Here is a 57,671-nt window from a genome sequence, read left to right as displayed (position 1 = left end):
ACAGCCGGGTTCTTCGTGGAAGCTGTTTGTCTATCTTGCTGCTTTGGAAGCGGGATACACGCCCGAAGACCGCGTGGTTGATACGCCTGTCACAATCGATGGATGGAGCCCGCGCAACGCCAATGGCCGCAATGTCGGTGAAACCAGTTTGCGGACGTCATTCGCCTATTCGATCAACACAGTTGCAGCGCAATTGGGCAATGAAGTCGGTTTTGGCACGGTCGCGTCTATGGCGCGGCGTTTTGGTGTCAGCTCGCCTATCTCGACATACCCTTCGATGGTGCTTGGGTCTTCCGAAGTGCGATTGATCGAAATGACCCGCGCGTTTGCTGCGATTTCGGCCCGTGGCAATTCGGTAGAGCCATACGGTATCACCAAAGTAACCACTGCGGGCGGTGACCTTTTGTATGAGCGCAAGAAGCCGCGCGATGTCGCTTTGGTGCCCGACTATGTTGTCGCCGGCATGACTGATCTGTTGCAGACGGCTGTGCAAACGGGAACCGGTCGGTCAGCGCAAATCGGGAGACCAGTGGCGGGCAAAACCGGCACAACCAGTTCCAACAAAGATGGTTGGTTCGTGGGCTTCTCCTCCGGCATTACGACCGGTGTATGGATGGGCCGAGATGATGCAAAAGCAGTCCCCGGATTACAAGGTGGCCGCGCCCCGGCTCAAGCCTTCGCCGCCTATATGCGCTATGCCGTGAAGGACCGTGCCGTTGAGGAATTCGATACCGAACTCGATCTGCCCGAATGGCGTCTTGAGCCAGATGATGAATACCTTTTCGGAGACCCGGATGATTATTACTTCATCGATGAACAAGGTAATCTGGTCGAGCCGGGCCGGCGGGATCCGTCAGACACTCCGTTTGACGTAGAAGGCGAAGGAACACCTCAGAACAGAGATTCTCGTCTGCCATCTGTTGAGCCTCCGCCTGCCGTGAGCGAAGATTTTCTCGAGAGGGCAACGGGCGGGGCCTTGCCGCCCGACCCCAACAGCGGTGCAGCGCCCGGGATCCTTCAGCCCAGCCAGCAACGCCAGCCAAGCACTGGACGACCGCCGGGAGGCTCCACCGCCCCCGGACTGTAAATGCAAAAAGGGCGCTGCCGGTCAAACCGCAGCGCCCTTTTTTGTTTCGGCGTCTCGCGTCAGACGCGCTTCGTTGTATTAGCGCAGACGGATCGGCAGGAAACGCGGCGGCTGACCGCGGCGTTGGATACGCAGCAGCACCGCTTCACGGTTTTCCGCTTCGGCGGATGCAATTGCAGCTCGAAGATCTTCGATCGTGCTGACAGCTTTATATTGGGCGGAAAGGATAATGTCGCCGCGCCGGAGCCCTTTGCGACCCGCATCCGAATTCTGATCGACCTGATCAATCACCAGGCCCACTGTGTCTTCATCCACGCGAAGCGCACGAGCGATATCCGGAGTCATCTCAAGCACAGACAGGCCGAGCTTTTCAGCAATGGTCGTATCGGTTTCGTCCGGGTTCATCGGTTCTTCTGAATCCGGATCAAAAGTTTGCTGTTGCTGGATCAGCTGATCTTCGCTGGGACGTTTGCCTAGGACAGCCGTGACCGCCATGGATTTCCCGTCACGCAGTAGCTCAATTGGAACCTGCGCGCCCGGTGCCAGATTGGCAACGAGGTAAGATACCGTCTGCTCGCTGGTCACATCCTGCCCGTTGATCTTGGTCACGATGTCGCCTGCACGCAGACCCGCTTTGTCCGCGGCGCTATCGTCCTGGACGTTTTGAATGATCTCGCCGCGATTGCGCGGCAGGCCAAGCGAGTCGGCGAAATCATCGGTAATCGGATTAAGGCCCACACCCAGGAAGCCGCGCTCGATTTCTTGGCCGGCCTTCAGCTGATCGATAATCGGCGCAGCGATCTCCGAAGGGATGGCAAAGCCGATGCCGACACTGCCGCCCGAAGGCGAGAAGATCGCATTGTTGATGCCGATCACGTTGCCTTGCATGTCGAAAAGAGGACCACCAGAATTGCCGCGATTGATGCTGGCATCGGTTTGGATGTACCGGTCATAGGCGCCGCCTTGACCGGTGTTGCGATAGACAGCCGAAACGATACCGCTCGTCACGGTTCCGCCAAGCCCAAATGGATTGCCGATTGCGACAACCCATTCGCCAACGCGGGTGGCGGCAGAATTGCCGAACTTTACGAACGGGAATGTCTTGTTCGCTTTGATCTTCAGCACGGCGAGGTCGGACTGCGCATCGGCGCCGATCAGTTCGGCTTCATATTCGGTCCCGTCAGGCATGGTGACGGTGATCTCTTCCAGCGTCGCCCGGTTGTTTGGTGTGACAACGTGATTGTTGGTCACGACATAACCGTCTGCCGAAATGATGAAACCACTGCCAAGCGACTGCGCCTCGCGCGTTTGCGGCTCTTGCGGTTGTTGCTGTCCGCGGCGGCGATTGAACAGGTCTGCGAACGGTGTGCCCTGAAACGGGTTGCGGCTTTGCACTTCGACACGTTGACGTGTGGCAATGTTCACCACTGCAGGCTGAAGCTGCTCTGTCAGATCTGCGAAGCTCGACGGGGCACCGGCGCGCGGAACCACATTGCTCATCACGCTTGTATCGTTCTGTGCCACCTGAGCGCCCGCAGGGTGCCCGGTGACCAGTGAAACGGCCGCGCCTCCGACCAGGAGAGCGCTCGTCAGTCCATATACATACCGCACGTTCTTCACGTCCTCTTATTCCTTTTTCAGTGCATGAAACGGCCAAGTATCCTGACCGGTTCCAAGCTCGGGCTTATTCCTAACTACGCGTTCCAATTGAGCCCAACGGCACTTAACCGCGATTGAACACATTTGTAGTCGGTAGCATCAGATAAGCCGTTCGTCGGCAAAGCCGTCTAACGTTGCCCGCGGAACTGCCGCAGATATTCGTTCTGAGGCGATAGAATGATCGAGCTTGCTCCGCGACCTTCGCCTTTGGCAAAGCTTTGTTCGTAGCTCTGCATGGCGCGGTAAAAGTCGTAGAAATTGGCATCTTTGCCAAACGCCAGAGCAAAGATACGCGCAGCTTCCGCATCGGCTTCAGCGCGAATGATCCGCGCATCGCGGGTGCCCTGTGCACGAATCGTCCGGGCTTCACGTTCGCGATCCGATTCCATTCGTTGGAAAGCGGATTCCAGCGGACGACCTTCGGGAAGGTCGGTGCGTTTGATCTGCACGTCGATAACCTCGGCACCATACTGGCGCGCTTCACGGTCGATATTGGCGCGCACATTGGCAAGAGCATTGCCGCGTTCGGCGGTCAGCATTGCTGCAAAAGTCCGGCGGCCCAGTTCCTGACGCACGGCCGAATTCAAGATCGGCTCAAGCGCAACGCGAACGCCATCGGTCGTGCCCGCACGTTCAACCATGCGGATCGGATCGACAATGCGGAAGCGCGCATAGGCGTTGACCAGCAAACGCTGCTGATCGTTTGACAGCACTTCTTCATCTGTCATTTCCAGATCGAGCACGCGCTTTTCTACGACGCGCAATGTGTCGATAAACGGAATGCGCAGATACGGTCCTGCGCCCCAGTCGCTGCCGGGGCGATTTGCAACATAGACCGGCTCACCCGTTCGGATGACCACGACCTGTTCTTCTTCATTGACAACATAGACGCTCATCAATGTGCCCACGATGACAAGGGCAATGGCGATGATTATCCAGCGATAACTATTCCAGAGAGCTTCCATGATTATTGCCCCTGCTCGGTTGGTTGTGCCTGCGCGGTGATGGGTGCGGGCGGTGTGGCCCGGCGGCGCAATTCAGGCAGCGGCAGGTACGGTGTGACCCCTTCTGCCTCGACAATAGTCTTGTCTGTCTGCGCTAGCACACGCTCCATTGTCTCGTAATAAAGACGTTGGCGCGTGACCCCCGGCGCAAGCCGATATTGTTCGTAGACTTTTTCAAACGCTTCGGCCTCACCTTCCGCGCCTGCAATGGTCTGCTGCGCGTAACCACGCGCCAGGTTGCGGGCGGCGTCGGCGTTTTGTTCTGCAACCGAAACGTCCCGGAACGCGTCAACGACTTCGCTTGGCGGGTCGGCCTTGGCGATTTCGACACCTACCACCTGGATCCCCGCGCGATATGCGTCGAGAGTTTCCTGCATCCGTTCGCGCACGGCCAGCTGGATTTCAGCGCGGCCTGCGCCGGTAAAGGTGGCGTCCAGCGTTTTTTCCGCAACCGACGCGCGCATGGCGGCTTCGGCGACTTCGTTAACTGTTTCGATCGGCTCAGCCAGCTGGAATTTGAAATCCGCCAGATTGTTGATGCGCCAGCGGACGATGTAACTGAGATCGACGAGGTTCTGATCGCCGGTCAGGATCAGTTTCGCGCTTTCGCCTGACGACGGGATATTCACCGCACGAACGCCTTCGACGTCCTCGATATCAACCGTTTCGATTGGGTAAGGGAACGTGAAGTGAAGGCCTGAATCAAGCGTGCGGCTGTAACTGCCGAGAGTTTTGACAATCGCTTTTTCTTTTGGCTCGACCAGATGCAAACTCGTCAACGCGAGGCCAATCAGAACGACGCCGCCGATAATGACCGGCAGCCAGCTGCCTCCACCTGGGCGCTCTGGCATACGAAAGTTTGGACCGCCGCCGCTGCCACCGCGGTTTGGACCTTCCGGCCCGCGATTCTTGAAGATATCCTCGATGCTGGCGGAACGGCGTTTGCCGTCGCCCGAGCCTCCTCCCGGAAGCCAAGGGTTGCGGGGGCCATCCTGACCGCTCCCGCCCGGCTTGTCTCCAGAAGACGATTCGCCATCGCCATTCTTGCCCGGACCGCCCCAGGGATTCTTTCCAGCCATGGCAAGTCCTTGTGCGGACGATCCAAAGCGCTCTTTCAACCGATTAAAAATCTGCATAACTCCCTTATAGGAACGCATTCTGGCGAAAAACAGGGGTTAGGCAGTGATTTTGATGTTAAAGGCCTTTTGCAATGACAAAAGCTGAAACTCCAGAAGCGATTGACGCGCGGTTGCGCGCCGCAATGCCTGATAACATCGAACGACGTGTGCAGTCTGCACGGCTCGCCAATGGGCGTGCGATTATCGTCGCGGATGCCGGGGATATGCGGCCTGAAGAACGCGAAGTGCTCGAGGTGGCCTATCGCAACGCTCTGAAAAATATCGACGGCATCGAAGAGGTGCGTGTCGCGTTGGTCGCTGATCGCAAGCGGACGCGCATTATTGCAATCGGTTCGGGCAAAGGCGGTGTCGGCAAATCCACTCTGACCACCAATCTCGCTGTGGCGCTGGCCCGCCTTGGGCACAAGGTCGGCGTGATTGACGGCGATATCTACGGTCCGTCTCAGCCCAAATTGCTCGCAACCGAAGGCCAGAAACCCGAAGCCCGCGGCGATAAACTTGTCGCGCTGCAAAGTCCCCACGGGGTTAAAGTTCTGTCGATGGGGCATATAGTTGCGCCGGGCAAAGCGCTCGCTTGGCGCGGGCCAATGGCCGGCAAAGCTCTCGGGCAATTGGTAGACGCGGATTGGGGCGATACCGATCTGCTGCTTATCGATCTGCCTCCGGGCACGGGCGATGTGCAGCTTTCGATGATGGCCGATAGCAAGCCCGATGGAGCGGTGCTGGTGTCTACCCCGCAAGACCTCGCTCTTATTGATGCAGCGCGCGCAGGACAATTGTTTGAACAGGGCGAGGTTCCGATTATCGGGCTGGTCGAGAACATGGCCGGATATGAATGCCCGCATTGCGGAGAGATGAGCGATCCGTTCGGCCAGGGCGGCGTCGAAAAATTCGCGACTGCGCTTGAGATCCCGTTCCTTGGGCGGGTGCCTTTAAGACTGGAAACGCGCATCAGCGGCGACTCAGGCAAACCGCCGGCGGCCTCTGATGGCGAAGGCGCAGTGCCTTTTAATGCCATCGCTCAGCGCATTGCCGCATGGGTGAACGGCGAGGAATACTGAGCCCATGCAGATCACGCGGCGGGGATTGATAACAGGGGCTGCCGCTGGCGGCGGCTTGTTGGTAGCATGGTATCTGATGCCGCGCTCCTATCCCAGTCCGCTTACCCCGGCGCGCGGCGAACATGTCTTTGATGCGTGGCTGAAAATCGCAGAGGACGGGGTGATAACAGTCGCCGTTCCGCAATTGGAAATGGGGCAAGGCATCACAACGTTGCTGCCGCAAATCATCGCTCAGGAACTGGGTGCGGACTGGCGCCAGATCGCGATCGAGCCTGCGCCGATTTCAGGTGCCTATCCCAACATCCCCCTCGCACGAAAGTGGATGGCGCTGTGGGATCCGTTTGCAGCGGGTTTGAGCGATATGACAGACACGATGCAAACTGAACGTTTTGCGCGTTCTGCCCGTTTTTCTGCGACCGCTGAAGGCACCGCGATTGCGGCCTATGAAGAGCCATGCAGGCAAGCTGCCGCGGCTGCGCGGGCTGTTCTTGCGCAGGAGGCGGCCTCGCGGTGGGATGCATCATGGGAAGAATGTGTAGTCGCAAACGGTATTGTCTCACTTGGTGAAAAGAGCGCCACTTTCGGAGAACTCGCTGCCGGTGCGGCGACGCGCGACCCGCCCGATCCGCCGCCCTTGCGCCCGGAAACGCCGGCACTGCGGCCCGCTCCTACGTCCGCTTACGCTGATACCCTGCCTGACTACCCCCGGATTGATTTGCCATCAAAAGTCGATGGATCATACCAGTTTGCAGGAGACATCCGATTGCCAGGCATGGTTTTCGCTGCAATCCGGCATGGCCCGAATGATGGTGCTGAACTGACAGGTTTCGATGCAACAGGTGCCGATGGAATCGCCGGAATTGTAGGCGCGGTAAAATCAAAGAAATGGCTGGCTGTCGCGGCTACCACTTGGTGGAGCGCCGAAAAGGCAATCGACGCGATGAAGCCGCAATTCAAGGCGGCGTTTCCCGTTTCAAGTGACGAAATTGCCGAGCGTTTGAATGCCGCAGTAGACAGCGGCGGTTCGTTTCGTATCGCAGAAACCGGTTTTGGCGAGGGCGCGATGACGCGGGTTGATCTGGCGCGGCGCTATGAGATCGAACCTGCGCCCGCGGCCCCGTTGGAAACTGCAACTGCCGCCGCACGCTATCAGGATGGCCAATTGGAATTGTGGATTGCCAGTCAAGCTCCGGAACAGGCCCGCATGGCAGCGGCAGCTGCGATTGGCATCGCGCCGGAGAATGTGGCGCTCTATCCGATCCCGGCCGGGGGCAGCTTTGATGCACGGCTTGAACATGATCACGCAGTTGAAATTGCGGTAATTGCCAAAGAATTGGGCCGACCAGTGCAACTGACCTGGTCGCGCAGGGACGAAATGGTCATGGCGCGGCCCCGCAGCCCTGCCTATGTTCTGATGGGTGCGCAATTGTCCGATGCCGGCGGGGGCAATGTTGATGCGATGCGGGTTCGCATTGCCTGCCCGCCTGTGATGCATGAATTTGGGGAGCGTTTTTTCGGCAATCTTACGCCTTCAGCCGCCATTCGCGAAAGCACTGGAAAAAAGGACGCGCTCGCCTGCGAGGGTGCTGTTCCGGCCTACCGTTTACCAAGCATGGTGGTGGATCATATCCCGACCGAAATCGGCCTGCCTGTCGGCCGGGTCCGGGGAAACGCGAACACCTACACAGCCTTCGCAATCGAAAGTTTTGTCGATGAGATTGCGCGGGAGTCCGACCGTGAACCCCTGTCTTACAGAATGTCGATGTTGGGGGATGACATCCGTTTGGCGGCGTGTCTTCAGCTCGCGGCGAAAATGGCGGATTGGGGCGGAGGTATCGATCAAAGCGGCCAAGGTCTTGCCTGTTACCGAATTGGCGATCCTGCCACAGGTGGGCGCATCGCATGTGTCGCCACGGCGCGTCAGGGCGAAGGCGGCGTGCGGGTAGAGCGGTTGTCTGTCGCGGTGGATATTGGCCGGGTCATCAATCCGGATATTGCACGGCAGCAGATCGAAGGGGGCTTGATCTTCGGGATCGGTACTGCGCTGGGCAATGCGATCCCATTTCGGGCTGGTCTGCCCGAAAGTTTCGATTACGCTGATCTGGGCTTGCCGATGCTGGCCGATTGCCCCGAAATCGACGTTCAATTCATCGCCAGCGCGGCGGCACCTGCCGATCCTGGGGAATTGGGTGCGGTTATCGCGCCCCCTGCCATTGCCAATGCATTGTTTTCGGCCACAGGCTTGCGATTGCGGCGACTGCCCCTACTTTCAGGCGGGATCTAAACTTTGCTGTTCTCGTTCGCGAGACAACGAAATAAAATGCGAAGGATATAGAACGCCTCTGAGGCGTTATCCCCCTTATGACCTGGCAACCCCAACGCCTCCCTAATGACCACCCGCCCGTAAAAAGCGGGACAATCGGCGTTTTGCTGGTCAATCTTGGCACGCCTGATGGCCCCGATCCCAAATCGGTGAAGAAATACCTCAAACAGTTTCTTTCCGATCCACGCGTGATCGAAATTCCGAAAATCGCTTGGCAACCGATCTTGCGCGGGATCATTTTGAACACGCGCCCTAAGAAAAGCAGCGAAGCCTATACCAAAATCTGGACTGACCGTGGATCGCCGCTGGCGGATATCACGGCGAGCCAGGCAGAGGCGATTGCCGGTGATCTGGGTGAAAATGTCATTGTCGATTATGCGATGCGCTATGGCTCGCCCTCGATAGAGCAACGCCTTGGCGAGCTGACGGCGAAAGGCTGTGACCGCATTTTGATCGCGCCAATGTATCCACAATATTGCGCCGCGACGACAGCAACGGTTTTTGACGAAGTGGCGCGTGTTTTGGGTGAAATGCGCTGGCAACCCGCGCTTCGTTTCGTACCGCCATATCATGATGATGAGGCCTACATTACCGCGCTTGCCGATGATTTGTCGCGCCAGATTGCGATGCTTTCCTTCAAACCCGAGGTGATGCTGTTGAGTTTTCACGGCATGCCCGAGCGGACGCTGGAAAAAGGCGATCCGTATCACTGTCATTGTCATAAAACTGCGCGTCTTGTGCGAGAACAGCTTGAAGTAAGGCCCGAGTTTTCAGGCGTACGTTTTGAAACGACGTTCCAATCCCGTTTTGGACCTGCACAATGGCTTGAACCGGCGACCGATGACACATTGATTGCCGAGGGCGAAAAGGGCACGAAACGATTGGTCGTTGCAGCGCCGGGCTTTGCCGCTGACTGCGTAGAGACATTGGAAGAGCTTGCTTTGGAAGGGCGCGATGAATTCGTTGAGGCAGGCGGCGAGGATTATGCCGTGCTGGATTGCCTGAATGTTTCGCAAAGCGGCATTCAGATGCTCGATACGATGATACGGCGAGAGCTATCCGGCTGGATTTGATTTGCGTAGTTACTGACGTCAAGGTAAGTAGCAAATCAGTACCTATTTCGAGCACCAAAAGGGAATCCGTAACCGATGGCAACTTTGGCAGAAACACCCGATCAAGCGTTTGCTGAACGAAAATCGCCAACCCATTGGTCTGAAGGTCGTCTGACTGAAGCTGATTTGGCGCATATCCCAGGCGAAGCCGGTTGGCCAATGGTTGGCAACACGTTTCGCATGCTCGCCGATCCGCATGGTTTTGCCCGGCGAATGCTCGACACCTATGGCAAGGTTTATAAAAATCGCGCCTTTGGTGGCTGGCAAGTCGCGCTGATCGGGGCTGAAGCCAATGAGCTTTTGCTGTTTAACAAAGACAAGATTTTTTCCAGTGAGCAGGGTTGGGGACCGATCCTTGATCAATTATTTCCGCGCGGATTGATGTTGATGGATTTCGACCATCACCGGATTGACCGGCGAGCGCTTTCTATTGCGTTCAAACCGGAACCCATGCGTCATTACTCAGGTGCGCTGAACAGCGGAATAGCGCGGGAAGTCGCCAGCTGGGAAGGCCCGATGCAATTCTATCCTGCGATCAAAAAGCTCACGCTCGATCTCGCGGCAGACAGCTTCATCGGCATTCCATGGGGGCCAGAAGCCGACAAAATAAATGTCGCCTTTGTCGATATGGTGCAGGCCTCCGTCGCGCCGGTTCGCAGCCCGCTGCCTTTTACCAAGATGAAAAAAGGCGTCGATGGCCGGGCATATTTGATCGAATACTTCACCAAAGAAACCCATCGCCGCCGCGCCGAAGGCGGGGGGCAGGATATGTTCAGCCAGTTTGCCACCGCGACTCGTGATGATGGATCACTGTTGCCGGTTGACGAAGTGGTCGACCATATGAATTTCTTGATGATGGCGGCACACGACACGATCACGTCGAGCGCAACCTCGCTTATCTATCATCTCGCGACCAATCCTGTGTGGCAGGAGAAACTGCGCGAGGAAATCTTTGCAGTGACCGGTGGTCCTGACGGTTCAGGCACACCGAGGGCGCTTGATTATGCCGATCTGGGCAAGCTTGAGCTGACGGAAATGGCGTTCAAGGAATCGCTTCGGATGGTGCCGCCGGTGCCTTCGATGCCTCGCCGTGCGCTTAAGCAATTCGAATTCGATGGCTACACCATTCCGCAGGGCACCATGGTGGGCATAAATGTATATTGGACGCACCATTCAGAGGAATATTGGGACAATCCATTCACCTTTGACCCGATGCGTTTCACGCCAGAGAATGTGAAAGCGCGGCATAAATACGCATGGGTACCATTCGGCGGCGGCGCACATATGTGCCTCGGGCTGCATTTTGCCTATATGCAAGTGAAAGTTCTGCTGGCGCAAATACTGCAGCGTTACCGCATCGAAGCAGCGCCAGGTTACGCGCCCGATTGGCAGGAATGGCCAATTCCTCAGCCCAAAGACGGGTTGAAAATCGAATTCAAAAGAATCTGAAAATCCCTACCACTATAAATCCCAAGGCTTAGAAAACTAAGCCTCTAGAAATCCCAAGCGATTCCTTCGCGTTCCCAGTCGCCATAGCGTGTGGGCGACAGTTCGCGCGGTTCATCCTTTAGCGGGTCTACCGCCTTGGGCTGCGGCGGTGGATCATTTGTCCAATGCGCAGGTTTCTTGAAATTCTTCGCGGCGTGTGATTTTTGTTTGGTCATGTCGGATCATCAACGCGCGGGCTGGCGCTTGGTTTCAATATCTCTATGAGCATCGCACATGCCCACTGCACCAGGATTCCCCGCGCGCCGCGCTGCGCTTAAATCGCTCGACGCTGTCATGCGCCGCGGCGAAACACTCGAACAGGCCGAGGCCGCTGCGCTTAAGGGCGTTGATGGTCCAGCTGACCGCGCTTTGGCGCGCGCCATTATCGGCGAAAGTTTGCGCTGGCTGACCGATCTTGATCTGTTGATCGACAGCGCGACCAAAAAACGCCTGCCCGATGATGCAAAGCCGCGCAGTGTGCTGCGGTTGATGCTGGCGCAGGCATTGCGCCTCGGTACGCCGCCCCATGCTGTCATCGCGACATGCCTGCCGCTGCTCACCGGTGGTCCGCGCAGGCTGGCACACGGGGTTTTCTCGACCCTTATGAAGCGCGAAGTCACGCTGCCCGATGTTCCGACATTAAGCGATGCTGTGCTTACCCGCTGGGGCAACCGGGCTGAAACGATTGCGCCGGGTCTGATCGATCCGCCCGAAGTTGATCTGGCGCTGAAAAACGCTGAAGAGACCGAAGCGCGCGCGCTCGAAATGGGCGGGATTAGCCTGGCTGACGGTCACATCCGCCTGCCGCGCGGAACGCCGATTGAGAAGATGCCGGGCTTTGCCGAAGGCGCATGGTGGGTGCAAGATCTTGCTGCGCAGCTTCCCCCTCGCTTGCTTGGCAATGGCGAAGGAAAACGCGCGCTTGATCTTTGCGCTGCGCCGGGCGGAAAAACGCTGTCGCTGGCCGCGCGGGGCTGGAACGTGACCGCGCTGGACATTAGCGGCAAACGGTTGGAGATGCTGCGCGAAAATCTGAAACGCACGCATATCGAAGCCGAAGTGGTGAAGGCCGATGCGCTCACCTATCACCCTGCCAAACAGTTCGATGCCATCCTTCTGGATGCACCGTGTACCGCGACCGGCACGTGCCGCCGTCACCCTGATGTGCTGCACCGGATCGGGCCGCGTGCTATTGGCGAGATGACGGAAATCCAGCAATCGCTGATCCACCAAGCGGTCAGCTGGCTCCCCAGCGGCGCAACCTTTGTTTACGCGGTCTGCTCGCTCGAATTCGAAGAGGGCGAAGATCAGGCGCGCTGGATCGACGAAACATTTGATCTCGAACCGGTGCCGATCACCGCCGAGGAACTGCCCGCAGGATTACAGCCCACAAAAGAGGGCTGGCTCCGCACTCATCCCGGTATGCTTGCCGAAGCGGGCGGTCTGGACGGGTTCTTTATCGGGCGTTGGCGTAAATTGTGAGGTATCGAGGCTGCGGACAGCGTTAAGATCGCATTGATTTTTTGCGATTAAACCGAATTTGATGGACGTACGCTTTCAATCTACATCCGCATCTGATCCGATCGATTGGGCAGAGAAATTTGCCAGTCTCGGGACATTCGATCTGGTGTTGCTGGCTTGCTTGCTTGCCGCGGCGATCTATTTTGCCTTTGAAGGCTTTTTTAGCGATTTCACATCGAGCGAAATGACGTATTCGTCAGGTCGTGTAGTCTCGGAAGACAGCGGTTTCGGCGAGGATTTTAAGCGTTATACAGTCGAGTTCACCACGGTAAGTGGAGAATTGCAGCTGATCAAAAAGGTCAGCCACCCTCTTCGCAGTCTGAGTGTCGGTGAGCCGGTTTCAGTGCGATACCCTGTCGCAGCACCCGAGAAAGGCGAGGTGCGCTTCTCCATGGCTTCCTCTGGCCTAATGAAGATTACTCAGGTCGGGGGAATGTTGTTCCTTGCCTACATCATCCTTAAAAACGCCTGAGCAATCAGGTCTTTACATATTTCTGAAAGCTCTTGCGCAGCTTCATGATCTTTGGCGGGATCACGGCGAGACAATAGGGATTGCGTTGGCCTTCGCCTTCCCAATATTCCTGATGGTAATCTTCTGCCGGATACCATTCCTTGCCTTGTGCGCCGCCATCTAATCCTTCGATTGTGGTCACGGCCATTTTGCCGTTTTCTGCATTCCAGCGACCAATCGCGGCTTCGGCTTCCTCACCTTGTTCGGCGGAAAGCGGGAATATCGCGGAGCGGTATTGGGTGCCGACATCGCCGCCCTGACGGTTCAGCTGGGTTGGATCATGTGTCCCGAGAAATACGTCATAAATTTCTGGCAAAGTGATCTGCTCGGGGTCGAAGGTTACGCGGATGCCCTCGGCATGGCCGGTCGTTCCGGTGCAAACCTCTTTATAAGTCGGGTTCGGTTTTTCGCCGCCGATATAGCCGCTTTCCACGTCAGTCACGCCGATCACGTCTTTGAACACCGCTTCGGTGCACCAAAAGCACCCGCCTGCAATGATTGCCTGTTCCATGTTTTCGATCTCCTGTTCGATGGAGGACATAAGATCACGTATCGGATTTGCCAGCCCTTCTACCCTTCGGCTTGTCATATCCGCGCTTCTGCGTCAGGAGTGCGGGTCACATTGTTTCAGATGAGAGGACCCCTATCCATGAAACCACTTTATCACGCATCATTCGCTGCCATTGCCGGTGCCGCTCTTGCTGTCACGGCCCCTGCGCTGGCTGATGATCACGCCGCTGCGCCCGCGATTGAAGACGTTTTGGCGGCCGAAACGCGCGCCAATGACCAACCGCGCGATCAATTTCGCAATCCGGCTGAAACGCTCGCATTTTTTCAGATTGAACCGACAATGACAGTTGCGGAATACGGGCCAGGAGGTGGGTGGTATACCCGCGTTCTCGCGCCTTATTTGATGCCTGCTGGTAAATATGTCGCTTTTAATCAGGACAGCGATGGCCGCCAATATCGCAACCGCGCTCAGGAAGCGCGCGCCAAAGGCTGGACCGAAGCATTCAAAAGCGGCCTTGCCGAAGCGATGGGCGTTAAGCCGGATGACGTGACCGCGTTTGAAGCGGACGAAATGCCTGATGAGATGGCTGGCACAGTTGACCGTGTGGTTATCTTTCGTTCGATGCACGGCCTGAATATTGGCAACAATGCCGATGATATCTTGAAAGCCGCACGCCGGATGTTGAAAGATGATGGTATGGTCGGCGTGGTTCAGCACCGCGCGCCGGACGGTGCCAGCTACGATGAATATGGCGCGCAGCAGCGCGGATATATGCGCCAGCAGGATGTCGTGGCTATTTTCGCAGCCAACGGTTTTGAGCTTGCCGGGACAAGCGAAATCAATGCCAACCCCAAGGACCCCGCGAATTGGGAGCGCGGCGTTTGGACATTGCCGCCGGTGCTCGCAACCGGCCAGGATGATCCCAAGCGCGACGAATATCTCGCGATTGGCGAGAGTGACCGGATGACTCTGCTGTTCAAGAAAGCAGACTAAGTTTAGAGGGCGGCGGCATGAACACTCTGACTGTCGCCGCCCTGCAGCTTGCGCTGAATCTCGAACACGATACGGCGAACATCGCCGCGGTTGGCGCGCTGGTCGAACAGGCCGCGGCGAAAGGCGCAAAAGTTGTCCTGCCGCCGGAGCTGTTTTCCGGACCGTATTTTTGCCGTGTCGAAGACGAAGCGTTATTTGCGCTGGCACGTCCGACTGCCGAACACCCCAGCGTCATAGCGATGCAGGCGCTCGCCGCGCGGTTGAAAGTGACAATCCCGACCAGTTTCTTTGAGCGTGACGGGCATCATTATTACAACACACTGGCGATGATCGGACCCGACGGCGCGATCATGGGCACATACCGGAAAAGCCACATTCCCGATGGGCCGGGATATGAAGAAAAATTCTATTTCCGGCCGGGCAATGATGGTTTCAAAGTGTGGGACGTACCCGGCGACAACGGTCAAACTGTTCGGATCGGTGTCGGCATTTGCTGGGATCAATGGTACCCCGAGTGCGCGCGCGTTATGGCACTTAGAGGGGCAGAAATGCTGCTGTATCCCACGGCAATCGGATCAGAACCTTATGACGCAGATCTCGACACCAGCCGGATGTGGCGGCGCGCCATGATTGGCCATGCTGTTTCAAACTGTATGCCCGTGATCGCTAGCAACCGGATCGGCGTCGAAGGGGCAGAGGGCGAGCAGAGTTTTTACGGCCACTCTTTCATCTGTGACGAATGGGGCGACATGCGAGAGGAATTCGGCGCGAGCGAGGAAGGCATTTTGGTCGCGACACTCGATCTCGCCTCTGCGGCAAAGCACCGGGCGGGCATGGGTTTCTTCCGTGATCGCCGGCCGCAACTCTATGGCCGGATTGCAGAAGACATTTGAGCAGCCGCTATCTGATCGCGCTTGGTTCCAACCGCAGGCACCACGCCTATGGCCGCCCCCGCGATGTGGTGCGCGCGGCGATGGAAGAATTGTCGGCGCTGGGCACGGTGCTCAAGAGATCAGAAATTTTCCGCACTCCGCCCATGGGCGCAGCGCAGCGGCGGTTCGCCAATGCTGCGGCCGTTCTGGAAAGTGAATATGATCCCATGGCTTTGCTGGCCGCAGCAAAACGGATGGAGCGTGAGTTTGGACGCAGGCGGGGCCGGCGCTGGGGCGACCGGGTGCTTGATGTCGATATCGTGCTGTGGAGTGGCGGCGTCTGGAGCGGCAGCGCCCTTGAAATTCCGCATCAGGATTATCGTCATCGCGACTTTGTGCTCATCCCTGCAAATCGCATTGCCGCCGACTGGCGCGATCCGATTGGTGGTCTGAGCATACGCCAGCTCGCAGCGCGGATCTGAACTGCATCAGACACCAAAAACGCCCGGATGCGCATGGGCGCCCGGGCGTTTTTCGATTTTCTATTGGGCGGGCTTATGCCGCAGCAACAGCGCCTTTGATCTTGCGGCGGCGGCGACCAAAGCCGAGCGCTGCAAGAGCAAGAGCGAGCAGTCCAACTATACCAGGTGCCGGAACATCGACGACGCGGTAATCAGCGATGCCGCGAACATAATCGCCCGCGATCACCGGATCGCCCCACCATGACCAAAGGTTGATCGCACCAGTCGAAGTGGTTTTCATCATCCATGGGTGAAAACTTGTGCCGTTCTGTGTTGTGGGATCATAATCAACGCCGTTGATGGTGCGAAATCCCGTCATGTCAGTCAATGTGAAAGAGAAGCTCGGCGAAGCACCGCCTTCGAAACTGGCAAACTCTGCGCTGTTAAAGCTGACATTGATATCATCTCCGACCCAGCTGCCCGTTTGGGCTTCGGTGTCGATGGTAAGGATATCGCCATCATTCATTTCATATTCGAAAATTGCTGCCGATGCGGGCGCAGCAGCAGCCATCGTGCCGGCTGCCAGTGCAATCGCTGCAGTTTTGTAAAGCTTGGTCATTGTCATTCCCCGATCGTCTAGGTCTCATTTTCTGTCCGATACGAGCCGACCTACCGGCAAGCTCCCGTCGGGAAGAGTTAAGCAATGGCCATGCCAAACAGCTGAAAACCCAGTAAAACCGCGTAAGTTAACGGTTAACGCCTATCTGGGCTTTGTCAGTTATGTAAGAATTCCTGACGGTTAATGGGCAGGAACGGGCTGTTAAGCATCTTGGATTATACGCCACGCCCATGATCAAAAACCGGCCATCCTTCGTTCGCACATTGTTTCCCGCTGCCGCGCTTGCTTTGGCTGCGAGCACGTTTTTGACGGGATGCGACACAGTACCTGCCGATCCGATCGCGGCGGCGCATGCAGCATTGGCAGACGGGGCACCGCGCATCGCGCTCGAACACGTCAACACTGCTTTGAAACAAGACCCTGGCAATTCAGATTTGCGACTGTTCGCTGGTGATCTGGCGATTGCGCTCGGAAATGCCGATCGCGCTGTTACCGAGTATGAGGCTGTTGTGCGCGGCCCGAATGCGAATAGCCTCGCCAAAGCAAAACTTGCTGAGGCTTATTTGCTGGGCAACTATACGGGCGCTGCCGATGATGCGTTGGAGGCGCTCGAATTTGATGTCCCGATGGCCTATACGGCAGCGATCGGTATCGCGATGGCAAAAGGCGATTTGCCGGCCGCCTCACGGCAGCTTGACGAAGGCCTCGCCAAATTCCCTGATGATCCACGCCTTGTTACGATCGCGGCGGAGCGGCTGCTCGCGGGGGCCCGCACGAAAGCGGCGCTCGAACGGCTTACACCGGTCCTGTCCGTAACGCCGACTGTGCCTCAGGCGCACTTGCTTGCAGGACAGATCGCGCTGTCCAATCGCCGGCTTGATGACGCCAAACAGCATTTCGACACTGTTCTGAAAGTGAACCCGGCACAGCAGACGGCAATGCTCGGCTTGGCCGCCATCGCAAGGGATCGCGGCGATAATGATACCGCGGCGGCATGGATTCAGAAAACCGGCGGCAGCGATACGACGCACCCGATTGGCGTTCTGTTCCTTGCTCAAATGTCATTTAATGACGGTGATCCACAGCGGGCATTTGAATTGATCGAAACGGTCCCGCCTGCCGTTTCTTCCGAGCCTGCCTTTGCACGGTTGCGCGGGTTTATCGATGCGGCACGCGGACAGCATGGCGCCGCGATTGTCGCGCTGGAAGAATATGCCGAGGATCACCCTAGCGACCTGATGGCTCAACGTGTGCTGGCCAACAGTTATGCGGAGCAGGGCGAATTTAAGAATGGCTGGAAAACCATTGCTCCGGTGGTCGATCATCCGCAGGCTGATGGTGGCCTGTTGCTGCTCGCATTGCGATTGGCGGAGAAAACCGGCCCAAGCGAATCTTCCAAAGTTCGCAAATTGATCGCAAAACACGGTGCTGCGCCCAATCTGTCCGAAACAATGCTGGCGGCTGGCAAGGCGATTCGGGCAGGCGATTGGCAAACAGCCGATTCGATTTACGCGCCGCTTGTCTCTGGCCGAGGCAAGAATGATCCCGCATTGCTTAACAATGCAGCGGCGGTAAAATCGCAGCTGGGAGATTATGATGCGGCCATCATCCTCGCCCGGCGCGCGCTGAAGCAGGCGCCGCAAAGTGCGCAAATACTCGACACTTTGGGTTGGGCTCTATGGCAGCAAGGCAGCGCCAAAGCAGAAGCGCGTCAATTGTTGACCAAAGCCCGCGAGGCTGCGCCGAGCAACCGAGAAATTGTCGCACATTGGACCGCCGCACACTCTGACAGTTAGGCGACATGAAAATTTCGTTGATCTTATTGCCTTGTAACGCTTGACCCGTGGCTACGCCCTGACTAGGTGGGCGCTCCGATTGACGCAGAGTTCTGCGTCAAGCATGCATTGCGCCGCAGCGCAGCAGCAACCCTTTGGGGGCCCTTAGCTCAGTCGGTAGAGCAACTGACTTTTAATCAGTAGGTCGCTGGTTCGAACCCAGCAGGGCTCACCATTTTCTCGATCGTTAAAAAAGGGATCAACCGGATCGGATTTTGTCCGATTCCAGGTGGTATCCGGTGCTGATGCCTACTCTGTACAAAGTTTTGCGGCCTCTGAGGAGTGATCGCCGATATCGATCCTCTCCAGCCGCGCAATTTGAAGTGCGGCTGGTAACCACAGCAATGTTTGGGTTGTCAGGGAAGTCCGGTTGTTTCTAAAGCATTTATCTAGCTTGTTAGAATTGATCAATTTGAAGCTATAACCCCTGAACCGCGCACTAACTGTCGGTATTTGCGCGACACCACCGGCTTTGTGCCAATGTGTATTGGAATAATGCGCTGTTGGCGGATCATTCGCGATATCGCTTGCCAAGTCATAAAACTTGCAGATAGGTAGCGCTACCATAAATGGGCGCGTACGGCGATGATCGACGCGTTTGGGAGGGCGAGATGGATCAACAACAAAGTGCTAATATGGCGCTGATCACGGCGATTGTCGCTGTGGCGACGCTGGGCGGGTTTCTGTTCGGATTTGATAGCGGGGTAATCAATGGCACCGTTGATGGGCTGCGCATCGCGTTTGATTCGGACGATGTTGGAACCGGTTTTAACGTTGCCTCGATGCTGCTCGGCTGTGCAGTTGGTGCGTTTTTGGCAGGGCGTCTGGCGGACATTCTTGGCCGGAAGCGCACGCTGTTATTGGCGGCGCTGTTCTTTATCGTAAGTGCATACGGTTCGGGCATTGCTGGCTCGTCTGCCGAGTTCGTAGTCTACCGCGTTATTGGCGGCTTGGCCGTCGGGGCTGCAAGCGTTCTGGCACCAGCCTACATCAGTGAAGTAACGCCTGCCCATTTGCGCGGGCGTTTGTCTAGCCTGCAACAGATCATGATTATTATCGGTCTGACGGTGGCGTTCCTTTCCAATTATTTGCTCGCAGAGTTTGCAGGTGCATCAACCAACGCGCTGTGGATGGGGTTTGAGGCATGGCGGTGGATGTTCTGGATGGAACTTATCCCTGCGACAATTTTCTTGGTGGCTTTGTTCTTCATCCCGGAGAGCCCGCGTTACCTTGTTGCAAAGGAGCGCAATGAGGATGCCCAGAAGGTTTTGGGCCGTTTGTTCGGCACCGGATTTGCGGAGCGCAAAGTCGCTGAAATCAAAACATCGATTGCGGCTGATCACGCGCCAAGGCTTTCGGATCTGCTTGATCGCCACAGTGGGAAAATCCGCCCAATTGTATGGACGGGTATCGGGCTGGCAGTGTTCCAGCAACTGGTCGGTATCAATGTTGTTTTCTATTATGGCGCTGTTCTCTGGCAAGCTGTCGGCTTTAGCGAAAGCGACGCGCTGAAAATCAATATCCTGAGCGGGTCGATCTCGATTGCCGCGTGTTTGGCCGCAATTGCATTGATCGATCGGATCGGACGCAAGCCTTTGTTGCTGGTGGGTTCGGTGGGTATGGCGGTCACCTTGGCGGCGATGGCATTTGCTTTTCAAAGCGGTTCAATCGTTGACGGCTCTTTGGTCCTGTCGGACAGTGCCGGTGTGATCGCGCTGGTTTCTGCGAATGCCTATGTGGCGTTCTTCAACTTTAGCTGGGGGCCAGTGATGTGGGTCATGCTTGGTGAGATGTTCCCTAACCAGATCCGGGGATCGGGCTTGGCGGTAAGCGGTTTCGCACAATGGACTGCGAATTTCGGGATCACCATGACATTCCCGATCATGCTCGCATCGATTGGACTAACCGGCGCATACGGATTCTACGCAATCAGTGCCGCGATCTCGGTCTTGTTTGTTTGGAAACTCGTCCATGAAACCAAAGGGCTTGAACTAGAGGACATGAAGGGGTGATCCGCAGGGGCAGTCCAGCATGGTATTCATCGCACGTTTGCGGTTAAGCTGCAGCCGATGAGGACAGATGAGCCTAAGCCTAAGCCAATGCGTGTGGTCGTCCTTGGGGGCGGTACCGCAGGCTGGATGACAGCTGCAGGCTTGGCAAAATTGCTTCCCGGTCTGGCTAACGTCCATCTTATCGAGAGCGAAGATATCGGCATTGTCGGTGTAGGGGAGGCTACGCTTCCCCACATCCGCGGCTTTGTAGAACGGCTAGGGATCGACGAAGCGGCTTTTATGAAAGCCACGCATGCGACGTATAAGCTCGGCATTGATTTCCGCGATTTCGGCAGCATCGGAACCTCTTATATCCATCCCTTTGGCAGTTTTGGGGAAGAGGTGAACGGCGTCGCTTTCCACCACTATTGGCTGGAGCTGCAACGGCAGGGCATGGCGGGGGCAATCGGGGAATATTCTCTGGCTGTACAAGCTGCGCAGGCAAATCGTTTTACTCCGCCGGCACAGGATACCAGCCTCGCTTCGTCATATGGATACGCCTACCAATTCGACGCCACACTTTTTGGACCCTTCATGCGCGATTTCGGAATGGCCAATGGCGTCGATCGTACTGAAGGGCGCGTTACCGAAGTACAGCGTGATAGCGAGACAGGGGATGTGTCGGCGCTGATTATGGAATCTGGCGAGCGGATTGAAGGCGATCTATTCGTTGATTGCTCCGGTTTCCGGTCGCTTTTGCTCGGCGATGCGTTGGATGAAGAATGGGAGGATTGGACTCACTGGTTACCCTGTGACCGTGCCGCAGCCATGCCATGTTCCCACACGTCCGATGAAATTGCGCCCTATACGACGGCAACTGCAATGCCGGCTGGCTGGCGCTGGCGCATTCCTTTGCAACACCGGATCGGCAATGGTTATGTTTTTGCCAGCAGTTTCATTTCAGAAGATGAAGCGTGCAACACAATCGCGAAAGTGGCTGAGGGAACACAGCTGGCGGACCCTAGAGTTCTGCGATTCCGGCCGGGCAGGCGCAAGAAAAGCTGGAGCCACAATGTCATCGGTGTAGGCTTGGCCAGCGGGTTCTTGGAACCATTGGAATCGACGTCGATCTATCTGGCGCAGATGGCGATTACCTATCTGATAGAACTGTTCCCAAGCGGGCGGCAGATCGACCCGCGCGACCGTGATGAATTCAACCGGCTCGTCGATATGGAATATGACCGCGTCCGCGATTTCTTGATCCTCCATTATAACGCGACAACGCGTGACGATTCCGAATTCTGGAACCATGTCCGGACGATGGAATTGCCGGACAGCCTGGCGGGGAAAATGGAGCTGTGGCGCGATGCCGGACGGATAGAGAAATATTCCGATGGCCTGTTTTACGATGCCAGCTGGATCGCGGTATATCTGGGGCAAGGTGTTTTGCCGCAGCACCACGATCCGCGTGCGGCTTTGCCTAAGCCGGAACAGGTCGCGGGCGCGCTGACACAATTGCAGAAGGCGATTGGTGAAATTGTCGTCGGAATGCCAGGTCATACTGACTATCTGAATCAGCAGGCCGCGCGCATGGCAGATCCACTATGAGCGTTCCCCGCGCGCCATTGAAACGTATCGTGGTGGCAGGAGACGGGCAGCTAGGATCGTTGGCGGCTTTGGCTATCAAACAAGCGCTTCCGTTTGCGGAAGTCATCATCATCGGCACGCCGTTCGATAATGGCGCGCTGGCTGACCGTTCGCCCACTGCGCTGCCTTTTACCAATCGGTTTCATGACCGGCTCGGATTACAGGAAGCGGTGTTATTGCTGCGCGCTGGTGGCTGCCACCGGCTGGTTCTGCGCTACATCGGATGGGGCGGTCAGGATAGCGCTGGAACTTTGCAGCATGGCGCCATGCCTTACGGGCTGTCGAATGATGCGTCTTTGAAGACTCGTTTCGCGCAGGAATGGGGTGGCGGATCAAGAAGCGGGACCGAAGGCCAGTCGAATGCGCAGTTCGCCGGATCGGTGGCGGAAGTATTATCGGGCAGAGGGCGTTTCGCGATCTTACCCGCCGAACCGCCAACGCCGCTGCGCGAAATTGATTATGGGCTTCGCTGGAACCCGACCGCTTATCGTGATGTCATTATTGAAATGGCCAGTGCTGCAGGTGTTCGCCATGTTTCGGGAGAGATCTCTGGCACGGTGCCGGATGGACAGGGTGGGCTTTCTGCTCTGACAATCGACGGTACGGGTGCGATTGAGGCTGATTTCTTTGTCGATTGTACCGGCCCGTCGGCCATGCTCCTGTCAGGTACCGCGCCTATAAAACGCGACGATTGGCGAGAATATCTGCCCATTCGCCAACTTGCATTTGCGCAACCCGTGAAGCCGGTACTGTCTTTGGAAGATCGTGTTTCACTGCCGCAATATGGCTGGTTGAATGAATTGGCTGGTAGGGACGCATTGCAGTTGATGCTGGCGCTTCCAGACGGCGTTTCAGATCAGCAGATTATCGAGATGCTTGGTCAGCCACCTGCTGATAGCGTATCCCTCAATCCTGGTGCGGTTCGCGAGCCATGGGTCGGTAATGTTGCGGCGCTTGGCGATGCTACGGCCCAGTTTGAGCCGCTTGGCTTTCTCAATCTCGATTTGGCGCACCGGCAATTGGAACTTTTGCTAGAGATGCTGCCGGGCCAAGTCATCGATCCACGGGAACGCGCCGAATATAATCGCCGGGCTGGCTTGATGGCTGCCGGCGTGCGAGACGTATTGGGCCTTCACTATGCCGCGCCGGCGGCTGTCAAACGGTTCGGCGCGCGCAAACAATCGGCTCATTTAGAACGCTTGTTGGATCAGTCATCCCGCCGTGGCCGAATCCCCTTTGCAGAAGAATTGCCATTCGCAAATCAGGAATTATCCGCATTGCTGGCCGCTCTTGGCATTGGCGGCGGGTTGACCCCGCTGGCATCGGCAGAGGGCAGCGGGGCAGCCCACCAGTCTCGCTCGGCATTTGAAGCAAAGGCGCAAGCGGCTCTTCATGCCGCGCCGCCTTACGGTGAATGGCTCGGACGGTTTTTGCAGAGCAACCAGCCGCGTTAGGCGCTCCGAAACAGTGGTCGCTCTGTGAGCTGCCTATTTGATAATTCCGCGCAGCATTTGGCGCATTTGGGCTATCAATTCTGGACTGGCAGGGCCTAGAATTCCTTTGGCATGATCCGGCAAATGCGCCGCTGGATCGCCATTTTCTTCGAAAACGTAATGGTTCAACATCATCTGCCAAACGCGGCGCTGCTCTGGCGGCAGATGCCTGAACGCCGCCAAGGCATGTAACAGTGCATCATACGGACCGGCGAGCGCGGGGTTTGCGTCATTCCACCAATAATTGATCAGGCAACTGACAGGGGAAAGCGATTCAACCCCATGCCACCAGCAATAGGGAATATAGATTGCATCGCCCGGTTCCAGAGTGGTCTGCAGCGCATGCGGCCATGCTTTCGAATAGCGCGGATATTTGTCGAGATCGGGGCTCTGCTGATCAACCATGCTGACAGGTGTGCCCGCAGGGGTTTTCTCAAAAGGACCCGGATAGAGATTGGGCGTTTGTTCAGGAGGAAACAGGGTGAAACGTCGCTGTCCTGCGACACAGACTGCGACATTCTCTTTCACATCGTAATGCGGAGCTACCCGAATGGCGTTACCCAGCCAGATCCGCGGTTCTACATGTGCCAGTATGTCTAGCCTGTTTTGCTGACTGAAACCGGCAATAATACTGTCCACCGGTGTTGATTGAACAGCCACCGAAGGCGGGCGCGGGTCGTCGCGAAGTCGCATCAGGTCGTTCACAAAGTCCGTAAATGCGCCACGTCCACTGACAAAATTGAACTTCGTCAAATCTTCGTCATAGAAAAAACGACCTTGCTTATCATGGCTGGCAACGATTGCATTGATCGGTTGGGGGCTGGCATTCTGCGTTACGTGGTCGGCAAATGCCTGGTCGCTATCGACTGCTGCTTGTACGCTAGGCCAATGACTTGCCAGACCGCGAATGACGGCTGGCGTACCGCTTCGTCTTATGTCCTCGAAAGCTTTGCTTGAAGAGATCGCGTGTTCCGCGACTGGCTGGGGCGGCATAGGATTGCTCATTTACCGCGCTGCGATTGCGCTACCGTTCGCCGCCAGGAATTCTGCTTGAGACGGCATTTGCTGGACAGTGCTGGAAACAACGTGCCGAATATGCGCCAAGCGTTTCAGCGTTTCGGCATCGTCAATCACACTGTTCGCAGTGTTCCATCCGCCTGGCTTGATCCCCTGGCCCGTCATCACTGCCAGCCAGCTAGCCTCAGTGAATAGCTCGTTATGCTCACGGATTATTCGGCCAGATGAACGAAACATTTCCAATTTGTCAGCCAACCCTGAAGGCGGTTCGAGATTGCGGCAATAGTTCCAGAATTCGGAATCATCGCGCTCTGTTGCGGTGTAATGCAGTAAGAGGAAGTCGCGTATATCAACGTAATCCTGCACGTTCTGCTTGTTGAAATGCGCGATTTCTGGTGCGCTGAAATCGGTCGTTGGAAAAAACGTCATGAGACGCGCGATACCTGTCTGGACCATGTGGATCGTGGTCGATTCCAGCGGTTCAAGAAAGCCTGCTGACAGGCCGAGAGCGACCACGTTCTTGTCCCACGCCTTATGCCTGTAACCCGCTGTGAAGCGCAGGTGATTCGGATCAGCCAATGGCGCGCCATCCAAATTGGCTACAAGCAGGTCAGTCGCCTCGTCCTGGCTCATATGGGCGGATGAGTAGACATGCCCGTTGCCCAGTCTGTGCTGTAGCGGAATGCGCCATTGCCATCCCGCAGGCCGGGCAGTGGACCGTGTTAACGCCTCATTCTTTCCGCCAAGAGAACACGGAATTGCCACAGCCCGATCACAAGGGAGCCATTTGCTCCAATCCTCAAAGCCTACACCGAGTACTTCGCCAAGAAGCAGCGAGCGAAACCCTGTGCAATCAATGAACAGCTCTCCGCCTATCTCGGTTTCATCGTCAAGCTTTACGTGTGTAACGAAACCCGTGTCGCTATGCTGTGCGACGTGAACGATTTTGCCTTCGATACGTTCGACACCCGCCGTTTCTGCCATCCGGCGCAAATATTTGGCGTAGAGCCCGGCATCAAATTGGAACGCATATCCGAGTTTGGATAGAGCCGATTTCGGATTGTTATGCTGGGGATGCATGAACTTATCCAATTTTCCAGCCATGCCGGAAATCGAATAATCGTTCAGTCCCGAGGAATCTCCGGCTGCCAAGCCGCGATGCCAGTAATGGTGGAATTCGATCCCATACATATCCAGTCCGAATGAGCCGAACGGATGGACGTAGGAGTGGCCCAGCCGGGTCCAGTCAACGAATTCGATTCCCAATTTGTAAGTAGCGTGCGTTTCACGAACGAATTCGTGCTCATTAATACCCAGCAATGTATTGAATGAATTGATCTGGGGAATGGTAGCCTCACCGACGCCAACCGTTCCAATCGCTTCGCTTTCGATCAGTTTGATGGAAAGCCCCGGGATTCCCGAAAGCAGCCGCGACAGCGCCGCCGCTGTCATCCAACCAGCTGTACCGCCTCCAACGATTGTAATTGATTGAATGGGCTTGCCAGTTTTCGCAGCGGTCATCCTGACATATCCTGCGCTGCCGCCCACGAATTCGATTGCTTCAGAAAATCGACCTGGGCCGGCATTTGTAATGCGGTGTTGCGATATGCCTCACGCATCTGTTTCATCGCGCCCGCCACTTTTGCATCATCAAGGGTATCGGCCATCGGGTCATATTTGTCGGGCCAGATGTTTTGTCCCAACATCACGGCGATCCAGCTGGGCATTGTGAAAAGCTCTGCATTCTCGCGGAAGACACGGCCATGCAGTTTCCATAGCTCCATCTTTTTTGCCAGAGTTTCCGGCACGTCCATGTCACGCACATATCGCCAGAATTCTGTATCATCGCGCTGGGTTGCTTTATAATGCAAAATCACAAAGTCGCGCACATCTTCGTACAGTTCGTGCATTCCCCTGTTATATTCATCACGTTCAACCGGACTGATTTTCTTATCAGGAAACAGCGCGAATAAGCGGGCGATACCGTTCTGCACCAAATGAATACTGGTAGACTCGAGCGGCTCGATGAAGCCCGAAGCCAGGCCCAAAGCGACTACATTATGGTTCCACGCCTTGCTTCGCATGCCCGTTGTAAAGCGCAAATGCCGCGCATCACCGAGCGGTTCCCCTTCGATATTGGCCCGCAGGATCGTCTCGGCTTCGTCCGCCTCCATGTAATCGCTGCAATAGACATGCCCGTTGCCTGTCCGATGCTGGAGAGGGATGCGCCATTGCCAGCCTGCGCCATGCGCGGTTGAGCGTGTGTATGGATCAAGCGTTGCAGGGTTCGCGCAGGGAAGGGCGATTGCGCGGTCAACAGGCAGCCAATGGCTCCAATTGTCGTAACCGGTCTCTAGAGCCCCTTCGATCAAAAGCCCGCGGAAGCCTGAGCAGTCGATGAAAAGCTCACCTTCGATCTTTTCACCATTGTCCAATTCGACCGATGTGACATCACCGGTCTCGCTATCGCGGTGCACAGCTGAAATTTGCCCTTCGCGGCGGATCGTGCCCTGCTTCTCGGCGAGGCTCCTCAAGAATTTCGCATATAGGCTAGCGTCAAAGTGATAGGCGTACCCTATCTGCCCGGCCAATGACTGGGAGCCAGGCTTTACCCGGGCGAATTTCCCGTGGCGGGCGGCCATTGAGCTCATGGAGTAGCCCGCAATATCACCTACGGTTTCGCGCCCTGCCGCCAACCCTGCCTGTGCAAGGGCCTTTTCTCTCAAATATAATTGATGGAAAGCGATACCGTGCAAGTCTTGGCCGTAACCGCCGAACGGATGAAAATACCGATCGCCCTGCTGGCCCCAATTAACGAACTCGATACCCAATTTGAATGTACCGTTGGTTGCGCGCAGAAAATCGTTTTCAGCAATATCCAGCATTTTGTTAAAATTGGCGATCGGAGGGATCGTCGCCTCGCCAACACCCACGGTGCCAATTTGCTCTGATTCGACCAGAGTGATTGTGCGTCTGCCATTATCGAAATATCGCGAGAACGCGGCGGCTGCCATCCATCCGGCCGTTCCGCCCCCAACAATAACAATCTGCGCGATATCGCTATCATTTCCGGGTTGCATAACCGTGCACTGCGTCCTTTTTGTTACATAATTGCGCTGTTGGCCTTGTGCCGCTTTCCTCAGCTCTTGCCAAGGGCAAACCGCTTTGATACTCCGTGGCGAGAGGAAAAGGTAGCACTGCGCTTTATTTTGGTAGCGCTACCATGAGGGAGGGAATTTCTAGTGAAAACTTTTGATCAAATGGCGTTGTCGGCGGCCGAGCGCGCAATACTTGGTAAAGGCGCGCTTCTGCGTTCCGGTGCATCAATGTTGGCTATTGGTAGCCTATTGCTGTCGTCTAATGTGCTGGCGCAAGAAACGGCGCAGGAGCCTGTCGACCCGGAAACGGAAGTCGAGGCTGATGCAGCCGAAGGCAATGTAATCGTCGTAAGCGGTATCCGCGCATCTTTGATTTCTGCGCAGAACATCAAACGAGACGCAAACACGGTCGTGGACGCGATTACAGCGGACGATATCGGCGCACTCGCTGATCGTTCTGTCACAGAGGCTTTGCAGCGTGTCCCCGGTGTCGCGATCAACCGTTTTGCCGGCTCCAACGATCCCGATCACTTCTCGGTCGAGGGGTCGGGCGTCACGATTCGCGGACTGAACTACGTCCGCTCCGAATTTAACGGCCGTACCGCATTTTCTGCTGGTGTCGGTGGGCAGGCGTTGAACTTTGCCGATGTCCCGCCCGAGCTTCTGGGCTCCGTGATCATCAACAAAAACTCTACTGCTGATATGATCGAAGGCGGAATTTCCGGTACGGTCAATCTTGTAACGCGCAAATCGCTTGATGATCCAGGCTTCAATGTCGCATTCAGTGCAGAGGGCAATTACGGCGATTTCGCAAAGGAATGGTCGCCAACATTCTCCGGCCTCATCAGCAACACCTGGGATACCGAAATTGGTACCTTTGGCATTCTGGTCAGTGGTACATTCTCCCAAATCCGTAACCGTGCCGACGGTATTCAGGTCACAAACTTCCAAGCCCGCGACAACACGCTGGTTGCTGCTGCCAACACCGGCGGTGCATTGACTTGCCGGAACCCTCTGCCCGGCGATGGCGATACGACCACCTTGCCACCAGGCGGCGCGGCATGCGGAACATTTGGCGCTGGCGGACCAGACGGATTTGCCGATCTCGCAGACCTGCGCTTCGCTCCACTCGGTCCGCAATTCCGGTCGCAGGAGTTTGACCGTAAGCGCGATGGTTTCTCGGTCGCTGCGCAATTTGAATCAATTGATGAGCGTACAGTTGTAACCGCCGAGTTCATTCGTTCACACACTACCAACAGCTGGGGTGAGCATACTTTTGAAACCGGCCCCGATCTTGCGGAATATAACACTTATCCGATCGGATGCTTGCAGAACGAGAATGGCCCGGGCGGTACCGCGCGGGCTGAGTGTCCCGTCGGCGGCTTCGAAAACTACGTCTATGACGACACAGGCCTGTTCCAATCGGGGTATATTACCAGCCCAAATAACGGTTGGCGCGGTGATCCGGGCAACGGCGCGGCGTTCACATCAATCGGTGGCCTGCAACAGGTCTTGTCCCGCCGGCAAGTTGAAGACGAAACAACCAACGAAGACTATTCGCTTAATTTGCGAACTGAGCTGACCGATAAATTGACGATCGAGCTCGATGCGCAATACGCGACATCACGCAAAGAAAACCTCGATTTCTCTGTCTTTGGCTCGACGTTTGCGGATTCTGAGCTGGATCTCACCGGTGATTTGCCCGTCGGAGTTCCTCATATTCCAAACTTCACCAGCTATTCTTGGCAGGGTGGGCCAAACGCAAACCTAGATGGTCTCACGGATGCCGAATACTTCGTCGACCCACGCGTTCAGTTTTGGCGCGCCGCAATGGATCACATCGAGGACAGCGAAGGCGATCAGTTCGCCTTCCAAGCTGATGTAGAGTACGAATTTGGTTACGATTCCTTCATTCGTAAAGCGAAAGTCGGAGCGCGCTTTTCCGAACGTGACACGACGGTCCGTTACACAACCTACAACTGGGGTGTGTTGAGCGAAGTCTGGGGTGCCAATGGTGACGTTGTCCGTTTCGGCGATACCGATCCAAGCAACTACGAAATCTACGACTTTGACAACTTCTTCCGCGGTGACACGGCGGCCCCTCCGGCGGCGCTGTATTACTCGGGTGATCTGATCAGCGGCTATGACGAGGCGACCAATTTCGCCTTGGGTGTAAACCAAGAATTCCAAAACCGTGGTGGACCCGCTGGTTGGGTTCCGCTGGCTCAACGTCCGGGCGCACTTGATGGTTCGCCATTCATTCCAAGCGACATTCAACGTCTGAAACAACGTGATACTGCGGCCTATGCGATGTTGGAGTTCGGCTCCGATGACCTGCTGGGCGATGTTCGCTTTGCCGGCAATATCGGGGTTCGCTATGTGAATCTGGATACGCGATCATTCGGCAATATCAGCGCGCCAAGCGCTCAACAATTAGGTATTGCCGATCCATTTACGGTCCGCTGTACAGCGCAGGGACCAAACGGGCCGGTGCCAAGCACCGAACCGCTGTGTTTGCAGGGCGAAGCAGCCTATAACAACCTTCGGGCATTCGCCGGAAATGGATCAGCGGGTACAAATAGCATCCGCGGCGAAACATTCGATTATTTCCTCCCGAGCATCAATATGCGGTTCGGGCTGACAGATGATCTGATCTTGCGTTTAGCGGCCTCGAATGTGTTGACGCGGCCAGACAATGCGTTGCTGCGCAACTTCCTCGATATCACTTTGGATCAGGCAGGAAATCTGACTGCGCAAGGCGGTAACGCGGATCTGGCACCGGCCACAGCGTGGACCTATGACGTGTCGCTCGAATGGTATTTTGCGCCAGTCGGTTCGTTGACGCTCAACGCATTCTACAAAGACATAGACAACTTCTTCTTCCAGGATTTGGTCAATCAGGACATCACCAATAACGGCGTTACGCAAACTGTATTGGTACGCGGACCTGCCAACTTCCAAGGCGGAGGCAAGATCAAAGGCTTTGAAGTTGCATATCAGCAAACTTACGACTTCCTGCCTGGACCGCTTGACGGATTGGGTGTGCAAGCGAACTATACCTATATCGATAGTGACGGTCTGCCGAACACGTTCTTGAATGGGCCAGATTTGGCTAATAACTCGACCGTTGCGCCGGGCGGAAACCTGCCACTCGAGCAGCTATCGAAACACAACGTCAACGCGACGGTGTTCTACGAGAAGGGGCCGGTAAGTCTCCGAGCCGCGTATAATTGGCGCTCGCGCTTCTTGCTAACAGCGTCTGACGTCATCTTCCCGTTCTATTCGATTTTCAATGAAGAGACCGGGCAATTGGATGGTTCGATCTTCTTCAGAGTTACCGATGATGTTCAGATCGGCGTGCAGGGCGTCAACTTGCTCAATGAAACGACGGAGACGTTGCAGGCCTATACCGGCGATGCGAATGTCTTGGCGCCGCGATCATTCTTTACGAATGACCGAAGGTTCTCGTTCATTTTAAGGGGTAAGTTCTAAATACCCTGCGATCTCAAAAAGAAAGGCCGCCTCGGGAAACCGGGGCGGCCTTCTCTTTGGGACATTTGGATTGTTTTATTCGCTTGAGCGTCTCAGCTGCGGCTCAGAACCTGCGCCAAAACATCACGCATAGGCTTTGGGCGATAGTCGCTACTATAGGGCGTACCGCGCACTTCTAGCCCGTCGGCCCTCTTGGACGGATCAAAGTACTGTAGCCAATTGTATTGATCGACCATGCCCCACACGAGAATATCGTCCAGCATCGAGTCATAATCCATCATCACATCGAAATAGCGACGCGTGTACTCAGCGACCAAGCGGTCGCGCGTAGCGATATCGGCGGGCAATGCCTTATCCTTGACGTCGAATTCAGTGATCAGAAGGCGATATCCCATGCCCGTTACCTCATCGAGGAACTTGCGCCATTCGCGTTCGCGGTAGGGACCGACTCCGGTGGCGGGATCGACTCCCATAATTTCAATATGGCTCTGGATCCCCAGCGCATCGACCGGCGTACCGCGTTTCTTGAACCCTTCGAGAAGGCGCAGAACCGCGGCCATGTGATCGGCGTGGGCAGGCTCCCAACTCATATAGTCATTATAGACCAGCTGGGCGTTTGGCAGACCCTCCCGTGCGCTGTGGAAGGCCAGGTCCATTACCGCTTCGGGACTACCCATCGCGCGGCTGAGACTGGTTTCGATCGGCCGGTTGGTCGCATGATCTATCGCCTCGTTGACTACATCATGGCTTACGATCGTGTCAGCGTAGCGTTCGGTCACTGTGCGGATATGGTCGCTTAGTATTCGTCCCGCTTCGCTAGCTGGTGAGGTCCCGAAATCATAAGTGTTGAGCCAATCTGGAAACCATTCTGGTCGGTGCCACAGCAGTACATGTCCGCGCACATCTATATCATTCGCCTTTGCCCAGCGGACGATTGTGTCCATTTGCGAAAAATCATACCGATCTGGCGAAGGACGGATAGATTGCCACTTCATGGCATTTTCAGGGACGACCAAACCGCATTCAGACTTCACCAAAGCGGCGTATCTCCGGTTAGCAACGGATCCTGAATTTTCGTTTGCTACTCCGTGAGCAATAGCCGTGCCGAAGCGCCTTCTGCCGCTCCTCGCTAAGAAATCAAGGCTGCCGGTTGCAGTCACGGCTGGCGGTGCAACTGGCGCGGTCAGAATTGGTGTGCATGCCGCAGCGGGCATCGCCGCCAAACCGGCGAGAGCCGTGCGGCGGGAGCAATTATGAGAGATATCGACAGTCACCGGCGGCACCCTATTGCGAGATGGTCAGCGTAATCGTTTGGAGGTCCTGCGAATTGGGCCCCACCATGACGCTGAATTCACCAGGTTCGACGACGCGCTCCATATCGCGGTTCCAAAATGCAAAGCTGTCAGCATCAATAGTCACACTCACGGTCGTCGAGGCACCAGCGTCAAGCGTGACGCGTTCAAACCCGACCAACTCCTTGACCGGGCGCGTAACTGAGCTGACCATGTCGCGAAGATATACTTGGACGACCTCATCGCCGGTCATGTTGCCGGTATTGGTAACGCGAACACGCACTGTCACATCTTCACCGCTCGCAATGCTTGCCGAGGATAAGGTCGGCGCAGCCATGTCAAAGCTGGTATAAGAAAGGCCGAAGCCAAACGGATACAGCGGCGCGGCGTCATCGAAAAGATATCCGCGCCGTGCGCTCGGTTTGTGATTGTAGAAAAATGGCAATTGTCCGGCGTTCCGGGCGACAGTAACCGGTAGTTTGCCACCGGGGTTTACCTGTCCGAACAATGCGTCAGCAATAGCATTGCCTTGTTGCTCGCCCGCGTACCACGCTTCCAAAATTGCGTCGGATTGTTCGGCCACCTGTAGATAGCTTGGTGGGCGGCCATTAATCAGGACCGTAACGATTGGTTTGCCCAGTTCCTTCAGTGCGGCGAAGAGCTCATTCTGCTCTCCAACCAGATCAAGGCTTGTTCTGTCGCCCAGATGCGCCTCGGCCCAACCCTCGCGGCTTGTTTGTTCGGTGTCTCCGATAAACAAAACGATGGTGTCCGCGTTCTCAGCCGTTCTGACAGCCTCTGCAATCATCTTCCGGTTCTCAGCCGGATCGCCAAGAGTGACTTTATCTTCCCACCAGTCATCATCTTCGGTGATGACCACACCTGGAGAATGCACGATGTTTGCCCGGTTGCCGACCAGATTACGAATGCCCTCTAGCGGCGTCACAGTGTCGCGAGGAATACCATAGTAACCGCCCAAGCGCGCCACATCAGCATTCGGGCCGATGACGGCGATTGTCGGTGTGTCAGCCGCCGTATCGGGTAGCGCCAGAGGCAATGCTCCGTCATTCTTGAGCAGAATGAGTGATTTTTCAGCCGCGCGGCGAGCGAGGGCGCGCCCTTCGGTGCCATTAGAACGAAGCGCAGGTGCAGCATCATCCACGAAGGGATCTTCAAACAGACCCGCGTTGAATTTCATCGTCAGGATGCGGCGGACAGCAGTGTCGATCGCTGCCATCGAAACCGAACCGTCTTTCACCTGATCAGTGAGCGTCGAGAAAGATATTCCGCTGGGCAAATCTACATCGACGCCTGCTTCCAAAGCGATCTTGGCTGCGGCTGGCACGTCAGCAGCGATATTGTGCCGCGACACCATTTCTTCAATCGCGTAATAATCCGACACTACGGTACCATCGAATTTCCATTCACCACGCAGGATGTCTTGAAGCAGCCACGAACTGGAATGACTTGGGATGCCGTCGATCTCGTTATAGCTCGCCATGACCGCATCGATGGCGGTCCGCTCGACCACCTGCTGAAAAGGCGGGAAGAACATTTCACGCAATGTTCGTTCGGAAATCTGTGCAGGGCCGATATTGGTGCCGCTTTCGGGCTGACCATGCCCGGTCATATGCTTCAGGGTTGGCATGACCTGACCCGGTTTAAGCTTGGGGTCCTTCCCCACTCCGCGCAAGCCTTCGACAGCTGCTACGCCCATCTCCCCAACCAGATAGGGGTCTTCACCGAATGTCTCTTCGATACGGCCCCAGCGCGGGTCGCGCGCAATATCAACCACCGGCGATAGCACCTGATGCACACCGCGCGCGCGAACCTCGCTGGCGATGTAGTCATTGATGCTGCGCACCAGTTCGGGATCCCAAGTCGAAGCCAAAGCGATAGATTGTGGGAAGCTGGTGGCGTTCAGGGCAGCCAGGCCATGCAATGATTCTTCGTGTGTTAGAACCGGGATGCCCAATCTTGTCTGCTCCCGTGACCAGCGCTGCAGCGCATTGACGTAACGGATCGATTCTTCGATGCTTCGCGGTGTGTTGACGCGCGGGCTTCCCGGACCCTTCAGGTCAGATGGACGCGCAAAAAAGCCTAGTCCGTCGGGATAGAGTTCTGACGCTTTTTCGGGCGCGAAAAAATTGTCCTCATCCTGTATTTTCGGCTTGTCGTTCCAGATGGTGACCATCTGTCCGATCTTTTCTTCCAGCGTCATCCGGGCGATCAGATCTTCGACGCGTTGTTCGGTAGGGGCGGAGGCATCCCAGTAGAGCGCTTCAGCTACCGGCCGCTGCACCGTATCTGTCAGCGATTCTTGTGCCATAGCGGTGCCGGAATAGCTGGCTGATAGCGCCATGAGACTGACACATGCTGCAAACGCAGTGCTCTTGAGAATGCCCATTAATTTCCCCTCCTGTGATACGCGCACGTCGTGCCGTACTTTACTTATGGTAGCGCTACCATTATAGTCTGGCTGATTGATGTCAACCGCGAAGAATGTGGATGATCGTGCGTTGGGGCGCCCGTGCTTCGCGTTTTTCGTTGCCGAACTATTGCTGAAAGAGTGCGAGTATGGCTATGCAAGCTGTCATGGAGGCAGGGAAGCCCGAGGGCTACAAAAAGCGCGTGAAACAGCGCGGCGGAAACGCGCCTACGATCGCCGATGTCGCAGCGCAGGCCAAATGTTCCCCCATGACTGTCAGCCGTGTAATTAATGGTGGTAGCCGCGTGAAAGCGGAAACGCACGAAGCGGTCATGAGGGCTGTTCGCAAGCTTAATTATACGCCCAATCGGGCCGCGCGCAGTCTGGCCGGCGGGCAGCAGCTGCGGATTGCCTTGATGTTCGACAATCCATCGGCGTCATATTTGGCCGAATTTTTGATGGGCGCGCTGGATGAGGCATCCAGCAACGATATCCATTTGGAGGTTCAGAGCTGTGAGAACCTCAGTGAAGCTTTGCCCATCATGCACAAGTTGCACGAAGGTGGGATAAAAGGATTCATCTTACCACCGCCTCTATGCGACGATCAGGCGGTCATGGATTTAGCGAACGAATTGGACGCGGTGGCTATCGCGGTCGGTCCGGGCAAAGCGACCGATGCGCATGGATCGGTCATGATCGACGATTTCCAAGCGGCCTACGATATGACCAAACATATTATCGGTCTTGGTCATAGCCGGATCGGTTTTATAATCGGCAATCCCGAACAGGTCGCCAGCGGACGCAGGCTCAACGGATATCTTGCCGCGCTGAATGACGCCGGGCTCGATGTGATTGATGACTTGATAGTCCAAGGGCGTTTCACATATCGTTCGGGCATGGCGGCAACAGAATTGCTGCTGAAGGTTGATCCCCGACCCACGGCGATCTTTGCTTCAAACGATGATATGGCGGCGGCTGCTGTTGCAGTGGCGCATCGTCAACATCTTGATGTTCCGACTGATCTGACCGTTTGCGGATTTGACGATACGGAGATGGCCAGCACGATCTGGCCGGAATTAACCACCATTCGCCAACCCATCCGCCAAATGACAGCGTGTGCCGTATCGAAAATTGCCCGTATCGTGAGCGCGAAACGGACACGAAGCAACGGGCCCGCCGAATGTACGACGCTACCATATGAATTGATCCGCCGGGATTCCGACGCGGCGCCGAGTCTGGCCAAACGTACAAGCAGTGGGTCTGGACAGTTGTGACCGAAAATAACGCCAAAACGCTGCGGTCGCGGGATTGGTTCAACAATTTCGAACGCATGGATATGACAGCGCTCTATCTTGAGCGATTTATGAATTACGGCGTCACGCCAGAGGAATTGCGCAGCGGCAAACCAATCATCGGCATTGCGCAATCAGGCAGTGATCTAAGCCCTTGCAACCGCATCCATATCGATTTGGCAAAACGAACCCGAGACGGCATTCGCGACGCTGGCGGGATTCCCATCGAGTTTCCGGTGCATCCTATTTTCGAGAACTGCCGGAGGCCCACCGCCGCGCTTGACCGTAACCTGCTGTATCTGGGTTTGGTTGAATTGCTTAATGGCTATCCGATTGACGGGGTGGTCCTGACGACAGGGTGCGACAAGACGACGCCTGCACAAATCATGGCCGCAAGCACAGTCGACATCCCCGCGATTGTCTTGTCCGGCGGCCCGATGCTGGATGGCTGGCACGACGGGGAGCTGGTGGGCTCGGGAACGGTTATCTGGCGAAGTCGTCGCAAGCTATCTGCGGGAGAAATTGACGAAGAGGAATTTCTCGAGAGGGCTACTAAAAGCGCACCGTCTGCCGGGCATTGCAATTCAATGGGCACTGCCAGCACAATGAACGCAGTTGCCGAAGCAATCGGCCTTTCTCTTACGGGGTGCGCTGCAATTCCGGCGCCTTACCGTGAGCGGGGCCAAATGGCATACCGGACTGGTAAGCGCATCGTAGAAATGGTGGCCGAGGATTTGCGTCCGTCGCGGATTTTGACCCGCGATGCCTTTTTGAATGCGATTGCGACAGTCAGCGTGTGCGGTGGTTCTTCAAATGCTCAACCGCACATCATCGCTATGGCGCGCCATGCCGGTGTCGAGCTCGAGCCGCAGGTATGGCAAGAGCACGGCTATGACTTGCCGCTGCTGGTCAATATGCAGCCAGCTGGTGCTTATTTAGGTGAGCGGTTCCACCGCGCGGGTGGGGTGCCTGCGGCGATGTGGGAACTGATGAATGCCGGCAAGTTGAAGGGCGAAACCTTGACATGCACAGGCAAGAGCATTGCCGATAATCTCAGCGGTAGCGAAAGCAATGATCGCGAGATGATCCGGAGGTTTGATGAACCGCTGATGGAAAAGGCAGGCTTTTTGGTTCTGTCTGGGAATTTGTTCGACTTCGGGATATTGAAGACCTCCGTTATTTCTGAAGACTTCAGAAAGCGATATTTGTCACGGGATGGCAATGAAGGCGTGTTTGAAGCACGGGCAATCGTGTTTGATGGCTCAGACGATTATCATCACCGGATAAATGATCCCGAGCTAAACATCGATGCAGACTGCATTCTGGTCATCCGGGGATCTGGCGTGATCGGCTGGCCGGGCAGCGCAGAAGTGGTCAATATGCAGCCGCCTGACGCGCTGATCCGCGAAGGTATCGCTTGGTTGCCGACGCTGGGCGATGGCCGTCAGTCAGGCACTTCGGACAGCCCGTCTATACTCAACATCTCGCCTGAAAGCGCGGCTGGCGGCGGGCTATCCTGGCTCAAGACAGGTGACATTATTCGCGTCGATCTGAACGCCCAGACGTGTAGCGCGCTGGTTGACGACAATGAAATCGAGCGCCGCATTGCGAATGACCCGGCGCCAGAGATACCTGAATCTCAAACGCCGTGGGAAGAGCTGTTCCGTGAGAAGAGTAGCCAGTTGAGCGAAGGCGGCGTGATGGAATTCGCGCTGAAATATCGCAAGACGTCTAAAAAGCTACCGCGCCACAATCACTGATCATGGCCATTGGTCACGATTTGTATGCGTTCGAATGTAGGCGCGCTGTGTAGCTTACAAAGCGGCTTCGGCCTGTTCAAACCCCGGCACATCGACCCGAAACGTCAAAAGACTGCCGGATAGCGGGCTGTCGGCAAGGGCTTGATCTGACATGCCTTGGCGCGCCGTTGTTACAAACGCGGTGCGCAAATCGGGCCCTCCGAAACACAGCTTCGTGATATTCTTGGCGGGAAGTTCAACGGTCTCGATCAACTTGCCAGCGGGACTGAAGCGGGCGGCAGCGGAACCGTTATAAAGCCCGGTCCACACATTACCCTCGCTATCTACCGCCGGACCGTCGGGAAAGGCCTCGGGGAAGAGGGCTGCGATGTCGACGAACAAACTCGCCTCACCCACATTCTCACGATCAAGGTCTGCAACCATGATTTTCTGATTAACGCTGTCGGTGAAGTATATCCGTGAGCTGTCCGCATTCACAGCCGGCCCGTTGGTGATTGTGATACCGCTTGGCCCGGAAGGCGTGATTGTGCCGCGATCAAATACATAGAAACGGCCATTCTTGTCGTCTTCGCCATCATCCATTGATCCGAACCACACGCGCCCCCAACGGTCTGTGCAGGCATCATTCAAACGATTTGTTGGCAGCTCACCTGGCACGTCCATCAGTTTACTAAAACGCGACGTCTCTGGTGAAAATGTGTAGAGGCCGTCTTTCAAGCCGCAGAGCAACTGTCCATTGCTGGCTGGCAGTACCCAGCCGATTTGGTCTGGCGCATCACTGATCGAATTGCTGCCGTTTGCTGGATCGAAATGCCACAGCCGGTGGCGTTTGATATCGACAAACCACACGACCTTGCGCCGTGCATCCCAGATTGGTCCTTCGCCAAGCGCGAAATCGGCTTGGAGTACCTCGGCTATGTCAGTCATTATCGCCACCCTGCATCGACCCAGTAGTTGTGACCAGTACAAAAACGCGCTTCCTGCGATGCTAGGAACAACGCCATCGCCGCGATATCGCTCGGCTGTATCCGTCCATTGAGGCATTGTGCGGCGACGATTTCTGCTTCGCCTTCCGGTGAATACCACTGCTTTTGGCGAGGAGTTTCGACATTGCCGGGCAAGATTGCATTAACTCGAATGTTGTCGCGGCCGAGTTCGCGGGCCAGACTGCGGGTCAAACCTTCAATCGCAGCCTTGGCGGTCTGATAGACGACCAGGTCCGGGATACCCAGATGCCAGCTGATTGAACCCAGATTGATGATGCTGCCACCGCCATTTTGGCGCATTGTTTTGACAAGCGATTGAGCAGCAAAAAACTGATGCTTCAAATTGACCGCGATGCTGTCATCCCAACTCGACTCGGTGACGCTTTCAATCGTGTGGCGATGATCATTACCGGCGTTGTTGATGAGCACGTCGCAGCCGCCCAGCTTAGCCGCCATGTCTTCGAGAGTGGCGGTGTATGCCGGAATGTCTGTGACATCGCAGGTTTCGAAAACGGGTTGATGCGCGGCGTAATCCAATGAGCGGCAGAGCGAATTTCCTGCGTCCTCCGAGAGGTCGACGAAACCAACTGCACACCCTTGCTTCACAAAGCCCTGCACGATGCCTGCGCCGATACCCGATGCACCACCGCTTACGATTACGCGTTTCCCTTCGAGATCGGGATAGCTCGCGCTTTTGCTAGCCGTTGTAATCGCCCCCTCCTTCATGATCTTAGTCCCCGGTATAGACCGTCTTGATTTGCGTATAAAACTCGACCGCTGCAAAGCCTTGCTCTCTGGGGCCATAGCTGGAACCGCGCGTTCCGCCGAACGGTACGTGATAATCCACCCCGGCTGTCGGGAGATTGACCATCACCATACCTGCACGGACGTTTTTTCGAAAGTCACGAATGCGGGCCGCATCGTTGGATACGATTCCGGCCGAGAGGCCGAAATCACCTGCGTTCGCGACGGCTAAGGCTTCGTCATAATCGGCAACTTTGACGGTACTTACGACCGGCCCAAAGACTTCTTCTCGATTGATACGCATGTCTTGGCCTGTGTCTGCCACAACGGTGGGAGCCATGTAATAGCCAGGTGTTTCGCAATCGACCCGTTCTCCGCCCGTTGCGATCGTCCCGCCTTCATCTCGTGCGATATCGACGTAACGAAGGTTTTGTTCCAATTGCGTATCGCTGGCCGCGGGACCGACTTGTGTGTCGTCGGCCAGTGCAGGCCCCACTTTGATTGCTTCTGCACGTTTCACCAGTGCTTCGACAAACCGGTCGTGAACCGCGTCTTCGACAATAACGCGGCTCGAAGCGGTGCAGCGCTGACCGGTCTGGAAGAATCCGCCATCAGCCGCAATTCCAACCGCCTTATCGAGATCGGCATCTGCCAAAACCACCAGCGGATTTTTTCCGCCCATTTCCATTTGAACACGCTTTTGTCCGGCCATTGCTGCTGCACCAACTTTTGCGCCAGTGCCGCGAGATCCGGTAAAGCTGATGGCGGCGATCCCATCATGCGATGCTAGCGCGGCACCTGCCTCCCCTGATCCGAGGACAAGGTTGAATATGCCAGCCGGTGCGCCGCATTCCGCAAAGATGCGCGCCAAAGCGACTGCCATTGCAGGCGTCCCCTCAGCAGGTTTCATAACAACAGTATTGCCAAAGGCGAGAGCTGGCGCTGCTTTCCAGGCCGGAATGGCGATCGGAAAGTTCCAGGGCGTAATCATGCCAACAACGCCGACCGCTTCGCGATATGTGGCGACATCCAGGCCAGGGCGCGAGGATTCAAGTGTCAGGCCGTGACGGCGGAGTGCTTCACCAGCGAAATAGCGAAAAACGCGTGCCGCTCTCAGCGTTTCACCCATGCCTTCGGCGCGGGTTTTTCCTTCCTCGCGCGCTAACAATTCACCCAGTTCACCAGCGTTCGCGAACAGGGCTTCGCCTACTTTGTGTAACAGATCTGCGCGCATTTCTGGCGAGCCGGCCGACCAAGCCGGAAACGCATCATGTGCGGCATTCACCGCGCGATCAATCGTGCCACTATCGCCCGCTGGGAAACGCGCAACAATGTCATTTGTATTCGATGGATTGATGCTGTCCAGCGCCGCTGGCTCAGAAAGCCATTCGCCACCGATATAGTGATTGAGAGTCTGTGTGGTCATGTGGATCAAATCCTGTCGATGAGGCCGCGTGCCGATAGGCCACGCATGAATTCTGCGATGCCAATCTCCCAAGGGGGGGCATCGCGCGATGTAGTAACTGTATTTTCCAGACAGCCGAGGCGGTCTGACGAAATGGCCACCTGGTCACCGATCTGGTGGGTAAAACCACTTCCCGGAACATTGCGATCTTGTGTTGGAGCAAACAGAGTCCCGCAGAATAGCACGAAACCGTCCGGATAGTGATGTTCGCTCAAATTTTGCGCGACCAGGTCAAGAGGGTCGCGACTGATCTGCCCCATGTCGTTGCTGCCGTTCAGAACGAACCCGTCGGGCCCGCGAATGGTAAGGTCAACATTGGCATTTCGCACATCATCCATTGTGTAGGTATCATCAAACAGTCGGATGAAGGGGCCGATTGCACAAGAGGCCGTGTTATCTTTGGCTTTAGACAGAAGCAGCGCAGAGCGCCCCTCAAAATCGCGCAGATTAACATCATTGCCCAGCGTCGCGCCCAATACATTGCCGCGACTGTCGACGATCAATACAATTTCAGGCTCTGGATTGTTCCAGGCACTGTCCGAACGGATGCCGATTTCAGCGCCGTGACCAACCGTGGAAAGAACGGGTGCTTTTGAGAAAACCTCTGCATCGGGACCGATCGCTACTTCCAGATATTGTGACCACATGCCGTCTTCGATAAGCGCTGCTTTAAGGTCGGCGGCTTGGGAGCTTCCCGGGACCACAGACCGAATGCCTGCTCCAACGCGCTGCTCAAGCTGTTTGCGGATTTCCGTAGCTTTCGTAGCATCGCCGCGCGCGCGCTCTTCAATAACACGCTCAATCGCCGAAAGCGCGAAGGTAACCCCGCAGGCTTTGATGCATTGCAGGTCAACCGGGCTCAGTAAGTGCCAACCAGCGGGCAAGCCGTCTTGAACTGGGCCGAGGTCGCGACCGCCATCGAATACGCAGCGTTCGATTGCACCGGACATGGTCGAGACAATTTCGGTAAGGTCGGAAATGCGACCCTCGCGAATGGAAATGATGCACGGCCCGTCGGGCGACATGGCTCGCCCGAGGAAGTGACCGGTCAGATGGTCTTCCGGTAGACAGCCTAGCAGACCGGTGCCGCTCATAATAATCCTAGCAAAAATAACGTCGTGATAGCGCTACCATAGCTGCCTATGGCTAAAGCGCAAGACCGGTTTCCCCTTGATTGTAATCCGGATCAATCAACGATCGATGAGCTGCCTTTAACGACAATAGTTTGTCCGACTTCTACAGTTTGCTTGGCTTCGCCGAATTGCAAAGAGACAATTGCTAACTGCTTGGAGATATCCCGGTTGGCTGTGGCTGTGACTTCGTACCATCCCCATTCTGAGTCCGGAGAGACCGTAGTGTCACCAAAACCCGGATACGGCGCGGAATTTTGCTGGAAACGGACACCAATGCGCGCCTTGCCATCAGCCGTATCAGCTTTGATCGCGCGGGCAAAAAAACCGACCGTCATCGTGTCACCTTGCTTGATGTCGCCTAGAAGTGGGATCGAGGCGCCGACCGAGAAGTTTTCACGTGCTTCTTTAACTGTGAACGCAAGCGCAGCTTGACCTCCGGGTATGCTCGCGTCGGAGTAACCGTGCACTTTGAACTGGTCGCCATATGTCTCCCAATCAAGACGACTGGGGTCGTTCATCAATGCCCCTGCCAGCTGGTTATCAATTCCGCGCAAAGCTTCGGGCAAGTCGGGGTTGATGAGGGGCCCTGTATTACTCTGAGATGCAGGCTGGGCCGCCGGTTGCGGAGCTACGCTGTCATCGGGCAGTCCGATTGCGCCGAGCATACCGGGCAGCCATCTGCGCGTTCCCTGGTCCCAGAAAGGGTAGGTGTTGGTGTAAGCCCACACGCAGATGCCAATCCCGGTCGGTGCGAACGCTTTTGTGACTGCAGCATGATATTGGACACGCTGGGCGAGCGGGATGTGCGCCTCGTAAGCGCCGGTTTCGCCCATGAAGGGAGTGTGACCCGTACGATCTATATAGGCGCGTAATTTCGCCACGTCCTGTTCCAGCAGCTTGGCATCGCCTGGCGCACCATATTGCCTGCCAACTGGCGGCATAGCATCACCAGTCCAGCTTGCCCCTTGATGGGTGAAATCGAATGGCGAATAATAGTGAAATGTCGGGTGAATGTTCGCGTCGTCGGGCAGTTTCAAAGTCGCAAGCGAATCTATTCCGCTCCATTCCTGACCGCCAATAATCACCGCGCGTGTCGGGTTGGTTGCACGGACAGCCGCAAGCGCTGGAGCCAGTGTTTCCAGCAGATTGGAATCGTCGAAGTTCTTATGCGGCTCATTCTCTAGCTCAAACCACAGCCGGCTTTCAGGGCGGTCCGCAAATCTTGCCGCGATCTGTTTCCATACGCCGCCATGCCAAGCTGACGTGCCCTTGGGATCTTCGTAAATAGGATCGAAATGGTGACTGTTCAGAATAACATTCAAATCGGCCTCGAGCGCCCAGTCAACAACTTGCTCAACCCGTTTAATGTACGCTGCATCGACAGTGTAGGGGGGCTCGTTTTGGCTTTTTGTATGCCACCGCACCGGCAGCCTGATTGTGTCAAAGCCCGCTGCACGAATCCGCTCGAAATCGGCGGCACTGATCCGTTTGCCACCCCAAGCATTTTCAGTCTCAGGCTCCAGACTGTTGCCCATATTGATGCAAGTACCCACTGGCAGCGGGTCTGGCGGCGACGCGTTTGCAGAGAGAGCTGGAACGCCCAGCGACGAGACGGCAAGTGTAGAAGCCATCAATGTAGCGGTTAAGGACTTAATCATGGGGCGCTCCCGTATTTATAGCGGCTTAGTAAGAACTTGGGCGATGAACTGACGCATCATTATGCTGCGTTGTTCAGATGCCGGCCCGTTTATGCCCTGGCCTGCGGGCGGTAAGTGCGCTGCGGATTGAGCGGCATCATCACCAAATACAAAATGATCGAACCATGCGCGCCACGCCTCGCGCTCAGGCTTAGGCAAGTCTCTGATCGAAAGCATTCCGTGAACGAGCGCCAGAAACCCGCCGCCATGCGCGGCATCATTGTGCCAATAATTGAACAAAATGTTCGCTGGCGCCGAGGCGGCGACATGATGCCACCACAGGGTTGGGATATAAATCGCATCGCCAGGTTCAAGGTCGGCGTATTGCGCTGTGGCCAACGCATTATTGAACCTGGGGTAGCGTTCAAAATCAGGATTGAGTGGATCCACCATACTGACTGGCTGGCCCGCCAACGTGAAATTCAGTGGGCCGACATACAGATCACCGGTGACCTGTGGTTCAAACAGGGTAAAACGGCGTTTCCCCAAAGCCACCACCGCAAAATTATCCGACATGTCAAAATGCGTGGCAACTTGTGATGCATTGCCGAGCCATATGCGCGGTGTCGCATCAGGCAGCGTATCCGCAAGCGGAAACGGATGCTTTTCGCGCAAGCCCGGCTGGTGGCTGGCCAGTGCAGTTGCGCCAGCATAAATACCGGGCGGGTCATCCGCATCAACCAATTGCTCAATCTGATCTGCGAGCTGAGTTAAACTCGCTTTTTTCTGCGTGAAATTGAGGCCGCGCATATCAGGCTGGTAAAAGAACCGTCCTTTCTGCGACGGCGGCGCGATTATAATGTCGGTTGGTGCGCCGCTATCGTGCTGGCGAAGCATGGTGAGTGCCTCACCCTGCGATCGCCGTCCTGCCCGCACTATAGGCCAGTCATTGGCCGCACCGCGTATAACCACCGGCTGAAATCGCGGGCGAATGCTTTCCTGAAACTCCTCCGGGGTTGGTGCCTCGATTTCTTGGACCGGTGTCATACGTGCAGAGGTGATCTTACTGACATGCTTACTGACATGCTTACTGACATGGCAGAATTTGTTCTGCGTCCGAACCCAATCGAATTTCTGTCAGCCCGAAATCAGCCGGGCCGGCGGTTTCCAAAACGAACGGTTTGGTCAGAGCGGTCATGTCTGCGCCTTTCGTGCGGAAGCATTTGAGCGGGATGCCATACCGGACATACCCTTCGGTTTTCGGCAATGACAGGGCGACCATTCCTTCGCTGGAATTCCCCGATGCACCGATTTTGGCGTTCTTCAGCGCGGTCCAGGTTTTGGCAGTAAACAACAGCAGAACATCTGCATTTGTTTCCCGGTCAAGATCGATCGCTTCAAAGTTTCGCAAGGTAACCGAAGATTGCCCGCTCGAAATCACGAACCGTCGCGCTCCTTCCTGAACGATATAGTCGCTCGCTGTCACGCGGACGCGGCCATTCAAAGCCTCGACGGGTACGGTTGTTATGCGAGTCTCTTCGCCGGAACCGGCACCCTCGACCAATAGCGACCAGCTGGATGCTGGAACCCCTGCTTTCAACCAATTCCGGCTGTCACCTGCATTCGCAGTATCGACCTCGGTCAACGGCTGCCATGCCGGCGCCGGCATAGTATAGCTTAAACCGTATCCGAACGGGAACAGCACCCCGTCACCCATATCAGGGGTCTTGGGCCATGCTGTCGGCAGTTGGCCGGTGAAATCGTAGCGCGCGTTCCCATCGGGGCCGCCAATCAATACATCAGCCAAGCCGCCGCCTTCCGAGCCCGGAAGCCACGTCACGACAAATGCATCCGCGATGTTAAGTGCAGGGTTCACATAAAGTGGTCGTCCGGTGATCATCACCGCGACAACCGGAATACCCTGCGCCTTAAGCTTTCGCATTGTTTCATAAGGAGCGGTTAGTTCGGTATCGAGCGCCAACGTGGCTCGATCTCCCTGAAACTCCGCATAAGGTGTCTCGCCGAACACGACGATGGCGGCGTCAGGTTTCTTGGTGAAGCTGCCATCAGGTGACAATTGGGCGGTTCCGCCAGCTTGAGCAACGGCTGTCTTGATCCCAGCAAAGAGGGAGGTCGCACCGGGGAACGAGTCATTGCCGATACCGGTGCCTTGCCATGAAATTGTCCATCCACCGGACTGGCGCGCAATGTCGTCGGCGCCATCGCCAGCGACAAGCAGATTGGCATTAGCCTTTAAAGGCAAGATCCCGGAATTCTTGAGCAGAACGAGCGATTTGCGCACCGATTCGCGAGCGACCGCACGATGCTCAGGAGCACCCAGCAACTCATACTGACCGGACAACAGCCGCTCTGAAGGTCTGCCAGCTTCAAACAGTCCAAGGCGCATTTTTACACGTAGAACGGCGGCATTAGCCTCGTCGATCCGCGCCATTGGTATTGTTCCGTCCTTGGCCTTGGCCAGCGTGTCTGCGTAGATCGCTTTCCACGTGTCAGGAGCCATAAACATATCGATGCCTGCGGTAATGGCCTTCGGGCAGCTTTCATTGGTACAGCCTTCGACTTGCCCATGGGCATTCCAGTCAGAAACCACGAAGCCTTTGAAGCCCATTTGATCCTTCAAGACGTCGGTCAGGAGACTGCGATTGCCAGTCATCTTCTTACCTTGCCAGCTCGAAAAGCTGGCCATGACAGTCGCCACGCCATTTTCGATTGCGGGACCGTAAGGTGCCCCGTGAATGTCGCGCAATTCTTCTTCGCTAATATCCGCATCACCCTGATCGATGCCGTCTTTTGTCCCGCCATCAGCCAGATAGTGCTTGGTGGACGCGATGACATACGGACCGGCGAGTAGGTTTTGGGAATCGGGCGCGCCCTGTAGGCCGCGAACCATCGCTCCAACATAGGATGCGACCAATGCGGGATCGGATGAGTATCCTTCATATGCGCGGCCCCAACGAAAATCCTGTGGGACTGCAACTGTGGGCGCAAAGGTCCATTCCTGCCCGGTCACGCGGATCTCTTTAGCCGTAACCTGCGCAATACGTTCGACCAGCTCTGCGTCACGCATCGCGCCCAGACCGATATTGTGCGGAAAAATCGTGGCACCGATGATATTCGAATGGCCGTGAACGGCGTCCGTGCCCCAGACGATCGGGATACCCACACCGCCGTCACTGGTGTCGACGGATGCGTCGTAAAATTCGTCGGCAGCTTTCAGCCATTGTGAGGCGGGTGCGGTATCGTCGCCGTAGGGCCCGCTATTGCCGCCGTTGAGCACTGAACCGAGATTGTATTCTTTCACATCTTTTGCTGTCACACAGCATAGATCGGCCTGAACAAGTTGGCCGACCTTCTCCTCCAGCGTCATGCGGGCGATTATCTGCGCGATACGGGCTTCGGTTTCGTCAGATGTATCGACAGGATATTCGTAGACAGGCCAGATCGAGGGGTCTGCAACACCGGCCTGCGTGTCGTTATTGTCCATTTCCCCGAGGACCGGAGCAGGGCTGCTTATCGGATCGGCGCCAACAGGATACGTCGCGCAGCCTGAAATGAGTATCGCGCCTGTTGCGATTGCCAATGAATAAAAACGCACAGTGAAGTCCCCCTCAGCCCAAAATGGGAGCGCTATCATTAAGCGAATTTCTGTTGCTGTCTAGGGCCGAGGTGAAACTTCTCTTGCCGACAAACATTCAGCGCTCCGCACATCGCGAAATGGCGTGGCGATAAGTGTGGGTTTTGCCTTGATGCGATCTTCTTGGTAGCGCTCCCAAATGGTGAAGCGCTGCAATTCAACGAGTGGTATGCAATCTCTGTATGAGATGGGGACATCGATGATTAGACTGATATTTTTTGCGGCAATGATAATCGCTTTTTCAGCGCTGGGCGGTATCGCAAATGCGCAGCAGCGAGATCCTTCGGGATCGGAACAGCGATCAGGCCCGGACACTGAGCTACCGCGCGCCGGCTCTTTGCACCACCCCATGGCATTTGAATTCACTGGCCCTGATACGAGCGAGTTTGCGGCCGCCAACCCCTTTACGGATTACCGGCTGGTTGTCGCCTTCTATGCGCCCGGTTCGGATGTGCCGACGCGTATTCGCGGGTTCTATGCGGCCGATGGGGATGCGGCTGACACCAGTGCGGTTTCAGGGGGTGTCTGGCGTGCAATGTTCACCCCTGATCGTGAGGGTAGATGGCGTTGGACGGCGCGGCTCGCTGAGGGCTCTGACATTGCAATTGATCAGGATGTTGCTTCAGGCACGACGATTGCAATATCGCAATCAAGCGGATCATTTGATGTCGGCCCTTCTCTGGCTGATGGGAAGGACTGGCGGGCTTCTGCGAATGGACGCTTGGTGGCAAAAAACGGAGAACTGATTGCCACTGGCTCCGGCAATGTCTGGCTTAAGACCGGCGCTAACAGTCCTGAGAATCTACTCGGCTATTCCGGTTTCGACGGGACGTGGCGCATTGATAGCAATGCCCGAGATGGAGAATCCGATAGCGGTAAACAGCTCCACCGGTTTGAACCGCATCAACAAGATTGGCGTCCAGGCGATCCGGAGTGGGGGGACAAGCGTGGCCATTCCATGATCGGGGCAGTTAATTATCTGGCCGATAATGGCATCAATGCCGCCTATTTCCTGGTTTGGAATGTTGAAGGGGACGGGAAAGATGTCTGGCCCTTCATCGACCCCAATGATCAAACCCGTTTTGACACCAGCAAACTAGATCAGTGGGAGCGGGTTTTCACCCATATGCAGAATCAGGGCATTGCGCTTCATGTCGTGCTGCAGGAAACCGAGAATGAGCTGCTTATGGATGGCGGCGATACGGGCCGGATCCGCAAGCTGTTCATTGCGGAACTCGTCGCCCGCTTTGGCCACCACAATGCGTTGATCTGGAATTTGGGCGAAGAGAACGGCCCAGTCCACTGGAGACCCGAAGGCCAGAACGATGCACAGCGCAGAGCGATGATTGAATGGTTGACGCAGGTCGATCCCTACAACCATCCCATACTGCTCCACACGCATGCCGAACCAGACGACAAAGATGCGATAGCCGGGCCGCTTTTGGGTTTACGCGATTTAGACGGGCTTTCCCTGCAGATTGCCGATCCGGCGTTGGTCCATGCAGAAACAGTGAAGTGGTTCAAGCGCTCCAGTGATGCGGGTCATCGCTGGGTGCTGACTATGGATGAAATCGGGCCATGGCAGAATGGCGCGATACCGGATGTTGATGCAAAAGATGACCACCTGGCTTTGATCCGTGAAGCTTTGTGGGGGCATATTCTGGCGGGCGGTTCAGGCGTCGAGTGGTACTTCGGAGCGAAATTCGACCACAATGATCTGAGCGCTGAAGATTTCAGATCTAGAGAGAAATTATGGGCATCCAGCCATTCTGCGCGGCAGTTTATCGAGCAGACCATTGAGTTGGGCTCGCGTGAAATCTGCCCTTCTGACTTCGCTTCAACGCCATGTCTTCGTGGTACGGTTCCCGGTACAAAAAGACAGGTCGCGATCGTGTATCTTCGGGCAGGAGAAGCGCTAGAGCCGGGTCTGGCCAAACAAAGAAAGGCGATTGAATTCCGCGATCCGTTAAACGCCGCCGAGCTACTTGTAGATCACCAATTGCGCGACCGGATTGTTGTTATCTATTGATCGTGAACGAACTTGTATGAACATATTCCGCTACCGCGAAATTGCCTGAAGAAGGCTTAAGATCCTTCACGTGTGCAACCCTGAAGGAAGGCGTTGGCTTACTCAAAAAATGCCTCGCTGCGCCGCCATCCGCAACACGTGATCAAGCCGTATTACTGATATGTTGAGCGCGGGGTTTTCGATAAATGCGGCGCAAGCGTCGCAAACTCACCCTGCGGCGACTTCCCGCGTGTCGAGCCATTGAGCCAGCTTCACCCCGCCGGTGATCAGGAACGGCACCAGCACCAGGCTGAGTGTGACTTTCGCAAGGACCTGTCCAATCAACAGGTTGGTGATGTCGAATTCTCCGTAAAACGCGAGCGTTACGAAAATAATCGAATCGAGCGCCTGGCTTAAGGCCGAGGCAATGGCGCCGCGGATCATTAGGCCAACTGTGGTTGCGTCTCCCTCTCCGCGAAGGCGTGAGAAGATCCAGACATTCAACAACAGGGATGTAATGTAAGCAGCAGGCCCTGCCATCAGAATGCGCGGGGTCTGACCCAGCACCGTTTCAAATGCAGCCAGATCGACCGAACGAAATTCCAGCATCTCTGAAGACGCGGGCAGCGACAGCACCAGATAAATCAGCAAAGCCGATATTGCGAGCGGGGTAAATCCGACCCAAATCAGACGGTTAGCCAGTTTTTGTCCATACAGCTGTGCAATCGTGCTGGTGATCACCACGAGCAACAGGAATGGGAATATGCCCGCTTCCACGGCAAGGTTGCTGGGCCACAATTGCACCTGCTTGAACGCGACGACGCCGGCCAGAACAGTCATCCCGCCGTACAATATGATGTAGACGAACAATCCCATCGGCGCGGCCAATGCGCGCTGGGCAGTGGGCTGTGCGGCCGGGGCCGGTGTGTTGGTTTCACTCATGGCCGCTGGCGTAAGGTGCGAATGGGGAAAAGAAAAGCGGCGGGCGCACGCTTTCAACCGCAAGCTGTATTTTGCAGGGAACAGGTCCGGCCAATGCGCCGCTGCGCTCTTGCGCTTGGATCGTCAAAATGCAACGCCACGATCAAGCGCGCGGGCGGGGCCTTCGCACGGGATCATTTAAGACACTTATGTTGGGGGCATCGCCTGGTCGTGAGCGAGAATATTTCGTCCATTCTTTTTAGCCTGCTTGGCATTTTCGCCATCCTTGGTTTTGCGTTCCTCCTGTCCAGCGGTAAAAAACGGATCAAGCTCCGCGTGGTCGGCGCTGCGTTTGCGCTTCAGGCGGTCATGGCTCTGCTGGTGCTGCGCACGAGTTTCGGTGTGGCGGCGATCCAGTTCCTGTCGGACGGCGTGATCGCGCTGCTCGATTATTCCAAGGTCGGGATCGAGGCCGTGTTCGGATCAATGGAAGCCAATCCGTTCACCAACACATTCGTGATCGCGGCTTTGCCAGTCATCGTTTTCTTCGCGGCGATTGTTTCGATTCTTTACCATCTCGGGATCATGCAGCGGCTGGTCAGATGGGTTGGCGGGGCGATCGGCTGGATCACCGGCATAAGCAAGGTTGAGGCTTTGGGCAGCGCAGCCAACATATTTGTCGGGCAGTCGGAAAGCCCGCTGGTGGTGCGCCCGTATCTGGCATCCTTGCCGCCATCGCAGCTGTTTACCTTGATGAGTGTTGGCATGGCCGGCGTCGCGGGGACAATCCTGGCGGCCTATGCCAGCTTTATCGGTTCCGAAGCCGTACCTTTCTTGTTGGCTGCGGCATTCATGTCTGCGCCGGGCGGCATTTTGATGGCCAAAATCATTATGCCTGATGATGCAGGCGGCGAACCTGCCAGCGCCGAACCTGCCGGTGCCAATGTCGATCTGCCGAAATCCAGGATCAGCGGAGAGGGGCCTGCGTCTCTTGTCGAGCGCGCAAAGCCCGGCGAGGTCGAAATGGCCGAAACATTCGAAGAAGGCCAACGCCCAGCCAATATCATCGAGGCCGCTGCGCAAGGGACGCAAACCGGCGTCAAACTGGCCGTGGCTGTCGGCGCGATGGTGATGGTGTTTGTGGCACTCGTTGCTCTTGCAAACGGTGTTTTGGGCGGGATTGGCGGGCTTGTCGGCTTTCCCGATGTCACCTTCCAGCAATTGCTTGGGTATGTGTTTGCCCCTGTGATGTTCCTGATCGGTATTTCGGATTGGGATCAGGCCCAGCTGGCCGGTGGATTGTTCGGGACCAAAATCGTGCTCAATGAATTCGTGGCGTTCATTGATCTTGGGGCGATGGGTGATGGGCAACTGACAGAGCGCAGCAGGGCCATTGTGACCTTTGCATTATGCGGGTTTGCCAACTTTTCCTCAATCGCGATCCAGATGGCGGTGACAGGCGGGCTGGCGCCCAATCAACGTCCGGTTATCGCGCGGCTCGGGCTAAAGGCGCTCGCGGCCGGTAGCTTGGCCAATTTGATGAGTGCGGCTTTGGCGAGTATTTTTCTGCCCCTTTAGCCGCGTGAAATTGACGCTTTATCGGAGCAATCTTGGCAGGCGGGACTTTGCGAGTGTAAAGGGCCTGCATGACCCAGACAGAACCTTCGACCCGTTCGACCGCCGGAATCGCCAGCGTCTCGCTCGCCCAGCCGCTGGCCGATATTGCCGGTGAACTTGGCAACAGCTTTGCAGAATACGGATTTGCGATTGTACGCGATCACGGCATTTCGCAGGACTTGATCGACCGCGCAGAGCAGAATTCCAAAGCGTTTTTCGCGCTGCCGGGCGATGTGAAGCGCGGATACAAGATCGAAGGCAGCGGCGGTGCACGCGGTTACACGCCATTCGGTACAGAGAAAGCCAAAGACGCCAATATCTTCGATTTGAAAGAGTTCTGGCATGTCGGGCGTTCGCTCGATCCGGCGCATGAACTGGCAGAATTTATGGGCCCGAATATCTGGCCTGCAGAAGTGGAAGGGTTTGAGCCGACCTTTTCCGAATTGTATTCCGCTTTTGAAGCCACCGGATTGCGAGTTCTGGAAGCGATTGCGCTCCATCTTGGTCTGGATCAGCAATTCTTCGCGCCGACCGTCGAAGATGGCAATTCGGTTATGCGGTTGCTGCACTATCCGCCATTGGGTCCCGACGCACCGGCAGGGGCCATCCGCGCCGCTGCGCATGGCGATATCAACACCATCACCTTGCTGCTTGGCGCGGAAGAAGCTGGTCTTGAACTGCTCAGCAAGTCTGGCGAATGGCTGTCTGTCGATGTGCCCAAGGGCGCGCTGGTTATCAATGTCGGCGATATGCTGGAACGCCTGACTGGCGGCGCATTGCCATCGACAACGCACCGTGTCGTCAATCCCAGTGGAGAGGCGGCGCTTCGGTCGCGCTATTCGATGCCGTTCTTTCTACATTTCAGGCCAGATTATCTGATCGAGCCGTTGGAACGCCCTGATTTGGACAATTCCGGTTCAGGCACGTCCGAATCGAGCAAATTTGAGCCTATTACGGCGCACGATTTCCTGATGCAGCGGCTGCGAGAGATCAATTTGGCGTAAAATCGGCCATAGGGATTCGGACGCATTTGCCCAAAGGCAGCACACCTTTGCTCTCATCAGCCGCATTTGTGCAGAATCTCTGCTTACGTTGCACTGCAGCAACAGAGACCTGGGGAATCCCTGATTTCCAAGGGTTTCGAGCCCCATTATTCGCAGGATATGCGGGATATTGGCGCGCGGGCTTTCAGGTTTCACGGGATTGTAACAAAACTGTAGCTTTTCAGACGCTGTAGGCCCCTATCGCGATTGTGCTTTCAAGCTTTCGCCGTGAAACCTCCCATTGATCCAGGGGCATAAACATGAAAATCAAATATCTTTTGGCAGCGAGCGTCGTCTCTCTCTCAGCCGCAGCCACCATCGCAGCACCTGCTACTGCTCAGCAGATTACTTCGGGTATCGAAGGTCAAGTTGCTGATGCCGATGGCAACGCTCTTCCCGGAGCGACCGTAACAATCACCGATGAGCGCGTTGGTTCGACCCGCACCGCAACCGCTGGTGCCAACGGAAATTTCCGCGTTGGTTCGCTTCCGCCCGGCGGCCCGTACACCGTTACAGTGACTGCGCCTGGTTTCGAAGGCCAGACAGTTGAAAACGTCTTTACAAGCATTTCCGGCAACACCGGCTTTGATTTCAACCTGACAGCGACCGTTTCGGGCTCCAGCGACAATGTCATCGTTGTTAGCGGCGCCCGCGCACAGGTCACACAGCTTGCTGTTGGTCCGGGCACGGCGTTCGACACCGAAACGCTTGAGAACTTCCCGTCGATCAGTCGTGACGTACGCGACATTATCCGTATCGACCCGCGCGTTAGCCTTGAAGACAGCGACAACGTTGACCGTATCTCTTGCCTCGGCGGCAATGATCGGACCAACACTTTCACCGTTGACGGCATCATTCAGTCTGACGTTTTCGGCCTGAACGGAACGCCGTTTGCCGCGCGTAACTCGCTGCCGCTTCCATTTGACGTCATCGAGCAGACTTCGGTCGAATTCGCACCTTTCGATGTTGAATATTCGGACTTTACCGGCTGTCTCGTGAATGTTGTCACCAAAGCGGGTAGCAACAAATTCAGCGGCTCTGCATTCTACACCTATTTCGACGAGGGCATGCAGAACAACGAGCTGGAGCAGGCAGACGGTACGGTTGACCGCATCAACGCTGGCCGTGAAGAGCGCTGGGGCGCAACCCTTTCCGGCCCAATCATTCCCGATCGTCTGTTCTTCTCGGTCGGCTATGAAGAAGTTAAACTCGCAAGTGGCTACAACGACGGACCGTTTGGTTCGGGCGCTGCAAACGAAGTCGACTTCATCACCCAGGCGCAGTTCAATGAATTCGCTCAGATTGCGCGCGACGTTTATGGCCAAGACGTTGGAGCTGTTCCGACCCAGCTGCCAGAAGGTAACGTGCGTTACTTCGGTCGTCTCGACGCGCAGATCAACGATAACCACCGTTTGGAAGCGACGTATCAGCGTCTTGAAGAAACCAATGTCGAATTCGATGGCGGTGGCCGCACCATAACCGGGATCAATTCCTTCGAAGACGAAGGCACGATCTCCGATTATTACTCGGTCCGTCTGTATTCCGACTGGAACGACATGATCTCGACCGAGCTGCGCGTGAGCCGCGCAGAAGTCGCCGATGTTCAGGGCCCAGTCGGTTTCGGCGAAGCCCAGTCGGACGATCCAACCGTACGCCTCGTTGTTGGCTTTCCTAACGGATCCAACGGTGCAATCCCCGGCGGCGCCGATGGCGGTGCAGCAACTGGTCCGGGCATCTTCCGTTCGGCCAACCAGCTCAACACCAAAATCGACCAAGCGCGTTTCATCATGAACCTTGATGCAGGCGACGGTCACTTCTTCAAAATCGGTGCTGAACTCAATGATCTCGAAGTGTTCAACCTCTTCGCAATCAACGCGACCGGGACACTGTTCTTCAACGGCCTCGACGATTTCCGTAACGGTTTGTTGGCCAACGGCACCGGCGGTGCTTTTGATGGCCCAGATGACATCTTTGATGGCGCCGGTGGCGGAACGATCAACACCGGTCTGAACGGCGATATCAACAACGCCGCTGCACTCTTCAGCCGTCAGACCTATTCGTTCTTTGTTCAGGACGAATGGGATGCAACGGATCAGTTGAGCGTTAATGCTGGTGTCCGCGTTCAGATTTATGACGGTGATGCGCCGCGTGCGAACCCGCTTTTCCTTGAGCGTTACGGTTCTACCAACGCAGTCGCTTTCAGCTCGATCGACCCGGTAATTCTGCCGCGTCTTTCGGCGACGTATGAATTCGACAATGACGGGTTCTTCTCCAACAGCCGGGTAACCGGCGGTGTCGGTGTCTTTGCCGGCGGCGATCCTGTCGTTTACTTCTCTAATGCGTTTTCGAATGACGGTTTTGCATCGGTAACCGGCGATACAGGCGACTGTGCTGCTGCGGATCTGACAACCGACGGAACAACCGGACAGATTGACGTTGTAACCAACGGTACTTTCACCGGCTTCCCGCAATGCGCAATCAATGCCGGTGCAGCTGGCGCTGCGCGCGGTACGGGCGAAGTGCAGAGCATCGATCCGAATTTCGACATTCCAACTGCGGTTCGCGCCAATATCGGTTTCGCAACCGGACTGGGAACCAACAGCGGGTTCTTCTCGAACTGGAACCTGAATGTCGATTATATCTACACACGCTTTAACGATACGCTCGCGATCCGCGATCTGTCGCAGACGATTGATACGCGTCAGGCCCTTAATGGCTTTACCGTTGACGGTCGTCCGATCATCGCTGGTGTAGATTTGCTTCGTGATGGCTGTAACGCAACGTTTGTCGATAACGGGCCGACCTATACCGGCATCACCGACGATTGTTACGTTTCGCGCAATGGCGAGTTCTTGCAGCTCACCAACGGACCCAGCTTCGATAGCCACAACCTTTCGTTCATCCTGACCAAGCGCTTTAGTGAAGGCCTCTTCACCGAAGGCGGCAGCGTCAACCTGAACCTTGGTTATGCGTTCAACGATAGCGAGCAGACGGTAAACTTCCGCTCATCAACTGCTGGATCGACCTTTGACGGTACAGCGGTCTTCGATCCTCAGAACCCTGCGATTTCGCAATCGGGCTTTGAGACTCGTCACAACTTCACACTGTCGATGTTCTTCCGTGAAGAGTTCGTGAGCGGCTACGACACAGGTCTTGGTATCTTCTTGCGCGCTTCGGAAGGCCGTCCATACAGCCTTACGTTCGATGACGGTTCACCGGATTTCCGTGACCCGGCTTCGGCTGAAGACAACATCCTCGCCTACATCCCGACCGGCCTTACGGATCCGAATCTCTCGCCTTCGAGCGATTTCGGCGCCGTTGCGCAGTTCCTCGATGCATTGAATGGCGGTGACAGCATCGTCAGCCAGCTGAACTGCGATTTCACCCCGGGCCAGACCATCTCCCGCAACACTTGCCGCGATGATTGGTTTGTCGATCTGGATTTCCGTATCAGCCAGGAACTGCCGTTCATCGGCAGCCTGACGGGTATTGCGAATGATCGTATCGAAGTGTTCGCAGATTTCTCGAACTTCCTGAACATGATCGACAATGGTTGGAACATTCGCCGTTCGTTCGGTGACTTCGATGGCCGTGTCGCTCTGCTCACCGGTGAATTCGACGGTGAAGGCCGCTACGTGCTCGACAGCTTCCGTGCATTTGAAGGTGAAGCATTCACCTCTGTGAACAGCAGTGTCTGGCGCATCCAGGTCGGTGCCCGTTACGAATTCTAATTCGTCGGTACTGCATTGTATAAATCGCGAGCGGCGGGGTCTTCGGGCTCCGCCGCTTTCGTTTTGGCAGGCCGCGCTTGGACCAGTCGCTGCATTACAGGCGGCACCGCGCGGGGATTTATGCTTCGCGCAATTCCTGACCTTCGGATTGATCGCGGTCGGCCAGCTCCAGCAATTTGTCGGCAAGCGCATTTTGGATTGTGCCGCTCACCTTTGTTCTGAGCGCTCTCTCCAGAGCGGATGCCTGGGTCCCCAATTCTTCTTCGCCGAACATCGCCGCTGTTCCGGCGAGTTTATGCACCGTTCGCGCCAGCGTCTCACGCTCATGTTTGTTCATGTCTTCGCCTGTAAGCGAACCTGTCAGCGCCGCTGCCCGAACCGCCTCTACTGCTTCGCCGCGCCTCTCTAGCCAGCGTCTCACGAGCATCGGGGATTGCCGCCTCTTATTTACGAACGCCGAGTGATCATCGTTAGCATCGGCAATATCGTGCGGCTCGGCCTCGGGGGCTGCGTGAGCGGGTGAAGCCGACGGCGCTTGCGCGGTTTGTCCGGCACTGCGTGCATGGCTTGCATCAGGCTCAAATTCATTTTCAATGATGCGTGTCGGTAGCCAGCGTTGCAGCGCGCGGGCCAGATCGGCAAATACCAACGGCTTGGACAGATGACCCTGCATTCCCGCTGCACGGGCGGCGGCAATATCTTCCGGAAAGGCGTTTGCAGTGAGCGCGATGATTGGCAGCAAATCCGGTAAAATCCCCTCGGCCCGGATCGTTCTGGTGGCGGCATAGCCATCACAGCCCGGCATCTGGATATCCATGAGAACCAGATCATAGGGCGCCCCGCGCATCATGCTGTCGATCACCATCGAAATGGCTTCGTTGCCATCGTGGGCAATCGCTACGGATTGACCGCACCTTTCCAGCATCTCCGTGGCAAGCATCCTGTTAACGTCATGGTCCTCGGCAAGGAGAATGCGCGCGTGGTGCGGCATTTCGGAGAAAATATTCAAAGTATCAGAACCGGAC

Annotated in this window: 41 protein-coding genes and 1 tRNA gene (2 of these 42 cut by a window edge); 22 read left to right on the top strand and 20 right to left on the bottom strand. The window is 56.1% G+C overall.

The window, feature by feature from the left end; all coding sequences use genetic code 11:
• Positions 1 to 1,087, top strand: the 3' end of a protein-coding gene (locus tag FGU71_RS03500) for a transglycosylase domain-containing protein (protein ID WP_142787271.1). Its footprint begins 1,166 nt before the window's first position; only the last 1,087 of its 2,253 coding nucleotides appear in the window; the start codon falls outside the window, past its left edge; it ends in the stop codon at positions 1,085 to 1,087.
• 78 nt (positions 1,088 to 1,165) lie between these two features.
• On the opposite strand, the gene FGU71_RS03495 is transcribed toward FGU71_RS03500, so the two are convergent.
• From FGU71_RS03495 to hflK, 3 genes are all read right to left on the bottom strand, one after another.
• The gene (locus FGU71_RS03495; protein ID WP_142787270.1) at positions 1,166 to 2,707 is read right to left on the bottom strand and encodes a Do family serine endopeptidase; all 1,542 of its coding nucleotides are present in this window, start codon (positions 2,705 to 2,707) and stop codon (positions 1,166 to 1,168) included.
• Positions 2,708 to 2,874: 167 nt separating this feature from the next.
• On the bottom strand, positions 2,875 to 3,711 hold the full coding sequence (hflC, locus tag FGU71_RS03490; RefSeq protein WP_142787269.1) for a protease modulator HflC: 837 nt from the start codon (positions 3,709 to 3,711) through the stop codon (positions 2,875 to 2,877).
• 2 nt (positions 3,712 to 3,713) lie between these two features.
• Positions 3,714 to 4,829, bottom strand: coding sequence for a protease modulator HflK (gene hflK, locus FGU71_RS03485; RefSeq protein ID WP_142787268.1), 1,116 nt, complete (start codon positions 4,827 to 4,829; stop codon positions 3,714 to 3,716).
• A 131-nt stretch (positions 4,830 to 4,960) separates the two neighbouring features.
• On the opposite strand from hflK, the gene FGU71_RS03480 reads away from it, so the two are divergent.
• The 4 genes from FGU71_RS03480 (at position 4,961) to FGU71_RS03465 (ending at position 10,834) form a co-directional block, all read left to right on the top strand.
• The gene (locus FGU71_RS03480) at positions 4,961 to 5,950 is read left to right on the top strand and encodes an Mrp/NBP35 family ATP-binding protein (RefSeq protein ID WP_234035626.1); all 990 of its coding nucleotides are present in this window, start codon (positions 4,961 to 4,963) and stop codon (positions 5,948 to 5,950) included.
• A gap of 4 nt (positions 5,951 to 5,954) precedes the next feature.
• Positions 5,955 to 8,234, top strand: coding sequence for a molybdopterin cofactor-binding domain-containing protein (locus FGU71_RS03475; protein ID WP_142787267.1), 2,280 nt, complete (start codon positions 5,955 to 5,957; stop codon positions 8,232 to 8,234).
• Positions 8,235 to 8,311: 77 nt separating this feature from the next.
• Complete coding sequence (gene hemH / locus FGU71_RS03470; RefSeq protein ID WP_142787266.1) at positions 8,312 to 9,346, top strand: ferrochelatase; 1,035 nt, start codon at positions 8,312 to 8,314, stop codon at positions 9,344 to 9,346.
• 75 nt (positions 9,347 to 9,421) lie between these two features.
• On the top strand, positions 9,422 to 10,834 hold the full coding sequence (locus FGU71_RS03465) for a cytochrome P450 (protein ID WP_142787265.1): 1,413 nt from the start codon (positions 9,422 to 9,424) through the stop codon (positions 10,832 to 10,834).
• 44 nt (positions 10,835 to 10,878) lie between these two features.
• Here the strand turns inward: FGU71_RS03465 and FGU71_RS03460 are convergent, their stop codons facing one another.
• A complete protein-coding gene (locus FGU71_RS03460) occupies positions 10,879 to 11,049 on the bottom strand; it encodes a DUF1674 domain-containing protein (protein WP_142787264.1) in 171 nt (56 codons plus the stop codon).
• Between the two features lie 58 nt (positions 11,050 to 11,107).
• Here FGU71_RS03460 and FGU71_RS03455 point away from each other — a divergent pair, with 58 nt between their 5' ends.
• Together FGU71_RS03455 and FGU71_RS03450 are read left to right on the top strand one after the other, a co-directional pair.
• A complete protein-coding gene (locus tag FGU71_RS03455; RefSeq protein ID WP_142787263.1) occupies positions 11,108 to 12,355 on the top strand; it encodes an RsmB/NOP family class I SAM-dependent RNA methyltransferase in 1,248 nt (415 codons plus the stop codon).
• Between the two features lie 61 nt (positions 12,356 to 12,416).
• Positions 12,417 to 12,866, top strand: coding sequence for a DUF3592 domain-containing protein (locus FGU71_RS03450; protein ID WP_142787262.1), 450 nt, complete (start codon positions 12,417 to 12,419; stop codon positions 12,864 to 12,866).
• Between the two features lie 4 nt (positions 12,867 to 12,870).
• On the opposite strand, the gene msrA is transcribed toward FGU71_RS03450, so the two are convergent.
• Positions 12,871 to 13,416 carry a peptide-methionine (S)-S-oxide reductase MsrA gene (gene msrA, locus FGU71_RS03445; protein ID WP_142788961.1) on the bottom strand — a complete coding sequence of 182 codons (546 nt, stop codon included), beginning with the start codon at positions 13,414 to 13,416 and terminating at the stop codon, positions 12,871 to 12,873.
• 138 nt (positions 13,417 to 13,554) lie between these two features.
• Between msrA and FGU71_RS03440 the strand changes: the two genes are divergently transcribed.
• From FGU71_RS03440 to folK, 3 genes are read left to right on the top strand one after another with little or no spacing between them, the layout of a single operon-like run.
• On the top strand, positions 13,555 to 14,409 hold the full coding sequence (locus FGU71_RS03440; RefSeq protein WP_142787261.1) for a class I SAM-dependent methyltransferase: 855 nt from the start codon (positions 13,555 to 13,557) through the stop codon (positions 14,407 to 14,409).
• 17 nt (positions 14,410 to 14,426) lie between these two features.
• Positions 14,427 to 15,302 carry an N-carbamoylputrescine amidase gene (aguB, locus tag FGU71_RS03435; RefSeq protein WP_142787260.1) on the top strand — a complete coding sequence of 292 codons (876 nt, stop codon included), beginning with the start codon at positions 14,427 to 14,429 and terminating at the stop codon, positions 15,300 to 15,302.
• On the top strand, positions 15,299 to 15,763 hold the full coding sequence (folK, locus tag FGU71_RS03430; protein ID WP_142787259.1) for a 2-amino-4-hydroxy-6-hydroxymethyldihydropteridine diphosphokinase: 465 nt from the start codon (positions 15,299 to 15,301) through the stop codon (positions 15,761 to 15,763). Before aguB ends, folK begins: the two co-directional genes overlap by 4 nt.
• A gap of 73 nt (positions 15,764 to 15,836) precedes the next feature.
• Here the strand turns inward: folK and FGU71_RS03425 are convergent, their stop codons facing one another.
• A complete protein-coding gene (locus FGU71_RS03425) occupies positions 15,837 to 16,361 on the bottom strand; it encodes a PEP-CTERM sorting domain-containing protein (protein WP_185960188.1) in 525 nt (174 codons plus the stop codon).
• Positions 16,362 to 16,591: 230 nt separating this feature from the next.
• On the opposite strand from FGU71_RS03425, the gene FGU71_RS03420 reads away from it, so the two are divergent.
• From FGU71_RS03420 to FGU71_RS03400, 5 genes are all read left to right on the top strand, one after another.
• A complete protein-coding gene (locus FGU71_RS03420) occupies positions 16,592 to 18,157 on the top strand; it encodes a tetratricopeptide repeat protein (protein ID WP_142787257.1) in 1,566 nt (521 codons plus the stop codon).
• A 138-nt stretch (positions 18,158 to 18,295) separates the two neighbouring features.
• A tRNA-Lys gene (locus FGU71_RS03415) sits at positions 18,296 to 18,371 on the top strand.
• A 436-nt stretch (positions 18,372 to 18,807) separates the two neighbouring features.
• Positions 18,808 to 20,208: a sugar porter family MFS transporter gene (locus tag FGU71_RS03410; RefSeq protein ID WP_142788960.1), complete on the top strand. Its 1,401-nt coding sequence runs from the start codon at positions 18,808 to 18,810 to the stop codon at positions 20,206 to 20,208.
• Between the two features lie 57 nt (positions 20,209 to 20,265).
• Complete coding sequence (locus FGU71_RS03405; protein WP_142787256.1) at positions 20,266 to 21,795, top strand: tryptophan halogenase family protein; 1,530 nt, start codon at positions 20,266 to 20,268, stop codon at positions 21,793 to 21,795.
• Entirely contained in the window at positions 21,792 to 23,288 is a 1,497-nt protein-coding gene (locus tag FGU71_RS03400) for a tryptophan 7-halogenase (protein WP_142787255.1), read from the top strand. The genes FGU71_RS03405 and FGU71_RS03400 overlap by 4 nt, the downstream gene beginning before the upstream one ends.
• 33 nt (positions 23,289 to 23,321) lie before the next feature.
• On the opposite strand, the gene FGU71_RS03395 is transcribed toward FGU71_RS03400, so the two are convergent.
• From FGU71_RS03395 to FGU71_RS03385, 3 genes are read right to left on the bottom strand one after another with little or no spacing between them, the layout of a single operon-like run.
• Positions 23,322 to 24,332, bottom strand: coding sequence for a cupin-like domain-containing protein (locus tag FGU71_RS03395; protein ID WP_142787254.1), 1,011 nt, complete (start codon positions 24,330 to 24,332; stop codon positions 23,322 to 23,324).
• Positions 24,333 to 25,865: a tryptophan halogenase family protein gene (locus FGU71_RS03390; RefSeq protein WP_142787253.1), complete on the bottom strand. Its 1,533-nt coding sequence runs from the start codon at positions 25,863 to 25,865 to the stop codon at positions 24,333 to 24,335.
• Positions 25,862 to 27,424 (bottom strand): tryptophan halogenase family protein, encoded by a 1,563-nt coding sequence (locus FGU71_RS03385; RefSeq protein WP_142787252.1) that lies wholly within the window; start codon positions 27,422 to 27,424, stop codon positions 25,862 to 25,864. Before FGU71_RS03385 ends, FGU71_RS03390 begins: the two co-directional genes overlap by 4 nt.
• A 162-nt stretch (positions 27,425 to 27,586) precedes the next feature.
• Between FGU71_RS03385 and FGU71_RS03380 the strand changes: the two genes are divergently transcribed.
• Positions 27,587 to 30,934 carry a TonB-dependent receptor gene (locus FGU71_RS03380; protein WP_234035624.1) on the top strand — a complete coding sequence of 1,116 codons (3,348 nt, stop codon included), beginning with the start codon at positions 27,587 to 27,589 and terminating at the stop codon, positions 30,932 to 30,934.
• A 92-nt stretch (positions 30,935 to 31,026) separates the two neighbouring features.
• Here the strand turns inward: FGU71_RS03380 and FGU71_RS03375 are convergent, their stop codons facing one another.
• Both FGU71_RS03375 and FGU71_RS03370 read right to left on the bottom strand, forming a co-directional pair.
• Positions 31,027 to 32,148 carry an endo-1,4-beta-xylanase gene (locus FGU71_RS03375; protein WP_142788958.1) on the bottom strand — a complete coding sequence of 374 codons (1,122 nt, stop codon included), beginning with the start codon at positions 32,146 to 32,148 and terminating at the stop codon, positions 31,027 to 31,029.
• Between the two features lie 70 nt (positions 32,149 to 32,218).
• On the bottom strand, positions 32,219 to 34,633 hold the full coding sequence (locus tag FGU71_RS03370; protein WP_407644394.1) for a glycoside hydrolase family 3 N-terminal domain-containing protein: 2,415 nt from the start codon (positions 34,631 to 34,633) through the stop codon (positions 32,219 to 32,221).
• Between the two features lie 170 nt (positions 34,634 to 34,803).
• On the opposite strand from FGU71_RS03370, the gene FGU71_RS03365 reads away from it, so the two are divergent.
• Both FGU71_RS03365 and FGU71_RS03360 read left to right on the top strand, forming a co-directional pair.
• Entirely contained in the window at positions 34,804 to 35,928 is a 1,125-nt protein-coding gene (locus tag FGU71_RS03365) for a LacI family DNA-binding transcriptional regulator (protein ID WP_234035623.1), read from the top strand.
• The gene (locus tag FGU71_RS03360; RefSeq protein WP_142787251.1) at positions 35,925 to 37,706 is read left to right on the top strand and encodes an IlvD/Edd family dehydratase; all 1,782 of its coding nucleotides are present in this window, start codon (positions 35,925 to 35,927) and stop codon (positions 37,704 to 37,706) included. Before FGU71_RS03365 ends, FGU71_RS03360 begins: the two co-directional genes overlap by 4 nt.
• A 54-nt stretch (positions 37,707 to 37,760) precedes the next feature.
• Here FGU71_RS03360 and FGU71_RS03355 read toward each other — a convergent pair whose 3' ends face one another.
• The 7 genes from FGU71_RS03355 to FGU71_RS03325 form a co-directional block, all read right to left on the bottom strand.
• Complete coding sequence (locus FGU71_RS03355; RefSeq protein WP_142787250.1) at positions 37,761 to 38,633, bottom strand: SMP-30/gluconolactonase/LRE family protein; 873 nt, start codon at positions 38,631 to 38,633, stop codon at positions 37,761 to 37,763.
• Positions 38,633 to 39,418 carry an SDR family NAD(P)-dependent oxidoreductase gene (locus FGU71_RS03350; RefSeq protein WP_142787249.1) on the bottom strand — a complete coding sequence of 262 codons (786 nt, stop codon included), beginning with the start codon at positions 39,416 to 39,418 and terminating at the stop codon, positions 38,633 to 38,635. The genes FGU71_RS03355 and FGU71_RS03350 overlap by 1 nt, the downstream gene beginning before the upstream one ends.
• 4 nt (positions 39,419 to 39,422) lie before the next feature.
• Positions 39,423 to 40,862: an aldehyde dehydrogenase family protein gene (locus FGU71_RS03345; protein ID WP_142787248.1), complete on the bottom strand. Its 1,440-nt coding sequence runs from the start codon at positions 40,860 to 40,862 to the stop codon at positions 39,423 to 39,425.
• Between the two features lie 5 nt (positions 40,863 to 40,867).
• Positions 40,868 to 41,995 (bottom strand): fumarylacetoacetate hydrolase family protein, encoded by a 1,128-nt coding sequence (locus tag FGU71_RS03340; protein ID WP_142787247.1) that lies wholly within the window; start codon positions 41,993 to 41,995, stop codon positions 40,868 to 40,870.
• 92 nt (positions 41,996 to 42,087) lie between these two features.
• Entirely contained in the window at positions 42,088 to 43,692 is a 1,605-nt protein-coding gene (locus tag FGU71_RS03335) for a glycoside hydrolase family 5 protein (protein WP_234035622.1), read from the bottom strand.
• A gap of 15 nt (positions 43,693 to 43,707) precedes the next feature.
• On the bottom strand, positions 43,708 to 44,718 hold the full coding sequence (locus FGU71_RS03330) for a cupin-like domain-containing protein (protein ID WP_142787246.1): 1,011 nt from the start codon (positions 44,716 to 44,718) through the stop codon (positions 43,708 to 43,710).
• Between the two features lie 40 nt (positions 44,719 to 44,758).
• The gene (locus FGU71_RS03325) at positions 44,759 to 47,287 is read right to left on the bottom strand and encodes a glycoside hydrolase family 3 protein (protein WP_234035621.1); all 2,529 of its coding nucleotides are present in this window, start codon (positions 47,285 to 47,287) and stop codon (positions 44,759 to 44,761) included.
• 388 nt (positions 47,288 to 47,675) lie between these two features.
• Between FGU71_RS03325 and FGU71_RS03320 the strand changes: the two genes are divergently transcribed.
• Positions 47,676 to 49,355, top strand: coding sequence for a DUF5060 domain-containing protein (locus tag FGU71_RS03320; RefSeq protein ID WP_185960187.1), 1,680 nt, complete (start codon positions 47,676 to 47,678; stop codon positions 49,353 to 49,355).
• 207 nt (positions 49,356 to 49,562) lie between these two features.
• On the opposite strand, the gene FGU71_RS03315 is transcribed toward FGU71_RS03320, so the two are convergent.
• Entirely contained in the window at positions 49,563 to 50,276 is a 714-nt protein-coding gene (locus FGU71_RS03315; RefSeq protein WP_142787243.1) for a queuosine precursor transporter, read from the bottom strand.
• A gap of 210 nt (positions 50,277 to 50,486) precedes the next feature.
• Between FGU71_RS03315 and FGU71_RS03310 the strand changes: the two genes are divergently transcribed.
• The 3 genes from FGU71_RS03310 to FGU71_RS03300 all read left to right on the top strand — a co-directional run bounded on the left by FGU71_RS03310 (position 50,487) and on the right by FGU71_RS03300 (position 56,646).
• Positions 50,487 to 51,833, top strand: a complete 1,347-nt coding sequence (locus FGU71_RS03310; RefSeq protein ID WP_407644393.1) for a NupC/NupG family nucleoside CNT transporter — start codon at positions 50,487 to 50,489, stop codon at positions 51,831 to 51,833.
• Positions 51,834 to 51,901: 68 nt separating this feature from the next.
• Positions 51,902 to 52,876, top strand: coding sequence for an isopenicillin N synthase family dioxygenase (locus FGU71_RS03305; RefSeq protein WP_142787242.1), 975 nt, complete (start codon positions 51,902 to 51,904; stop codon positions 52,874 to 52,876).
• Positions 52,877 to 53,175: 299 nt separating this feature from the next.
• Positions 53,176 to 56,646: a TonB-dependent receptor gene (locus FGU71_RS03300; protein WP_142787241.1), complete on the top strand. Its 3,471-nt coding sequence runs from the start codon at positions 53,176 to 53,178 to the stop codon at positions 56,644 to 56,646.
• 118 nt (positions 56,647 to 56,764) lie between these two features.
• Here the strand turns inward: FGU71_RS03300 and FGU71_RS03295 are convergent, their stop codons facing one another.
• Positions 56,765 to 57,671 carry the 3' portion of an ATP-binding protein gene (locus FGU71_RS03295; RefSeq protein WP_142787240.1) on the bottom strand. It continues 2,102 nt past the right edge of the window, so only the last 907 of its 3,009 coding nucleotides appear in the window; its start codon lies off the right edge, out of view — the gene reads right to left on this strand; its stop codon occupies positions 56,765 to 56,767.

Source organism: Erythrobacter insulae, from assembly GCF_007004095.1.
In the GTDB taxonomy this organism is placed as follows: domain Bacteria; phylum Pseudomonadota; class Alphaproteobacteria; order Sphingomonadales; family Sphingomonadaceae; genus Erythrobacter; species Erythrobacter insulae.
The sequence above is the reverse complement of the archived record's forward strand: the minus strand, read 5'-3'. Positions and strand labels throughout refer to the sequence as shown.

Coding starts and splice junctions, on each gene's coding strand:
- FGU71_RS03365 (WP_234035623.1), top strand. CDS start 34,804: ATGGCTATGCAAGCTGTCATGGAGGCAGGGAAGCCCGAGGGCTACAAA.
- FGU71_RS03420 (WP_142787257.1), top strand. CDS start 16,592: ATGATCAAAAACCGGCCATCCTTCGTTCGCACATTGTTTCCCGCTGCC.
- FGU71_RS03475 (WP_142787267.1), top strand. CDS start 5,955: ATGCAGATCACGCGGCGGGGATTGATAACAGGGGCTGCCGCTGGCGGC.
- FGU71_RS03440 (WP_142787261.1), top strand. CDS start 13,555: ATGAAACCACTTTATCACGCATCATTCGCTGCCATTGCCGGTGCCGCT.
- FGU71_RS03480 (WP_234035626.1), top strand. CDS start 4,961: ATGACAAAAGCTGAAACTCCAGAAGCGATTGACGCGCGGTTGCGCGCC.
- FGU71_RS03455 (WP_142787263.1), top strand. CDS start 11,108: ATGCCCACTGCACCAGGATTCCCCGCGCGCCGCGCTGCGCTTAAATCG.
- FGU71_RS03350 (WP_142787249.1), bottom strand. CDS start 39,418: ATGAAGGAGGGGGCGATTACAACGGCTAGCAAAAGCGCGAGCTATCCC.
- FGU71_RS03410 (WP_142788960.1), top strand. CDS start 18,808: ATGGATCAACAACAAAGTGCTAATATGGCGCTGATCACGGCGATTGTC.
- hflC (WP_142787269.1), bottom strand. CDS start 3,711: ATGGAAGCTCTCTGGAATAGTTATCGCTGGATAATCATCGCCATTGCC.
- FGU71_RS03335 (WP_234035622.1), bottom strand. CDS start 43,692: ATGATTAAGTCCTTAACCGCTACATTGATGGCTTCTACACTTGCCGTC.
- FGU71_RS03400 (WP_142787255.1), top strand. CDS start 21,792: ATGAGCGTTCCCCGCGCGCCATTGAAACGTATCGTGGTGGCAGGAGAC.
- FGU71_RS03390 (WP_142787253.1), bottom strand. CDS start 25,865: ATGACCGCTGCGAAAACTGGCAAGCCCATTCAATCAATTACAATCGTT.
- FGU71_RS03355 (WP_142787250.1), bottom strand. CDS start 38,633: ATGACTGACATAGCCGAGGTACTCCAAGCCGATTTCGCGCTTGGCGAA.
- FGU71_RS03370 (WP_407644394.1), bottom strand. CDS start 34,633: ATGGGCATTCTCAAGAGCACTGCGTTTGCAGCATGTGTCAGTCTCATG.
- FGU71_RS03330 (WP_142787246.1), bottom strand. CDS start 44,718: ATGACACCGGTCCAAGAAATCGAGGCACCAACCCCGGAGGAGTTTCAG.
- FGU71_RS03300 (WP_142787241.1), top strand. CDS start 53,176: ATGAAAATCAAATATCTTTTGGCAGCGAGCGTCGTCTCTCTCTCAGCC.
- FGU71_RS03320 (WP_185960187.1), top strand. CDS start 47,676: ATGGCATTTGAATTCACTGGCCCTGATACGAGCGAGTTTGCGGCCGCC.
- hemH (WP_142787266.1), top strand. CDS start 8,312: ATGACCTGGCAACCCCAACGCCTCCCTAATGACCACCCGCCCGTAAAA.
- FGU71_RS03345 (WP_142787248.1), bottom strand. CDS start 40,862: ATGACCACACAGACTCTCAATCACTATATCGGTGGCGAATGGCTTTCT.
- FGU71_RS03315 (WP_142787243.1), bottom strand. CDS start 50,276: ATGAGTGAAACCAACACACCGGCCCCGGCCGCACAGCCCACTGCCCAG.
- msrA (WP_142788961.1), bottom strand. CDS start 13,416: ATGGAACAGGCAATCATTGCAGGCGGGTGCTTTTGGTGCACCGAAGCG.
- FGU71_RS03450 (WP_142787262.1), top strand. CDS start 12,417: ATGGACGTACGCTTTCAATCTACATCCGCATCTGATCCGATCGATTGG.
- hflK (WP_142787268.1), bottom strand. CDS start 4,829: ATGGCTGGAAAGAATCCCTGGGGCGGTCCGGGCAAGAATGGCGATGGC.
- FGU71_RS03425 (WP_185960188.1), bottom strand. CDS start 16,361: ATGACCAAGCTTTACAAAACTGCAGCGATTGCACTGGCAGCCGGCACG.
- FGU71_RS03340 (WP_142787247.1), bottom strand. CDS start 41,995: ATGAGCGGCACCGGTCTGCTAGGCTGTCTACCGGAAGACCATCTGACC.
- aguB (WP_142787260.1), top strand. CDS start 14,427: ATGAACACTCTGACTGTCGCCGCCCTGCAGCTTGCGCTGAATCTCGAA.
- FGU71_RS03405 (WP_142787256.1), top strand. CDS start 20,266: ATGAGGACAGATGAGCCTAAGCCTAAGCCAATGCGTGTGGTCGTCCTT.
- FGU71_RS03375 (WP_142788958.1), bottom strand. CDS start 32,148: ATGCCCGCTGCGGCATGCACACCAATTCTGACCGCGCCAGTTGCACCG.
- FGU71_RS03385 (WP_142787252.1), bottom strand. CDS start 27,424: ATGCAACCCGGAAATGATAGCGATATCGCGCAGATTGTTATTGTTGGG.
- FGU71_RS03465 (WP_142787265.1), top strand. CDS start 9,422: ATGGCAACTTTGGCAGAAACACCCGATCAAGCGTTTGCTGAACGAAAA.
- FGU71_RS03395 (WP_142787254.1), bottom strand. CDS start 24,332: ATGAGCAATCCTATGCCGCCCCAGCCAGTCGCGGAACACGCGATCTCT.
- FGU71_RS03305 (WP_142787242.1), top strand. CDS start 51,902: ATGACCCAGACAGAACCTTCGACCCGTTCGACCGCCGGAATCGCCAGC.
- FGU71_RS03460 (WP_142787264.1), bottom strand. CDS start 11,049: ATGACCAAACAAAAATCACACGCCGCGAAGAATTTCAAGAAACCTGCG.